This is a genomic window from Pseudonocardia sp. (assembly GCF_035305885.1).
In the GTDB taxonomy this organism is placed as follows: domain Bacteria; phylum Actinomycetota; class Actinomycetes; order Mycobacteriales; family Pseudonocardiaceae; genus Pseudonocardia.
In genome coordinates, this window is the sequence record NZ_DATGOP010000019.1 from 1 (window position 1) to 41,900 (window position 41,900).

A 41,900-nucleotide genomic window follows, 5' to 3' on the forward strand; every position below is an offset into this window, starting at 1 on the left:
CCCGCCACGAGCCCGCCACCCTCGCCCGCGCCGAACGCACCCTCGCCGAGGCCTTCCCCGCCCGCTTCCTGCTCGGGCGGCGTCGGGGCGAGGTACGTCGCCGACGAGGTCGGCAAGCCGTGGAGGGCGCCCGTGGCCACCATGGCGGCGTTCCTCGACGCGATGGACGCCGCGAAGGCCACGGCGCCCGCCCCGGGCTCCCCGCGCCGCGGGTGCTCGCCGCGCTCGGCCCGCGCATGCTCGAACCGGCCGCCCGGCGGACCCGGGGCGCCCACCCGTTCCTGATGCCCGTGGAGCACACCGCCTACACGCGCGAACGGGTCGGGCCCGACGTCCTGCTCGCCGTGCACCAGACCGTCGTGCTTGACCCCGACCGCGCCCGGGCGATGGCCACGGCCCGGGCCGCGCTCGCGGGCTTCGTCGCGGGCGTGCGGCTCGTCCCGTCCCGCTGGCGCATGATCCGCGAGGTCACCGGTTCGACGACTCCGACCTCGCCGACGGCGGCAGCGACCGCCTCGTCGACGCCCGCACCGCCCGCGGCGACGCGGTGGTCGCGCGCATCGAGCAGCAGTTCGCCGCGGGCGCCGACCACGTCTGCATCTCGGTCGCGACCACCGACCCGCACCCCGTCGTGGACCTGCCGGCGCTGCGCGAGCTCGCGCCCGCGTTCCGGTAACCCGACGGGTGGGTGTGAACGACCGGTTACTGGGGCACACTCGGCGGGCACGGTCAGACGACGGAGGGACAGCATGGGCATCGAGAACCCGGACGCCGACGTGGTCGAGCAGCTGCAGAGCGCCGACGGCGACGACGAGGCGGTCGAGGAGATCAAGGAGCTGCCCTCCGAGGCCGACCCGGCCGACGTGGCCGAGCAGCACATCGCCGTCCCGGACGACGACGACTACGACCGCTGAGCGGTGCGGCCGTTCGAGGGACTCACCCCCGAGTGACGGCGGCGCAGCGTGATGACGGTCCGCCACTCGATTCACATCACTCACCCGATCGAGTGATCCTTTTCCCTTCACCTCCGCGGCGGACCGTCCGGCCGCGCCGCCGGGGCGGCCCGCTCCGGCATCTGCGCTGGTAGATGGCCTTCGTGATCCACTGCGGGCCTGGGCCCCGGTGCTCGCCGTCGGACGCCCGGCCCTAAAGTCTGGCCCCACGGCCGGTGCGCCGATGCCGCCGCAATAGCAGTCGGCATAAGCCGATTGGCCTAAATGCAGCCCTCCTCCGGGCGTATGGCATCGTTCGCGCGGCGTGCTGCGGGAGGAGAACGGGTGAAGGTCGTCGCCGTCATCAACCACAAGGGAGGGGTGGGCAAGACCACCCTCACGGCCAACCTCGGCGCCGGGTTCGCGGCACGAGGACAGAAGGTGCTGCTCATAGATCTGGACGGGCAGGCCAGTCTCACCATCTCGTTCTTCACGCAGAGCGAGTGGACGGCTGAGCTGCTGCCCGAGAAGACGATCAAGCACTGGTTCGACCGCATCGGGAGCGACAGCGAGGAGAGCCCGGCGAAGCTCGTCTCGACCCCGCCCCGCGTGCACGACAAGCTCGCCCGCGGCTCCGGCCGCCTCGACCTCATCGCCGCCCACCGCGACCTCACGGACGTGGAGACCAACCTCGCGGCCGACCTGATGGCGGACCCCGGTCGCTTCGCCGAGCTGCACGGCAGCCTCCGCGAGATGCTCGCCCACGAGGACTTCGCCGAGTACGACACGGTGCTCATCGACTGCGCCCCCAACTTCGGGCTCATCGCCAAGAACGCCGTCGCGGCCAGCGACCTGCTGCTGATCCCGACCAAGCCCGACTACCTGTCGACCAACGGCATCGACTCGCTGGGGCTGAAGATCCGCTCGTTCGTCGAGGAGTACAACGAGCACTCCCCCGTGCCGATCGAGCGGCCCGCCGCGTCCGTCGTGTTCACGATGGTGCAGAACCAGAACGGCGCCCCGATCGAGGCGCAGCGCGCCGTGATCAGCCGGATCGAGGCCCGCGAGGTTCCCACGTTCTCCACCACGATCCGCGACAGCAAGGCCGTCTACGGCCCGGCTCCCGAGCACGGCGTTCCGGTGATCCTCGGCGGCACCGGGCGGGCGGCCACGCGCGAGCTGCGCGACATGGTGTCGGAACTGTCGGGACGGCTGGAGAGGCTCGCGGCGTGACGGGGCGGATCGACCAGATGCAGACGGACGAGAACACCATCGGCGAGAAGATCGACCTGGCCTCGCTGCCGAGCTCCCCTCTCCCGTCCCAGCCGCTGGCGGTCGCCCTGCAGAAGGCCGTCGCGCTGCTGGAGTCGCTCAGCCGCGAGCAGCTCGAGGACATCGCCTCCGGCGAGGGCAAGCTCGTCTACCAGCCCGGCCCGGCCCGCCCGGTGCGCAAGCGCGAGGTCGTGCACCGGCCGCTGAACGTCGACATCGACGAGGCCGTCTCCCACATCAACTCGCTCGCCACCCCCGGCGAGGTGGCCGACTACCTGCAGAGCCGCAGCGCGGAGTTCACCGTGCCGGTGCTCAAGCAGATCGCCCGAGCCCTCGGCCCCACGGTCAACAGCACCGGCCGCACCAAGGCGCAGCTGCGCCGCGACATCGTCGAGGGGACGGCCGGGTTCCGGGTCCGCTCGGCCGCGATGTCCGGCGGCGCGTGGGCCAAGCCCTGACGAACGAACCGTCCGGGAGCCCGGCGGCGCGTTCCTCTTCGCGTTGCAGCACGGCCACCTTCACGCCACGTGGTTGCGTGAAGGTGGCCGTGTTGCGTGAAGGTGGCCGTGCTGCGATCCGATGCCCTCGGCCTGCCGCAAACGCCTGTCCGGGGGTTCGCAGCGGCTCGCAGGATCGCGGGGTCAGGGGTCGCGAAGCGATCGCGCAGCGACCCCGACAGGCGCCGTGGACCCGCGAGGAGCGGCTCCGCTCCCTGCGCGGCGCCGCGCAGGAGGCCGCTCGGTGGGCGGCGCGGGTAGCGATCCGCGCGGAGTGAGCTCCCACCCTCCGTCACCGCAGCGCCGGGCGGGTGCGCGGGCCGCGCGCCCGCTCAGGACCGGGACGCCGTCAGCCGGGGGAGGTAGCGGCCCGTCCGGGCCGCGTAGGCGAGGTACTCCTCGCCGTGCAGCTGCGCCAGCATCGGTTCCCGCACCGCACGCACCTGGATCCGCACCGAGACGACCAGCAGCACGGCCGCCAGCACGCCGACCAGCGTCGGCACCATCACGAGCGTGCCCGCGGTGGCCACCACGATCCCGGTGAGCCCCGGGTTGCGCATCCGCGACCGCAGTCCCCTGCTCGCCAGCACGGGATCGGGCGAGCCCGCGCGCCGCAGCTCGATCTGCGATGCGAGCACCAGCGACACCCCCAGCAGGGCGAGGCCGGCGCCGATCACCACCAGGCCGGGGTCGTCGAGCAGCGGTACCGGGTCGATGACGTCCGCGGCGACCAGCAACGGGGCGACGAGCCCGAGCGCGGTGGCGCCGACGTACAGCACGCGCCCCCACCAGGCGGCCGAGCCCGGCACCCGCGCCGCCCGGCCGATCTCGCGGCGGGCGGGCGAGGCCTCCAGCAGCCGCCGCCCGCCGATCGCGCCCAGCACGGCCACCAGCACCGCGATGGCGAGCGCCATCCAGCCTGCGGCGTGGTGGTCGACGGCGTCGGCGAGGATCGCCCAGGCGGGGCGGCCGGCGAGCTCACCGGTGGCCTCCACCGCGAGCGAGCCGCCGAACAGGAAGAACAGGGCCGCGGCGCCGATCGACACGGCACGCTCGGGCAGCAGCCTGCCCAGCTTGCGGCCGACGACGATCGCCAGCGCGTCCGCGCCCACCATCCCGAGCGTGGAGCCGATCCACACCCCGAACCAGCCGTACTGGGTGGCGAGGGTGATCGTGGCGAGCATGGTCTTGTCACCGAGCTCGGCGAGGAAGAACGCCACCGACGAGGTGAGGACGGCGGAGCCGGTGGCCCGCTCGGCCTTCGCCCGCTCGTCCGCGGTGAGCCGGTCGCCGCGCAGGGTCCACGCCCCGAACCCGACGAACGCGACCGCGGCCACGAGCGAGATCCACCCGGTGGGGAGCGCGGTGCCCAGCCCGTGGCCGACGGCGACCGAGAGCAGGTGCACCGCCGTGGTGGCCAGCGTGATGCCGACCAGCACCGGAAGCGCCCGGTAGCGGGTGGCGAACGCGAGCGCCATCAGCTGGGACTTGTCGCCGAGCTCGGCGACGAACACGACCCCGAAGCTGATGGCGAAGGCGAGCAGGAATCCGTCCATGGCGCCACCGACGCTAGGAGCGTTCGCGGCCGCGGCTGAACTGCAAAATTCAGTTAGCGTGACCTAACGACGAGGGTCGGTCGCGCTAAGGCCGCAGGGGGTCGCCTCCTCGGAGGCCTCTGGTGTACCAATGGGCTATGAGCGCCCCGCCCGCGGAGACCGACAAGCAGCGACGCCTGCGCGCGCGCCTCGTCGAGCTCGTCTCCACCATGGCGCCGGGCGAGCCGCTGCCCGCCGAGCGCGACCTGGCCCGCGAGCTCGGCGTCGCCCGGATGACGCTGCGCAGGGCGGTCGACGGGCTGGTCGGGGACGGCGTGCTCGTGCGCAGGCAGGGCGCGGGCACGTTCGTCGCCCCGGCGAAGGTGGCCCACCGCCTCGCGGCCAACTCCTTCTCGGCCGACATGCGCGCCCGCGGCCTGCGCCCGGGCAGCCGCACGCTCCGGTCGGGCCTCGCCCCGGCGGGCGTCGTGCTGGCCGCGCTGCTCGAGGTGCCGACCGGCACGCCCGTGCTGCACGTGCGCCGGCTCCGCCTCGCCGACGACGAGCCGATGGCGGTCGAGGACCTGCACGTCCCGGCCGACCTCGTCCCCGGCCTGACCGGCGCCGACCTGGAGGACCGCTCGTACTACGAGCTGCTCGCCGAGCGCTACGGGCACCGCATCGCCTCGGGCACCCAGACCGCGGAGGCCGCGCTCACGAGCGCCGAGGACGCCGCGGTGCTCGGCGTCGAGCCCGGCTCCCCCGCGTTCTGCTTCGAGCGCACCTGCCGGGTGGACGGCGGACGGGTGGCCGAGTTCGTGCGTTCGGTCTACCGCGGTGACCGCTATCGGATCATGGCCGACATCTTTCCGTCATGAGCTGTTACCTTCCGTAGCTTGACGGGCATGGGGTGACCGCCGCTACAGTCCGACGACCTAGACCTCTGGTCTCAAAACCGTCGGAGGGGGACCCCATGTGGTGGCTGCGCGGATCCCGGACGGCACGGCGGAGCGCGGTGGCGCTCCTCGCCGCCGCGGCGTTGGCCCTGACCGGCTGCGGCGGTGACGCCGGCTCCGGCGGCGGGGACGACCGCACGCTGACGGTCTGGATCATGGAGGGCACCAACCCGGATGCCGAGCCGTTCTTCTCCGAGCTGTCCGCGGCGTTCACCGAGCGGACCGGCGCGACGCTCGACGTGCAGTTCGTCCAGTGGGCCTCCGCGCACGACCGGTTCATCACGGCGATCGCGGGTGGCACCACGCCCGACGTCGCCGAGGTCGGCACCACGTGGGTCGCCGAGTTCGCCGACGCCGGCGCGCTGGTCGACCTCGAGCCGCGCGTCCAGGAGGCGGGCCTCGCCGACGGCCTGGTCGACGGCCTGGTAGAGGCCGGCACGATCGGCGACGGCCTCTACGGCATGCCCTGGTACGCGGGCGTGCGCTCGATCGTCTACCGCACCGACGTCTTCGCCGAGCTCGGGCTGCAGCCGCCGACGACGTGGGACGAGCTGGTCGCCGTCGGGCAGCGGATCAAGCAGGCCCGCCCCGACCTGCTGCCGCTGCCGATCGCGGGCGACAACGAGTTCATCGTCTACCCGTTCCTGTGGGGCGCGGGCGGTGAGGTCGCCACCCGCAACGGCGACACGTGGGTGAGCGGCGTCGACTCGCCGCAGGCCCGCGAGGGCATCCAGTTCTACGCCGACCTCGCGCTGGTGCACGGGTTCTCCACGCCCGCGGCGGCGACGTGGCGCGAGACCGACGTGCGCGACGCGTTCACCAAGGGCCAGGCGGCGATGATCTTCTCGGGCAGCTGGACGCCCAAGGCGATCCTCGAGGCCGCACCCGACCTGGAGGGCAAGATCGGCGCGTTCCCGATCCCCGGCCGCGACGGCGGGCTGGCGCCCTCGGTGCTCGGCGGCTCGCTGCTGTCGATCTTCGAGACGAGCGACGACCAGGACCTCGCGTGGCAGCTCGTCGAGATGATGAGCACCGGCGAGTTCGCCGCGAAGTGGGCCCAGGAGTCGAGCTACTTCCCCGGCACCACCGCGCTGCTGGCGGAGGCCGCGCAGTCGTCCGACCCGCTGGTCGCGCCGTTCGCGCGGCAGATGGCCGAGTCCGGGCGCAGCGTGCCGGTCACGCCCGCGTTCGGCCAGATCCAGGGCAAGAAGACGATCGCGGCGATGATGCGCTCCATCCTCACCGGTGAGGCCACCGTGGAGGAGGCCACCGCGACCGCGGCGGCGGAGATGAACCAGATCTTCGCCAGCGGGGCATGACGCTCGCCGAGCGCACCGAGACCGGGCGGGGCGCGGCGCCACCCGCGGCCCGCCAGCGGCCGCGCCGCCGCGGCGCCGTCACCCGGCCGTGGCTGCTGCTCGCGCCCGCCCTGTTGGTGATGGGCGGCCTGCTGCTCTACCCGCTCCTGCGGGTGCTGGTGCTGTCGCTACAGGACTTCGGGCTCCGCGAGCTCGTCTCGGGCCGCACGAACTGGGTGGGGCTCGACAACTACGTCGAGCTGCTCACCAGCCCGGAGCTGTGGACCACCGTGCTGCCCAACACGGTGGTGTTCGCCGCGGTGGCGGTGGCGCTGACCGTCGTGTTCGGCACGCTGGTGGCGCTGCTGCTCGCGCGGCTCTCGCCCGTGGTCCGCGGCGTCGTCACCACCGCGATCATGGTGGCGTGGGCCATGCCCGCCGTCACCGGCACCTATGTGTGGGTCTTCGCGTTCACCCCGGGCGACGGCGTCGTCGTGCAGGCGCTCGACGCGCTCGGCCTGGTCGACGCCGCCACCGCCAACCCGTTCGCCGGGAGGCTGTCGTTCTACGGGGTGGCCGCGCTCAACGTGGTGCACCACGGGTTCCCGTTCGTCGCGCTCACCGTGCTCGCCGGGCTGCTGACGATCCCGCGGGAGCTCACCGAGGCCGCGATCGTGGACGGGGCGAGCGCGTGGCGCCGGTTCTGGTCGGTGACCTTCCCCATGCTGCGGCCGGTGTTCGCGGTGGTCACCGTGCTGTCGACGATCTGGGACTTCAAGGTGTTCACCCAGATCTACCTGATGCCGGGCGGGGACGGGGTCAACCGCAACGTGCTCACGCTCGGCACCTGGTCCTACGTGGAGTCGTTCGCGCAGAACCGCTTCGGCCTCGGCGCTGCGATCGCGGTGCTGCTCACCGCGCTGCTGCTGGTCGTCACGGTCGTCTACCTGCGCCTGCTGTTCCGGGAGGACGAGCTGTGAGGACGGCACTGTGAGGACGGCACTGTGAGGACGGCGGCCAAGGGGCTCGGGGTCGCGGGGGTGCTCGCGTTCACGCTGTTCCCCGTCTACCTGATGGTGGTCACGGCGCTGAACGCCGAGGCGAACGCGGGCTCGCGCACGCTGTGGCCGGACGAGTGGACGTGGGAGAACTTCGCCTTCGTCGTCACCGAGGGAGGCTTCGGGCGCTACCTCGCGAACTCCCTCGGCGTCGCGCTCGCCACCGTGCTCGCCGGCGCGTTGCTCGCGCTGCTCGCCGCGGTGGCCGTCGCCCGGTTCCGCTTCCGGTTCCGCACCTCCGTGCTGGTGATGGTGCTGATCATCCAGATGGTGCCGGTGGAGGCGCTGGTCATCCCGCTGTTCATCCAGGCCCGCACGCTGCAGATGCTCGACACGCTGGCCGGGCTGGTCGTCGTGTACCTGGCGTTCTCGCTGCCGTTCGCGATCTGGACGCTGCGCGGGTTCGTCGCCGCGGTGCCCGTCGAGCTCGAGGAGGCCGCCTACCTCGACGGCGCCTCGTGGGGCCGCATGTTCCGGTCGGTGCTGCTGCCGCTGGTGGCGCCCGGGCTCGTCGCCACCAGCGTGTTCTCGTTCATCGTGGCCTGGAACGAGTTCATCTTCGCCCTGACCTTCATGTCCGACGAGGAGAACTACACCGTGGCCGTCGGGCTGCGTCGCTTCTTCGGCCAGCACGCCACCGACTGGGGCGCGGTCATGGCCGCGTCCACGCTGATCACGATCCCGGTGGTGGTGTTCTTCGTGATCGCCCAGAAGCGGCTCACCGACGGCCTCGTCGCCGGCGCGGTGAAGGGGTGAGCACGGACGAGGCCCTGGTCAACGGCGTGCTGCTGCCGGGGTTCCTCGGCACGACCGTGCCCGAGTGGCTCGCCCGCGCCCTCGACGCGGGGCTCGCGGGGGTCTGTCTGTTCGCCCAGAACGTCGGCCCCGGCCTGCCGGAGCTGACCGCCCGGCTGCACGGGCGCCGCGCGGGCGTCCTGGTCGCCTCCGACGAGGAGGGCGGCCCCGTGACGCGGCTGGACGCCCCGTGGCCGAGCGCCGCCGCGCTCGGGCGGCTCGACGACGTCGCCGCCACCGAGGCGGTGGGCGCGGACGTCGGCGCCCGGTGCCGGGCCACCGGGATCGACCTCGCGCTCGCGCCGGTGGCCGACGTGAACGCCGAGCCGGACAACCCGGTGATCGGCATCCGCTCGTTCGGGGCCACCCCGCGGCTCGTGGCGCGGCACGTCGCGGCGTTCGTCCGCGGCGTGCAGGGCGCGGGCACCGCGGCGACCGCCAAGCACTTCCCCGGGCACGGGTGCACCGTCCTCGACTCGCACCTGGCGCTGCCGGCGGTCGACGACGCCGCCGACGTGGTGCGGGCACGCGACCTGCCGCCGTTCGCCGCCGCGGTGGAGGCGGGCGTGCGCTGCGTGCTCACCGCGCACGTGCGCTTCGGCGCGTTCGACGACCGCCCGGCCACGATGAGCCCGCCGCTGCTCGCCCTGCTGCGTCGGGAGCTGGGCTTCGACGGTGTCGTGATCAGCGACGCGGTCGACATGGCGGCGATCGCCGCCACGGTCGGCACGGGTGCGGGCGCCGTCGCCGCGGTCGCCGCCGGGGTCGACCTGGTCTGCATCGGCAACCCGCGCAACGGCTACGACGACGAGGCCGGCTACCGGCGGGTGCGCGACGCCCTGCTGGCCGCGGTCGGCGACGGCACGTTGCCGCGGGAGCGGCTGGCCGAGGCGGGGCGGCGGGTCGCGGAGCTCGCCGAGTGGGTCCGGGCCGCACGCGCCCACCCCGCGGCGGCGGGCGGTGTGGACGGGGTGCGGCTGGCGCGCCGGGTCGCCGAGACCGCCGGTAACGTGCGCATCGGGCGGGGCGCGCACGTGGTCGACCTGCGCGGGGCGGTGAACATCGCCGACGGTCGGGCGGGCGAGCCGCGGCTGGTGGAGGCCCTGCGCCGCCGCGATCCGACGGTCACGACGGGACCCGACGTCCCGGCCGAGGGGCCGGTCGTGGTGGTGGTGCGCGGCCCGTCCACCGCGTTCGACCGCGTGCGGGCCGCCCGGCCGGACGCCGTGGCCGTGCACGTCGGGCTGCCCGGCGACTGGCGCCCGCCCGCGCCGTCGATCACGCTGTGGGGCGACGGGCGCGCCCACGTCGATGTCGCGGCCGAGCACATGCACGTACCCTGAAAACACGGGGTGTCACCACCGGCCCGCCCGATCGGGGGTTTCGGCCGGTACTTCCCAGGTGACCCTCAGGACGGCCTCAGCTTGCGAGCGCATCGTGATGGGTATGAGCGACGAACCGAGGGAGCCCGGCCGGGACGCCAGCGCCGGTGACTCCCGAACCGCGCAGTTCCCCGCGTCGTCGTACGGCGGCCAGCAGCCCTACGCGCCGCCCGGCGGCAGCTTCTTCCCGCCCCCGCCCGAGCAGGGGACGCCCACCGCCACCACGGCGATGCCGGCCCCGGCGCGCGGCAGGCGCGGCGTGGGCGCCGTCGTGGCCGCGGCGCTGATCGCCGGGCTCGTCGGCGGCGGTGCCGGCTTCGCCGGCGCCTACGCGCTGCTCGACGACCGCCCCGGCGGCACGACCCTCACGTCGGCGCCGCAGTCGCCGAACGCGGTGAACGCCGAGCCGGGGACCGTCACCGCCGCCGCGCAGGCGGTGCTGCCCAGCACCGTGGACATCCGCGCCACCATGGCGCAGGGCGCGGCCGAGGGCAGCGGCGTGATCATCACCGAGAACGGCGACATCCTGACCAACAACCACGTCGTCGCGGGCAGCAGACGGATCACCGTGACCCTGCAGGACGGCACCCGGTACCCGGCGACCGTCGTCGGCACCGCGCCGAGCTACGACATCGCGGTGATCCGGCTGGAGGGCGCGTCCGGGCTCACCCCCGCGGCCCTCGGGAACAGCTCGTCGCTGCAGGTCGGCCAGCCCGTCGTGGCGATCGGGTCGCCGCGCGGCCTCACCGGCACCGTCACCGCGGGCATCGTGAGCGCGCAGAACCGGACCGTCACGGTGCAGGACGAGAACGGCGATCTGGTCGTCTACAACGGCCTGCAGACCGACGCCCCGATCAACCAGGGCAACTCCGGCGGCCCGCTGGTGAACCTCGACGGCCAGGTCGTCGGCATCAACTCCGCGATCGAGACCGCGGGGCAGAGCACGGGCAACATCGGCCTCGGCTTCGCCATCCCCATCGACCAGGCCCGCCGCGTGGCCGAGGAGATCATGAACACCGGCACCGCCACCAAGCCGGTGCTCGGCGTGCAGGGCAGCATCGCCGCCGACACCGACGACGGCGCGCAGATCGCGCTCGTGCAGCCGGGGTCGCCCGCCGAGGCGGCCGGCCTGCGGGAGGGCGACGTCATCACGAAGGTGGGCGACGCGAACGTCGCCGACTTCGCCGACCTGATGGCCCGGATCGGTGCGCACGCCCCCGGCGAGCGGGTCACGCTCACCGTGAACAGCGGCGGCGCCGACCGCACCGTCGAGGTCACGCTGGGCAGCCAGCCCGACCAGTCGGCCACCACCAGCCCGCGCGGCGGCAGCCGCACGCCGTTCGGCGGGCAGAGCCCGTTCGGCAACCCGTTCGGCGGCGGCAACTGAGGCCCTGCGATTGCAGCACGGCCACCTCCATGCCACGGGACGGCCTGAAGGTGGCCGTGCTGCAACTCGTCAGCAGATCGGTCAGTCCGACATCAGCCAGGCGCGGACCTCGTCGCCGTCCGCCCCGAGCGCGGGCGGCGGCTTGCGATAGCTCGGCGGTGTCGCCGAGTAGGTCACCGGGTTGCGGACGCTCGGCACGCCACCCGGCTCCACCACCGGCTCGAGCCCGAGGCGCTCGGCGAGCGCGATGCCCTCGTCGATCGTGTTGATCGGCCCGCACGGCACGCCCGCGGGGGCGAGGATGTCGAACCACTCCTGCGCCGACTTGGTGGCGAGCCGCGCGAGCAGCAGCGGGCGCAGCTCGTCGCGGTGGGCGTTGCGTGAGCCCATCGTGGCGAAGCGCGGGTCGTCGAGCAGCTCGGGGGCGCCGATGGCGTGGGCGAGCTTGCGGAACTGGCCGTCGTTGGCCGCGATGACGATCAGCTCGCCGTCGCCGGTGGGCAGCGGCTCGTACGGGAAGAGCGAGAGGTGGGCGTTGCCCATCCGGTTGGGCACGACGCCGCCGGCGAGCACCGCGGAGGTCTGGTTGACCAGGCCGGACAGGGCCGCCGACAGCAGGTTCGTCTCCAGCTTCTGCCCCTCGCCGGTGCGCTGGCGGTGGTGCAGCGCGGCGACGATCGCCAGTGCGGCGTGCAGCCCGGTGATGACGTCGAAGACCGCCACGCCTGCGCGGTAGGGCGGGCCGTCCGGGTCGCCGGTGAGGCTCATCAGCCCGGAAGTGGCCTGCACGAGCAGGTCGTAACCGGGCAGCCCTGCCCCGCCCGCGGTGCCGAACCCGCTGATCGAGCAGTAGACGATGCTCGGGTTGGTCGCCGCGACCGACTCGTGGTCGAGCCCGAAGCGCACGAGGCCGCCCGGCTTGAAGTTCTCGATCATGACGTCGGCGCGGGCGGCCAGCCGCTTCGCGACGTCGAGGTCGGCGGGGTCGGTGAGGTCGAGCGCGATCGACCGCTTGTTGCGGTTGATCGACAGGTAGTAGGTGGCGGTGCCGTCGTCGCTGGTGGGCGGCACCCAGGTGCGGGTGTCGTCCCCGGTGCCGGGGGCCTCGACCTTGATGACCGTTGCGCCGAGGTCGGCGAGCAGCATCGTGGCGTAGGGCCCGGCCAGGATCCGGGAGAAGTCGGCGACCAGCACCCCGGAGAGGGGGCCGCTGACCGGGCTTCCGTCGACGACGTCGTTGGCGATGCTCACGGCCTCGATCCTAGGAACGCCACCCGCGGCGCCCGGCTCAGCGGCGCAGCACGGTCAGCGTGACGGCGAGCGAGGCGGCCACCGCGACCGCGCTCGCGGCGAAGGCCAGCTGGTAGCCGCTGGTGAGGGCGGCGACCCGGGTCGCGCCCGCGGCGAGGGCGGCGTCGGTGCGGGCCGCGGCGAACGCGGCGAGCACCGCGGTGCCGAGCGCGCCCCCGATCTGCTGGCTGGTGTTGGCCAGGCCGGAGGCGAGCCCCGCCTCCTCCGGCGCGGCGTCGGACATGATCACCGTGGTGACGGCGGGCAGGGCGAGGCCCGCACCGCCGCCGAGCACGAGCATCGACGGCAGCACGTCGACGAGGTAGTGCCCGGTCGGCGGGCGCAAGAGCAGCGCCAGCCCGGCTACGAGCAGGAGCTCGCCCGCGACGAGGACCGCCCTCGCACCGGACCGGGCGATCAGCCTGCCGGACACCCCGAGCGAGACGCTCGCGATCGTGAGCGTGACGGGCAGCAGCGCCAGCCCCGTCTGCGTGGGCGTGTACCCGAGCGCCTGCTGCAGGTACAGCGCCACGACGAACTGGAAGCCCAGCATCCCCGCCACCATGAGCAGCTGGGCGGCGTTGCCCCCGGACAGCGCCCGCGACCGGAAGATGCCCAGCCGCACGAGCGGGTCGGCGGCGCGCCGCTGACGGGCGACGAACCCGGCGAGCAGGGCCAGCGCGACCGCGGCCGTCCCGAGCCGCACGCCGACGGCCGAGGTGTCGACGATCGCGAACACCGTGAGCGCCGTCCCCGCGGTGACCAGCAGGCCGCCGAGGACGTCCGGGCGCGCGGAGCGGTCGGTGGGCGGGTCGGCGGCGACGTAGCGCAACGTGAGCAGCACCGCGGCCACCCCGATCGGCACGTTCACCAGGAAGATCCACCGCCAGCCGACGGTGCCGGTGAGCACGCCGCCGAGCAGGGTGCCGATCGCGGCGCCCGCGGCGCCGACGAAGGCGTAGACGCCCATCGCCCGCGCCCGCTCCCCCGGCTCGGGGAAGAGCGCGACGACCATGCCGAGCACGACGGCCGAGGCCATCGCGGCCCCGGCGCCCTGCAGGAACCGCGCCGCGATCAGCATCGCGGGGTCGATCGCGAGCCCGCACAGCAGCGAGGCGAGCACGAACACCGCGAGGCCGCCGACCAGCATCCGGCGCCTGCCGTAGAGGTCGCCGAGCCGGCCGGCGAGCAGCAACAGGCCGCCGAGCGGCACGAGGTAGGCGTTCACCGTCCAGGCCAGCCCCGCGGTCGTGAAGCCGAGCTCGGCCTGCAGCACCGGGAGCGCGACGCTCGTGATCGTGCCGTCGAGGATCACCATCAGCATCGCGCCGCAGATCACGGCGAGCGCCAGCCAGCGCGACGGCGCGGAGCGAGCGGTGGGAAAGGTCGAACTCGTCACGAGTAGGACCGTAGCGGATCGTTTGTTAATAGACAATCTCGAACAGGATGACTTACCCGCCGCGCCTCCGCCGGGGCGCGTGTGGGTTGGGCTCGACGGCCGACAGCGGACCGTCGTGGGTGACCAGCTTCATCAGCGCGTCGAGCAGGACCGTGCGCTGCTGCGGCGTCAGCACGCCGAGCACCTCGGCGTAGAGCTCGTCGATCACGCCGCGCGCCTTCGCCACGGCCTCGTCGCCCGCCTCCGTGGTGCGCACGATCCGCACCCGGCGGTCGGTCGGCGAGGGCGTGCGGCGCGCCAGCCCGGCCTTCTCGAGGTGGTCGCAGGTGACGACCATGGTGGTCTTGTCCAGCAGCGCCAGCTCGGCGAGCTCACTCTGGGTGAGCTCGTGGGCCGCGGCCTTCGTGAGCACGCAGTAGTCGCGGACGCTCAGGCCCAGCTCGCCCAGGACGGCGCCCATCCGCGCGGCGAGGGCCTGGCTCGCCTTGTCGAACAGGTAGGACAGGTCGGCCCGGATCTCGTCGTCGCTGCGCGTGTCCACGCAGGTCAGGGTACAGACGATCCGCGACGGAACGTTCCGGTTCAGAACGATCGCGGCCCGGCCGGCGCCGCCGGCGGTTCAGGAATGTGGCTTTGCTGAAGCGCAGCTTCCTGGATGTGGCTTTGCTGCAATCGGGGCGTCAGGAGGACATCAGCAGCTCGGCCGTCGCCTCCGGCGCGGCGACCATCGCGTCGTGGCCGGAGGCCAGCTCCCGGAACGCCCAGCCCTCGCGCCGGGCGATCGCGTGCGCGGAGTGCACCGCCGGGTAGGCCGGGTCGGTGCAGGCGACGTACGTGACGGGCCGCCCGCCGCCGAGCGGGCGGGCCAGCGGGAACGGCTCGGCGTAGGTGCGCACCGGGTGCGGGGTGAGCCTGCGTTCGACCCAGGCGATGTCCTCCGGGTCGGCCAGGCCGAAGGCCGCTCCCCCGGGCGGCGGGAACGCGGTGTCGCCGGTCGCCTCGGCGGCGTCCCGGCGCGCGGCCGCCGCCTCCGGCGGCAACCCGTCGTAGCCGACCTGGCCCGGCTCGACCACCAGCCCGTCGAGCAGCACGACCCGGCGCACCCGCTCCGGCGTCCGCCCGGCGACGGCGAGCGCGACGAGCGCCCCGAAGCTGTGCCCGACCAGCACCACGTCGGTCAGCTCCTCCGCGTCGAGGACGCCGACCACGTCCTGGACGTGGGTGTCCGGGCCGACGTCGGGGCCCAGCAGGTGGGCGCGCTCCCCGAGGCCGGTCAGCGTCGGCGTGAACACCTCGTGGCCCGCGTCCCGCAGCAGCGGCGCGACCCGCCGCCAGCACCAGCCGCCGTGCCACGCGCCGTGCACCAGGACGAAGCGGTCGCTCACGCGGGTGATCCTCGCACGGTCACTCCCCGGCGGCGGGCACCGATCGCTCCCCGGTCCGCGTGGGCTCGGGGTGGCCGAGGTGGGTGAGCCAGTCCCGCAGCACCCGGTGCAGGGCCTCCGCGCCCACGATCTCCCCGGGCGGGGGCAGGTCGACGGGGTGGACCACGAAGCCGCGCGACTGGCAGCCGCCCAACCCGCCGTGCGACCCCACGTGCGGCTCGAACGGCGACGCCTCGTCGCGGGCGGGGTCGTACCGGCTGTTGATCATCAGGTCGGCGCAGTGCGGGAAGGAGTCCACCCTGCGGATCAGGTCGGCGGCGTGCGGGCCGTACGGCTCGAGCGGGTCCTCCCCGATCACGACGCCGCTGGCGAGCCGGTGCAGGCCGTCGCGGCCGAGTACGACCGGGCCGAACTCACGGCTGCGCACCAGCACGAACCCGACGCCGGGGTGGTCGACGAGCGAGGGAAGCAGCTCCGGGTACTCCCGCTCGATCGTCTCCAGCTCCACCCGGCCCTCGTGCTCGGTGAACGACACCAGCGCCAGGTGCCCGGACGCGAGCACCACGACGCCGGGCGCGGGCCGCGCGGAGTCGCTCGGCGTGCCGCCCGTGGTCCGCGGCCGGTCGGCGGCGGCGCCCGCCCGCTCCACGCGGGCGCGCAGCCTGCGTGCGATCGGGCCACCGCCGGACGACGCCTCCGCGAGCACCGCGTCGACCGGCCAGCCCTCTGCGGGGCGGCTCGCCTCGGAGTGCGCGCCGAGGCGCGGGTCGGCCTGCGGCGCGCCGCACAGCCGCCCCACCAGCGCCTCGATCGACTCGCCGAACCGGTCGGCGAAGGCCCAGCCCTGGGTCTGCCCGTGGTCGGAGAGGACGATGATGTGGTAGCGCCGCGGCGCGAGCTGGGTGGCGCGGTGCAGCCGCCCGATCTGGCGGTCGATCCCCCGCAGCACGGCCAACGTGTCGAACCGCTCGACGCCGGAGTGGTGGGCCACCTCGTCGTAGCCCATGAAGTCGGCGTAGACCACGGACCGGCCCGCCAGCATGTCCTCGATGACCGCGGAGACGACCACGTCGCGGGCGATCACCGTGGTGGCCGCCCGCGCCAGCGGGTAGAAGCCGCCCCGGCCCACCCGGGGGTGCACCCCGGCCCTGCGCTGGCGGATCGCCGCGGAGATCTCCCGCCCGACGTCGACGAGCGCACCGACGCCGGTGCGCAGCGCGTTGGCCGGGTTGGCGAAGTAGGCGTAGTAGCCGGCGCCCACGCCGTCGCGGCCGCGGCCGCGCCTGCCCGCGCCGCTGATCAACGGCAGCGCGCTCACCGTGAGGCTCGTGTGCGGCGCGTCGCCGGTGAAGAGGCTCGCGCGCGCGGCGCCGTCCACGGCGAGCAGCCCGCGCCCGTCGGAGTGCCTGCGTTCGATCTCCGCGGCGTCCTCCGGGCTGGAGCACACCACCACGTGGTCGCGCTCCTTCTCGTACCAGCGGAAACCGACGATGTCGTGGTTGTCGCCGTGCAGGATCCCGGCGACGGCCGCCCCGGTCTGGGAGCTCCAGTCGGTGTGCCACTCGACGAGGCGGTGGCTGCCGCTGTCGAGCAGGCGGGCGACGGCGGGCATGTCCCCGGTCCGCACGGCGCGGCGCAGGGTGTCGATGCCGAGGCCGTCGATCTGCAGCAGCAGCACGCCCGGCGGCACCGACTCGTCGCACTCCTTCGCGCCGCGGCGGGCGGCGCGCCGGAAGAACAGCTCGTCCTCGTCGAGGCCGACGACGCTGCTCACGACCGATCCGAGCGCCGCCACGGCGACCGCAACGACCACCGCGGTGCCGAGGTCGGTGACCACCACGCCGGGCACGGCGAACGAGATCGCGAGCACGCCCGCGCCGAGCAGCAGGAACGAGCCGATGCCGAGCGTGAAGACGGCCACCGGCAGCGCCACGCGCAGCACCAGCGGCCACACCACCGCGCTCAGCAGGCCGAACAGCAGCGCGCACACCGTCGGCTGCCACCACTGCGGCATCGCGAACCCGACGAGCCACTCGTCGAGCAGGCGGAGCGCGCCCACCGCGAGCACCCACACGAGCAGCACGCGCGCGACGACCCGGCCGCCGCGCACGAGGCGTCCACCGCCCGCGGGTGCCATCACGGGATCACGCCGGACCGGACGCGTCGTCGCCTGCGCCGGCTCGAGACGAGCGAGCCCGCGGCCGCCACCGCGAGCACGAGCAGCGCCGCCAGGAGCGTGGCCAGGACCGGGTCGTCGAACAGGCCGCCGGACAGCACCCCCAGCGCGGCGTAGGCGAGCGCCCAGAGCACGCAGCCGATCGCGGCCGCCGGCACGAGGCGCCGCCACGGGTACTCGAGCGCGCCCGCGGCGAGCAGCACGGGGATCCGGCCCGCCGGCATCACCCGGCCGACGACGATGAGCACCCCGCCCTTGCGCTCGAACTGCGCCCGCGCCGCGGCGAGCCGTTCCGGCGACTGGCGCCCGCGCAGCCACCGCTGGGCGAAGGAGCTGCCCGCGTGCGCCACCGCGAACGTCACGAAGTCACCCATCAGCGCCGCGACGACCGACAGCACGAGCACCAGCGGCAACGACATCGCGCCGGTCGAGACCGCGATCGCGGCGGCGGCGCCCACGACGGCACCGGTGGGCACGACCGGGACGATCGACCCGATCAACACGCCCCCGAAGAGCGCCGAGTAACCGAGCGCGGACGGGTCCGTCCAGCTGCTCATCGCGCCACCGGGGGAACCTCGTCCCGCGCGGCCTCGTCCAGCGCGACCTGCGCGCCCGGCTCCGTCACCAGCACCCGGGTCCGCTCCCCCGCCCTGGCCACGGCCTGGGCGAACCGGTACGGCGGCTCGACGAGCAACCTGCGCATCCGCGCCCCGATCCGCCCGGGCAGCTGCGGCAGCCCGCTCACGGCGAGCGTGCCCCAGTGGACCGGCACCGCCACCCGGGGGCGCAGCAGCCCCACGGCCTCCGCGGCGCGGTGCGGGTCGAGGTGCCCCGGCCCGAGCGAGAGCCCCCACCCCCACACCGGCAGCAGGGCGGCCGCGAGCGGGCCGAAGCCGGCCATGCCGGGGAACAGGTCGGTGTCGCCCGCCGCGTACACCCGGTGCCCGCCGCCCTCGACGAGGTGCCCCATCGCCGCGGCCTGCGGGCCGCGGGTGGACCGCGGGCCGAACCGGTGCCCGCTGTGCGCCGCGGGCACGCCGTGCACCCGCAGCGCGCCGTGCTCCAGCTCCTCGCCCGGGGCGAGCTCGTCGACGTTGCGGATGCCGCGGCTGCGCAACCACCGGCCCGCTCCCCTGGGCACCACCACCCGGGCCGTGCGCGGCAGGCGGCGCAGCGACGGCAGGTGCAGGTGGTCGCTGTGCAGGTGCGACAGCAGCACCAGGTCGACGTCGGCGAAGTGGGCGCGGTCGGGCGTCGGCGCGGTGCGGCGCAGCGGGCCGACGCGCGCGGTGAGCACCGGGTCGGTCAGCACGACGGACCCGGCCAGCTCCAGCCGGACGGTGGAGTGGCCGAGGAAGCGCATCGCGAGACCGCGCACACACCCAGTATCCCGTTCCCACCCGCGGCCGGCCGCCCGGGCCGTCGGCGGGTCAGCCGAAGCGCACCGGCTGCCCGGTGGACTCGAGCACCGCCATCCACAGGTCGCCGTGCGGGTCGACCTGGTTGCGCCTGCTGACCGCCACGCGCATCGGGATGTGCACGAACCGGCGCCGGTAGCGGCCCACCACCATCTCGGTGCGCCCGGACATGGCCGCGTGCACCGCGGCCTGCGACAGCCGCACGCAGTACACGGAGTCGTACGGGTTGGCGGGGACGCTGCGGATCGCGTAGCTCGGGTCGATGTAGCGGATCGAGGTCTCGATGCCCGCGTCGGAGAAGTGGTCGGCGATGCGGCGGCGCAGCCAGGGGCCGATGTCGCGCAGCCGCGCGTTGCCGGACGCGTCCCGCTCGTCCTCGTCGATCCCGCCCATCAGGTCCTGGCCCGCCCCCTCGGCGACGACCACGACCGCGTGCCCCCGCTCCTGGACCCGCCGCCGCAGGTGCGCGAGCAGCCCCTGCTCGCCGTCGAGCGAGAACGGGACCTCGGGGATCAGCACGGCGTCGGCGCCGCTGCGCGCGAGCGCGGCGTAGCAGGCGATGAAGCCGGAGTGGCGGCCCATCAGCTTGACCAGCCCGATGCCGTTGGCCGTGGACTTCGCCTCGACCTGCGCCGCCCGGATCGCGTCGCTGGCCAGGCTGAACGCGGTCTGGAACCCGAAGCTCTGGTCGATGTAGGGGATGTCGTTGTCGATCGTCTTCGGGATGCCGACGACCGCGATGAGCAGGCCCCGCTCGGCGATCGTGCGCGCGATCTGCATCGCCCCGCGCATCGACCCGTCGCCGCCGACGACGAACAGGATGTTGATGTGCAGCCGTTCGAGGCAGTCGACGATCTCCTCGGGGTCCTGGTGGCCGCGGGAGGTGCCGAGCACGGTGCCGCCGTCGGTGGTGATGTCGCGCACCGACTCCGGGGTGAGGTCGACGACGTCGTGCCCGTAGCGGGCGACGAAGCCCTGGTAGCCGTTGCGGATGCCGATCACGCGGCGCACCCGGTAGTGGTAGGTGAGCGTGCGGACCAGCCCGGCGATCACGTCGTTGAGCCCGGGGCACAAGCCACCGCAGGTGACGATCGCCGCCCGCGTCTTCGCCGGGTCGAAGAAGATCTTCCGCCGGGGGCCGCACGGCTCCATGCCCGGCAGCTGGTCCGGCGGGACCCCGCGCGAGGAGATGCCGGACAGGGTGTCGTCGAGCAGCACCCGGTCGTTCTCGTTGATGTAGTGCTCGGTGGTCTGCGTGGCGTCGAGCAGCGGCGCCATCGGGGAGTCGATGCGCGCCGGTCCCAGCGTGGTGATCGTGAGATCGGGCGTCGGTTCCTGGCGAGGCAGCTCCACGACGGCCGCATCGTGCCCCGGCCCGTCGGACTCCTCCGCGAAGGCGGTGCTCACGGTGCGCTCCCAGCATCGACGAGGTGATCGGCCACGCCGCGGCGCTGGGGTCGATGGCCCTCTTGACCGGTACAGGATGCCGGTTCGCGGCCGACTGGACCAGCCCGTTCCGCGAGGTGTTCCCCATTGCACATGCTTGCGATTGCCAACGATCCCGTGGTCATCTGATCTGGTGTCCTCCCCCCGCCCGACCGCCGTCATCGGTGTGCTCGCGTCGTGCGGGTTGGCCGTCTCGCTGATGCAGACGCTGGTCGTCCCGCTGCTGCCGCAGTTCCCCCGCCTGCTCGAGGCGTCGCCGGGGACGGTGGCGTGGCTCGTCACGGCCACGCTGGTGGCCGCCGCCGTGTGCGCGCCCGTGCTCGGGCGCCTCGGCGACATGTACGGCAAGCGCCGGATGCTGCTCGTCGGCCTCGGCATCGTCACGTTCGGCTCCGCGCTCGGGGCGGTTGCCCCCAACGTCGGCGTGCTCATCGCGGCACGGGCGCTGCAGGGCGTCTCGATGGGCGTGATCGCGCTCGGCATCAGCGTGATGCGCGACGTGCTCCCACCGGGCCGGGTGGGCAGCGGCATCGCCCTGATGAGCTCGTCGCTGGGCATCGGAGGGGCGATCGGGCTGCCGCTCACCGGGGTCGTCGCCCAGCAGGCGAGCTGGCGGTGGCTCTTCGCGGGCGCCGCGGTGCTCGGCGCCGTGCAGTTCCTGCTCGTGCTCCGCGTCGTGCGCGAGTCGCCGCTGCGCTCCGGCGGGCGGTTCGACCTGCCCGGCGCGGTCGGCCTGTCGGCCGCGCTCGTCTGCCTGCTGCTCGCGATCTCGAAGGGCAACGAGTGGGGCTGGGGCAGCGCGGTCGTGATCGGGCTGCTCGTCGCCGCCGGCGTGCTGTTCGCGCTGTGGGCGACGTGGGAGCTGCGCACGCAGAAGCCGCTGGTCGACCTGCGGGTCACGGCCCGCCCCACCGTGCTGTGGACGAACGTCGCGTCCATCATGATCGGCTTCGGGATGTTCGCGGGCTTCCTCGTGACGACCCAGATCCTGCAGGCCCCGACCGCCACCGGGTACGGGTTCGGGCTCTCGCTGGTGGCCGCGGGCGTCGCGCTGCTGCCGATCGGCGCGGCGATGACGATCTTCTCCCCCGTGTCGGCACGGGTCTCGCGGCGGCGCGGGGCGCGCACGACGCTCGTGCTCGGCGGCACCGTCCTCGCGCTGGGCAACCTGCTGATGGCGACGCTGCCCGGGTCGGTCCCGCTGATCATCGCGGCGTCGACCACCACCGCGATCGGCGCGGCGCTGGCCTACTCCGCGATCCCACTGCTGATCATGAGCGCGGTACCGCCGGGCGAGACCGCGGCTGCCAACAGCCTCAACACGCTCATGCGGATGCTGGGCACGTCGTCGTGCAGCTCGTTCGTCGCGGCCATCGCCACCGGCATCACGACCAGGGTCGCGGGCCAGGTGCTGCCGGCCGCCACCGCGTACACGGTGATCTACGTGGCGGCCGCGGGCGCGGCGGCGATCGGGGCCGCGATCGCCGCGCTCACCCCGCGCGCGAAGTCCCGGGACTCCATGCCCACCCCGGCGGAGCCGAGCACGGCGCAGGCCGCGTGACGCGAGCTCCGCGGCGGCGCCCCACCTTCAGGAAAGCCACATTCATGAACGTGGGCTTCCTGGATGTGGCTTTCCTGAAGTTGGGGCCCGCTCAGCGCGGGTCGCGGCGGATCGGGTGATCCTCCGGCACCTGCACCAGCACGATGCGGGTGCCGTCGGGGTCAGCGATCCACATCTCGTGCAGTCCCCACGGCTCCTGCCGCGGCTCGCGCACGACGTGGTCGGCGAGCTCCCGGTGGGCCGCGGCGAGGTCGCGCACCTGCAGCCAGAGCGCGACCGCGGGCCCGGCCGGCTCGTCCGCGCTCCCGGAGAGCTCGAGGAATCCGCCGCCGAGGAAGAACACGGTGCCGCCCGGGAACTCGCGGGCGATCGCGAGCCCCAGCACGTCGCGGTAGAACGCGAGGCTGCGTTGCATGTCGCGGGGCCGCAGCAGCACCCGGCTCGAGAGGATCTCCATCAGCCGGGGTGCTCCGCGACGTGCTCGAGCACGAGCTCGGCCAGCTGGTCGGGCGCCGCGTCGGGGATCCAGTGGCTCACCCCGCGCAGCTCGGCGTACCGGAAGGGCCCGGCCACGTGCTCGTGCACCAGCTCGGTGGACTGCCGGGTGAGCGCGGTGTCCCCGTCGCTCCACACGAACAGGGTGGGCACCCGCACGGGCGGGTCCGGGTCGCCGGGCGGCTCGGAGAACGCGCCGCGGTACCAGTTGATCGCGCCCGTGAGCGCCGCCGGGTCGGCCACGCCCGCCGCGTCGCGCTCCGCCGCCTCCCTCGACTGGCCGGTGCGCCGCAGGACCGCCACGAGCCGGCGCGAGAACGGCCCTCCCCGCGCGGAGAACAGCCGCTCGGGCAACCAGGGCAGCTGGAACGCGTAGACGTACCAGGACGCGAGCCCCTGCCTCGTGGTGAACAACGAACGCAGGTAGGCGCCCGGCGGGGGCACCGAGACCGCGGTGAGGGTGCGGACACGATCAGCGTGCCGCGCCGCGAGCCGCCACGCGACGGCGGCGCCCCAGTCGTGGCCGACGACGTGCACGCGAGCATCCGGGCCGGCGAGCTGGTCCACCACCGCGAGCGCGTCGGCGACCATCTCCCCCAGCCGGTAGGCGCGCCTGCCGGAGGGGCGGGCACCCGGGGAGTAGCCCCGCTGGTCGGGCGCGAGCGTACGGAACCCGGCCTCCGACAATCTCGTGGCGACGGCGTGCCATGAATCGCCGCGCTGCGGGAACCCGTGGAGGAGCAGGACGGGATCGCCGCCCGGTGGGCCCAGCTCGCGCACGTCGAACGTCAGGCCGTCCCGGCTCGCCGTGCGCACGGTGGCGTTCAGCACGGCCACATTGTGCCGCGCCGTCCCCCGCCTCGCGGTTGTGCGACGCGGGGGCGTCGAGTTGGGTTGGCGCGGCGTACGGTGCATCCGGTCACCAGCGACGGGGAGTGAAGAAGATCGTGACGGACACGTTCCAACGGGTCGCCATCGTCAACCGCGGTGAGCCCGCCATGCGCCTCATCCACGCGGTGCGGGAGTGGAACGTCGAGCTGGCCGACCGGAACGGCGCGGCTCCGCTCACCACGATCGCGCTCCACACCGCCGTCGACCGGAACGCCATGTTCGTCCGCGAGGCCGACGAGGCGGTGCTGATCGGCCCCGAGGACCCGGAGCAGGCGTTCGCCACCAGCCCCTACCTCGACTACACCGAGCTGGAGCGGGCGCTGCGCGTCGCGAGGGCCGACGCGGTCTGGCCCGGCTGGGGCTTCGTGTCGGAGAAGGCCGACTTCGCCCGGCTGTGCCGCGAGCTCGGGATCGTGTTCGTCGGCCCGTCGCCGGAGGTGATGGAGCGGCTCGGGGACAAGATCGCCTCGAAGCTGCTCGCCCAGGAGGTCGGCGTGCCCATGGCCGCGTGGAGCGGCGGGCCGGTCGCCGACCTCGCCGCCGCGCGCGAGCACGCCGAACGCATCGGCTACCCGCTCATGATCAAGGCGACGGCGGGCGGCGGCGGGCGCGGCATCCGCCGCGTCGACTCCCCCGACCAGCTGGACGAGGCGTTCGAGCGGGCGGTGTCGGAGGCGTCGAAGACGGCCGGGGACGCCACCGTGTTCCTCGAGCGGGCCATCCCCGGTGGCCGCCACGTCGAGGTGCAGGTCGTCGCCGACGCCACCGGTGACGTGTGGACGCTCGGCGTGCGCGACTGCTCGGTGCAGCGGCGCAACCAGAAGGTGATCGAGGAGTCGGCCTCCACCGCGCTCGACGCCGAGCAGGAGGAGCTGCTGCGCTCGTCCGCCGCGCGGCTGGTGAAGGCAGCCGGCTACGTCAACGCGGGCACCGTGGAGTTCCTGTACGAGCCGAACGAGCGGCTGCTGTCGTTCCTCGAGGTCAACACCCGCCTGCAGGTGGAGCACCCGGTCACCGAGGCCACCACCGGCATCGACATCGTCAAGCTGCAGCTGCACGTCGCCGCGGGCGGACGGCTCGCCGACATCGCGCCGTCCGCCCCGCCCGCGCGCGGGCACGCGATCGAGGCCCGCCTCACCGCGGAGGACCCCGAGCAGGGCTTCGCCCCCGCACCCGGCCGGATCGAGCACCTCGCGCTGCCCAGCGGCCCCGGCATCCGCGTCGACACCGGAGTCGCGACGGGCGACGTCATCCCGCCGCAGTTCGACTCGATGATCGCCAAAGTGATCGCGTGGGGCCGCGACCGCGACGAGGCGCGCGCCCGCCTGCACCGCGCGCTCAAGCAGACCGCGGCCGTGGTCGACGGCGGCACCACCAACAAGGCCTTCCTGCTCGACCTGCTCGACCGCCCCGAGGTCCGCTCGGGCGAGCTCGACACCACCTGGCTCGACACGATGATGGCGGGTGGGTACGAGCCGCCGCGGCGGCTCGACGTCGCCCTGCTGGCCACGGCGGTCGAGGCGCAGGACGCGCACGTGGCGCGCCAGCGTGAGCGGCTGTTCGCCTCCGCCGAGCGCGGGCGGCCCGAGGTCGGGCACGAGACCTGGTACCAGGTCGACGTGCGCGCCGCGGGCGAGTCGTACCGGCTGCGCGTCGCCCAGTCCCGCGGCACCCGCTACCACGTCGAGCTGGACGGCAAGGCCGTCGACGTCGACGTCGAGCGCACCGGGCGGTTCGAGCGCAAGCTCACCGTCGCGGGCCGCTCGTACCACGTGCTCTCGGTGCCGCAGGGCCCGGACTTCCTCGTCGAGGTCGACGGTGCGGTGCACCGGATCTCCGGCGGCGAGGCGGGCCTCGTCCGGGCCCCGGCCCCCGCGATGATCGTCTCGATCCCGGTGGCGCCGGGCGACGCGGTCGAGGCGGGCGACGTCGTGGCGGTCGTGGAGAGCATGAAGCTGGAGACGGCGCTGCGGGCGCCCGTCTCCGGGCGGGTGCGCGAGGTGCTGGTCGCGCCGAACACCCAGGTCGACGGGGGCACCAAGCTCATCCGGCTCGAACCGGAGGGCGACGCGGGCCCCGCGGCGGGCGGCGAGCGGGCGAACTTCGCCGAGCTGTCGTGTCCGCCCGTCACCGGCGCCGACGCGGCCGCGCGGGCCGCCGACGCGCTGCGGTCGCTGCAGTTCCTCGTTCTGGGCTACGACATCGACGAGCGCGACGCCCAGCCGCTGCTCGCCGCGCTCTCCGCCGCGCGCGCCGAGCTGCCGCCCGACGACCCGGGCGTGCTCGCGGGCGAGATCGCCGTGCTGCGCATCTTCGCCGACCTCTGCGCGCTTTCCCGCAACCGGCGCGGGCCCGAGGACGAGACCGCCCCCGTCGACCCCTCGGGGGAGGAGGCGCGCAACCCCCAGGAGTACCTCTACGCGTTCCTGCGCTCGCGCGACGCCGACGCCGAGGGCCTGCCGGAGTCGTTCCGCGCGAAGCTGCGCCGGGCGCTCGGGCACTACGGGGTGCCGGACCTGACGCCGTCGGACCCGGTCGCGGCCGACACGCTGCACAGCGCCCTGTACCGGATGTTCCTCGCCCACCGCCGGGCCAGCGCGCACGTGCCGGTGGTGCTGGCGCTGCTGGAGTGGCGGCTGTCGCACCCCGACTCGCTGCCGGAGTCCGCGCGCGCCGACTACCAGCGCGTCCTGGACCGCCTCGTCACCGCCACCCAGCTGCGCCACCCGGTGGTCGGCGGCCTCGCCCGGCGCGTGCGCTACACGCTGTTCGACGCCCCGCTCATCGCGGCGGAGCGCGCGGCGGGCCAGGCCGAGGTGCGCGCCGAGCTCGACCGGCTCTCGGACGACCCCGCGGAGCGGGCCCGCCAGATCGACCGGATCGTGTCCGCGGGCGAGCCCATCCTCGGGGTGTTCGGCGCACAGCACCACGCGGCGATGCTCGAGGTGATGACGCGGCGGTACTACCGCATCCGCACCCTGCGCGACCTGCGCGTGACCGACCGCGGCGGCCGCCCGCTGCTCTCGACCACCTACGAGCACGGCGGCCGCGAGTACACCGTGCTCGCCACCACCGTGCACACCGCGCCCGACGCGCCGCCGTGGGGTGAGCCGATGACCGTCCAGGGCGACCTGCGGCGGCTCATCGCCTCGCTCCCCGAGGACGCCACGGTGCTGCTCGACCTCTACGTCATCGCGGGCGAAGCGCCCGACTCCGACCCGGAGCGGTCGTCGGAGAAGATCCGCTCGATGCTCGGGCGGCTGCCCGAACGCCTCGCCCGGGTCGCGGTGGCCGTGCGCCGCCCGCACGGCGACGAGCGGTCGGCGTGGTTCACGTTCAAGGCCGGCCCGGACCGCCGCCCGGTGGAGGACCGCACGCTGCGCGGCCTGCACCCGATGGTCGCCGAGCGGCTCGGCCTGTGGCGGCTCGCCGACTTCGAGCTCACCCGCCTGGCCTCGCCGATCGACGTCCACCTGTTCCGCGCGGTCGGGCGCAACGTGCCCGACGACAAGCGGCTCGTCGCGATGTCGGACGTCCGCGAGCTCACCGTGCTGCGCAACGGCGAGGACGGGAAAGGACGCATCCGCGCGCTGCCCCAGCTCGAGCAGGTGCTCGACTCCTGCCTCGACGCCATCCGGTCGGCCCGGGCGGCCAACCGCGAGGACGCGCGGCTGGACTGGAACCGGGTCCTGCTCTACGTCTGGCCGGTCGTCGACGTGCCGCTCGAGGAGCTCGACTCGGCGGTCCACCTGCTCGCCCCGCGCACGGTCGGGCTGGGGCTGGAGCAGGTGCTCGTCCAGTTCCGCCACGTCGGCGACGGATCGGGCGAGCCGCGCGAATACCTGCTGCGGATGTCGCGCCCGCCGGGCGCCGGGCTCACCGTGCAGGTCACCGAGCCGCCCACGGAGCCGATGCGCGAGCTCGACGCGTACGCGCAGAAGGTGATCCGGGCCCGCAGGCGCGGCACCATCTACCCGTACGAGCTGGTGCCGATGCTCACGCGCAACCCCGACCGCGGCGGGCCGGCCGGCACGTTCACCGAGTACGACCTCGGGCCCGACGGCGCGCCCGTCGCCGTCGAGCGGCCGCCGGGGCAGAACACCGCCAACATCGTGCTCGGCACCGTCACCACGCGCACGAAGCGTCACCCGGAGGGCATGACCCGCGTCGTGCTCCTCGGCGACCCGACCAAGGCCCTCGGCGCGCTCGCCGAACCGGAGTGCGCCCGCGTCCTCGCCGCCATCGAGTTGGCGCGGCGGCTGGACGCGCCGATCGAGTGGTTCTCGGTGTCGGCCGGCGCGAAGATCGCCATGGACTCCGGTGTGGAGAACATGGACTGGATCGCGCGGGCGCTGCGCGGGATCGTCGAGTTCACGCAAGAAGGCGGCGAGATCAACGTCGTCGTCACCGGCATCAACGTCGGCGCCCAGCCGTACTGGAACGCCGAGGCCACGATGCTCATGCACACCAAGGGCATCCTGGTGATGACGCCGGACAGCGCGATGGTGCTCACCGGCAAGCAGGCGATGGACTACTCCGGCGGGGTGTCGGCCGAGGACAACTTCGGCATCGGCGGGTACGACCGGATCATGGGGCCGAACGGGCAGGCCCAGTACTGGGCCCCGGACCTGTCCGGCGCGATCGACGTCCTGCTCGCCCACTACGAGCACACCTACCGCGCGCCCGGCGAGCGGTTCCCGCGGCCCGCGCCGACCAGCGACCCGGTCGACCGCGACATCTCGAGCTCGCCGCACTCCGGCCCCGGCTGCGACTTCACGACCGTCGGGGAGATCTTCACCGCCAACCCGGAGCGGAAGAAGCCGTTCGACATCCGCTCGCTGCTGCGCGCGGTGGCCGACGCCGACCACGCCCCGCTCGAACGCTGGGTCGACATGATGGACGCCGAGAGCGTCGTCGTGTTCGACGCGCACCTGGGTGGGCAGCCGATCTGCCTGATCGGCGTCGAGTCCCGGCCGCTGCCCCGGCGCGGGCCGCTGCCGATGGACGGGCCGACGACGTTCACGGCGGGCACGCTGTTCCCGAAGTCGTCGAAGAAGATGGCGCGGGCGATCAACGCCGCGAGCGGCAACCGGCCGTTGGTGATCCTCGCGAACCTCTCCGGCTTCGACGGCTCCCCCGAGTCGCTGCGCCTGCTCCAGCTGGAGTACGGCGCCGAGATCGGGCGGGCGGTCGTCAACTTCGACGGCCCGATCGTGTTCTGCGTGGTGTCCCGCTACCACGGCGGCGCGTTCGTGGTGTTCAGCGGCACCCTCAACGACAACATGGAGGTCGCCGCCGTCGAGGGGTCGTACGCGTCGGTGATCGGCGGCGCGCCCGCCGCCGCGGTCGTGTTCGCCGGGGAGGTCAACAAGCGCACGGCGGCCGACCCGCGGATCGCCGCCCTGGAGGCGCGGATCGCCGAGGCCCGGCAGAACGGCGACGAGGAGGAGGCCGCCCGGCTGACCAACGAGCTCGCCGCCCTGCGCCCCGGCGTGCGGGCGGAGGTGCTCGGCAAGGTGGCCGACGAGTTCGACGCCGTCCACAGCGTGGAGCGGGCCCAGCGGGTCGGGTCGGTGGACGTGATCGTCCCGGCCACCGGGCTGCGCCCCTACCTCGTCGACGCCGTGCGGCGGGGGATGGAGAAGACCGGCACCCGCCGCTGACCCCACCCCGGCGAGTCGCGCTCCGGGCGCGCGCGAGTCGCGGGCTGAGTGCGGGCGAGTCGCGGGCTCGGTGTCCGCGAGTCGCGGGCTCGGTGTCGGCGAGTCGCGGGCTCGGTGTCGGCGGGTCGCGGGCTGCCTGCGATGTCGCCGTGGCGTGCCCCGTTCGCAGAAGCGGGCGGCCGGGCCGGTTCGTCCTCGGTCCGGCCGGCCCCGCCCCACGGACCGCACCCACAGCGCGACTCACCCGCACCGAGCCCGCGACTCGCCCACACCCGTACCGCGACTCGCCGACACCCGGAGCGCGACTCGTCCACACCCGGAGCGCGACTCGCCGGGGTTGTCAGGAGCACACGCGCTTCGTGCGCAGCACCCGCGTGACGGCGGCGTCGGTCGCGGCGGGGTCGAGCCCGGCCCGCTCCAGGTGGTCGAGCACCGGGGTGATGCGGCCGCCGCTGGTCCACAGGGCCATGTCGGCGCCTGCGGCGAGGGCCCGCTCGACGGCCTCGGGGAGCGTGAACTGGTCGGTGATGGCGTCCATCGCACCGAGGTCGTCGGTGAGCACCAGGCCGTCGAACCCGATCTCGCCGCGCAGCAGCGCGTACACCTCGGGCGCGAGTGAGCTGGGCAGGTCCCCGGTCAGGCCAGGGACGTCCAGGTGCCCCACGAGAACGCCGGTGCGCCCGTCGGCCAGCGGGCCGCCGGGGCCGAGCAGCTCCGCGTAGGGGCGCAGGTCCGTCGCGCGCATGTCGGCGATCGGCGGGGTGGTGACGCGGCCCTTGTGCGAGTCCCCGTTCGCCCGCCCGTGCCCCGGGAAGTGCTTGAGGACGGTGGTGACGCCCGCGGCCCGCTGGCCCTCGGCGAACGCGGCCGCGTAGCGGGCGACGACGTCCGGGTCGTCGCCGAAGGAACGGTCCCCGATGGCGGCCGAGCGGCCGGTGACGTCGACGGTCGGGGCGAGGTTCATCGTGATGCCGCGCGCGAGCTGCTGCCGCCCGCGCTCCTCGCCGAGCGCGCGCACCTGTTCGGGGGTACGGGTGCGGGCCATCGCACGGGCGCTGGGCAGTTCCCCGTCGAGGGTGTCGATGCGCTGGACGCGCCCGCCCTCGTCGTCGACGGCCACGGCGAGCGGGATGCGGGACATGGCCTGGACCCCGCGCAGCGCCTGGTCGGTGAGCAGCGCGGTGGCGTTGCCGCCGATGAAGATCCCGCCGACCTGGGTGGCGCGGACGTTCTCGGCGGTCGTGCGCGGGTTCGCCGCGTCGACGCCCACCATGAGCCGCTGGGCCAGCTTGTCCCGCGGCGACAGCGCCGCCACCACGTCGGCGCAGCGCGGCAGCCGGTCGGGGCCGAGGTGCTCGCCGGTCAGCGGCGGGGGTGGCGGGGCGGGCGCCGCTGCGGCGGGGGCACCGGCCACCACCAGCCCGGCGAGGAGGCCGACGGCCACCGCGAGCGACTTGCGAAACGTCATCCCGGCCCATCCTCCTCCGCGCCGGAGCGTGGTCGGCGCCGGCCCGAGCGGGTCAACCGATCGGCGGCACCCGCTCGTTCTCGGGCGGCGGGCCGGGCGGGGTGCCGTCGCCGAACGGCCGCCCGCCCAGCTCCTCGCGCCCGTGCGGGGTGAGCCAGCCGCGCGGGTCGGGGCCGAGGGGGACGATCCCGGACGGGTTGATCTGCTTGTGCACCCCGTAGTAGTGCTGCTTGATCTGCTCGAAGTCGATCGTGTCGCCGAAGCCGGGGGTCTGGAACAGGTCGCGCGCGTAGGCCCACAGCACCGGCATCTCGGTGAGCTTCTGCCGGTTGCACTTGAAGTGACCGTGGTAGACGGCGTCGAACCGCACGAGCGTGACCCACAGCCGGATGTCGGCCTCGGTGATGGTGTCCCCGACGAGGTAGCGGCGGGTGGCGAGCCGCTCGGACAGCGCGTCGAGGCGCGCGAAGAGCGCCCGGTAGGCCTCCTCGTAGGCGGCCTGGCTCCCCGCGAAGCCGCACTTGTACACGCCGTTGTTGACGTCGTGGTAGACGACCTCGTTGATCTCGTCGATCTCGGCCCGGTGCTCCTCCGGGTACAGGTCGGGGGCGCCCTCGCGGTGGTAGGCGCGCCACTGGGTCTCGAAGTCGAGGGTGAGCTGCTGGAAGTTGTTGGTCACCGCCTTGCCGGTGGCGATCTCGACGACGGTCGGGACGGTCACCCCGCCGTCGTAGTCCGGGTCGGCGGCCTCGTAGGCCTCGCGCAGGTACTCGATGCCGAGGACGGGGTCGCGGTTGTCGGGGTCGTTGTGGAACCGCCAGCTGCGCTCGTCGTGCAGCGGGCCGGCGATGCCCATCGACAGGACGGGCTCGAGCCCGAGCAGCCGCCGGACGATCACGCTGCGGTTCGCCCAGGGGCAGGCGCGCGCGACGATCAGCCGGTACCGGCCAGGCTCGACCGGCCACGGCGACGAACCGTCGGAGGTGATGCGCTCGGTGAGCGCGACCGGCTCGCGTTCGAAGGCGTCGGATCGGGACTGGGTGGCGGTCATGGTCTTCGAACCTAGATCGCGGCGGACGGCTTCGCCGGTCGATCAGTCGTCGTCCCCGTCACCGTCGTCCTGCTGGACGACGCCCGCGCCGCCCTCCCCGTCGTCGCCGTCCTCGCCCTCGCAGGAGCCGGCGGTGAGCAGCAGGGCCGCGCCCGCGAGGGCCGCCGCGACCGTCCGGCTCAGAGTCGTTCGTGCCATCGGGCCACCGTGCCACGTCGCGCCGGGTCCGGCTCGGTGGCGACGGCGCCGGGGCCGAACACCCAGTTGCGCATCACCAGGAACCGCCCCGCGCCGCCGAGGACGCTGGCCACGGCGAGCGCGGCGGCCTGCTCGACCGGGGTCGGCGCGTCGACGACCAGCCCGAGCGCCAGCAGCACGGCCGAGCCGTAGCAGGCGTAGAACAGCACGGTGCCGCCGATCTGCACCCGGACGCGCCAGCGGTGCACGGCCGCTCCCCCGAAGGTGAACCGCCGGTTCGCCTCCGTGCTCACCGCGGTGCTCACCAGCAGCGCGACGAGGTTGGCGGGCACCGCCTCCAGGCCCGCCGTGCGCAGCAGCAGGAAGGCGCACGCGTTGACCGCGGTACCAAGCCCGCCGACCATCACGTAGCGCGCGACCTGCAGGAACAGCGGGTGCCGCGGTCGCAGTCCGATCGGCGCGACCACCGCGCTCACCATCTCCACCACGTCCCCTCCGGCCGTTCCGGCGTCGGCCCCCGTTATTTCATCCGCCGTGGGGGATCAGCTGTCCCTCACCCGTGCGAACGCTGTGCGCGCAGCGTCATCGCCCGGGTGTGACGGACCGCGCCCTGACAGATGTCATGGTCATCTCGTGACCGCCGTCGTGGTCGCCGGGAGGCCGCGCGCCGGACGCTTCGGGCATGGAACCGAGCACGACAGCGAGCACGACACCGAATACGACACCGGATACGACGCGGCCGATCGACCGACCGCCCGCCCCGACCGCGCCCCGCGGGTCGACGTTCCTGGGCCTCTTCTGGGACGTCGGGCTCGCGCTGGTGGCCTACTACGGCTTGCGTGCGCTGGGCGCCTCGCCGTACGTGGCGCTGCTCGGCGGCACCCTGACCGCGGGGGCACGGGTGCTGTACGTGTGGCTGCGCGCAGGCCGCCTCGACGGGTTCGCCGTGTTCATGCTGGCCGAGTTCGGGGTGGGGCTGGGGTTCGCGCTGCTCACCGGCGACGCCCGGTTCCTGGTGGCGAAGGAGTCGTTCAGCACGGCGGTGGCCGGGCTGATCTTCCTCGCGACGTGCCGGTTCGGCCGCCCTCTGGTCTGGCACGCCGCGGTGCGGTTCCAGCCGCACGCCCGCTCCGAGCTCGACCGGCTCTGGCGCGAGTCGCCGGGCTTCCGGTGGACGTTCGTGCTGCTGACCGCCGGCTGGGGCGTGGGGCTGCTGGTCGAGGCGGCGGCCCGGGTGGTGGTCGCCTACACGCTGCCGGTCGACCTCGCGGCCGGGCTGTCGCAGCTGCTGCGCTTCGCCACGATCGGGGCACTGGTGGCGTGGACGCTCGCCACGGCCAAGCGGCGCCGCCCCGCGCGGTCGTAGGGTCGGGGGACGTGAGCGCCGAGCACCGGGTCGACCTGCGGGAATGGCCGATCTGGACCCCGGAGGACCCGGCCGCCACCCGCCGGGTCCGGCTGCGCACCGCGGGCGCGGCCGCGGCGTTCCTCGCGTTCCTGGTGCGCAGCGTCGTGCAGGAGTGGGCCACGGCGGCGCCGGGCACCCGCGTCGCGCTGGTCGCCGTCGGCGGCGGGTACGCCGCGAGCTACCTGCTCACGCTGTACCTCGGCCCGCTGCGCGACCGGGCCGGTCGGGTCCTCGCCGTCGGCTGGCTGTACGCGGCGGGAAGCGCTTTTGCGCTGGTGACCGGCGACCCCAGCGACCTCGCGATGCTGTCCTACGCGGTGGCCGCCGGGATCATCCTGCTGCCGCTGGCGTGGGGCGTCGCGCTCGGCGTGCTCACCGCCCTCGCGGTCATGGCCGCGACCTGGGCGGTGGACGGCGCGATCGACTGGCGCGAGACGTTCCTGATGCTCATGCTGACCGCCGCCCTGGTGACCGTCACGCAGCTGATCCGCACGGTCAACCAGCTGCGCGCCGCGCAGGACCGCATCCGCGCGCTCGCGGTGGCCGACGAGCGGTCCCGGCTGGCCAGGGACCTGCACGACGTGCTCGGCCACAGCCTCACCACGATCACCGTGAAGACCGGGTTGGCCAGGCGGGTGCTGGAGAGCGGCGGCGAGAAGGACCGGGCGATCGCCGAGATGCGCGACGCCGAGCAGCTCTCCCGCCAGGCGCTCGCGGAGATCCGCGCCACGGTGTCGGGCTACCGGCGCCCGTCGCTCGCCGCCGAGCTCGCAGGCGCCCACGAGGCGCTGCGCGCCGCCGACATCAGCGCGGTGCTCCCCCAGGCCGTCGACGGGGTCGCCGAGGAGCTGCGCGAGCCGTTCGCGTACGTGCTGCGCGAGGGGATCACGAACGTGATCCGGCACAGCGGCGCCACCCGCTGCGAGGTCCGGCTCGGCCCGCGCTGCCTGGAGATCCGCGACGACGGCCGGACGCCCGACGGAGCCCGCGCCGGCAGCGGGCTCGCCGGGCTCGCGGAACGGATGGCCGCGGTGGGCGGCCGGCTGACCGCGGAACCCCTGCCCGGCAGGGGGTTCCGCCTGCGTGCGGAGGCGTGATGATCCGGGTGCTCCTCGCCGACGACCAGGCGCTCGTGCGCGGCGCGCTGGCGGCGATGCTCGACCTCGAGCCGGACATCGAGGTGGTGGCCGAGGTCGGCGACGGCGACGAGGTCCTCGCGGCCGCCCGCCGCACCCGGCCCGACGTGGCCCTGCTGGACGTGCAGATGCCCGGCACCGACGGGCTGACCGCGGCGGCGCAGGTGCACGCCGCGCTCCCGGGCTGCCGCATCGTCATGTGCACGACGTTCGGCAGGCCGGGCTACTTCGCCCGTGCGATGGCCGCGGGCGCCGTGGGATTCGTGGTGAAGGACTCGCCGCCGGAGCAGCTCGTGGAGGCCATCCGCCGGGTCCACGCCGGGCTGCGGGTGGTCGACCCCGGCCTCGCCGCGGAGTCGCTGGCCCGCGGCGTCAGCCCCCTCACCGAGCGGGAGCGGGAGGTGCTGCGTGCCGCCCGGGACGGGGCGAGCGTGGCCGACATCGCCCGCGCCGTGCACCTGTCGAGCGGCACGGTCCGCAACCACCTGTCGTCGGTGATCGGCAAGACCGGCGCCGCCAACCGCGCGGAGGCCGCCCGCATCGCGGAGGAGAACGGCTGGCTGTAGCCCGGGCCCCGGTTGCAGGAAAGCCACATTCACGAAGCCCACGTTCATGAATGTGGCTTTCCTGCAGTACGGGCGGGACCCGGCTCAGAGCTGGAGGAAGACCGTCTCGTCGTCGCCCTGCAGGCGGATGTCGAACCGCAGCTCGCCGTCGCCGGCCGGCTGGGCCACCAACGTGGCGGCGCGCTCCGGCGGCAGCGACGCGAGCAGCGGGTCGGCGGCGTTGGCCTCGGCCTCGTCCGGGAAGTAGATGCGGGTGTTGAGGTGGTGCAGCAGGCCGCGGGCGAGGATCGTCACGTCGATGTGCGGCGCCTGCCCGTCGCCGATCGCCCCCGGCTTGATCGTGACGATCTGGTAGCGGCCCTCGTCGTCGGTGTTGCAGCGGCCGAACCCGCAGAAACCGGAGTTCGTCCGGCCGCGCGGGTCGTCGGGGTGGTCGAAGCGACCGTCGGCGTCGGCCTGCCACGTCTCGACCACACCGTCGGGGACCGGCGCGCCCGCGCCGTCGAGCACCCGGCCGGTGATCCGGATGGCGCCCGGGGTGTCCTCCGGGACGACGAGGTAGCCCGTGGGCCAGGTCAGCCCGAGGGCCAGGAACGGCCCGACGGTCTGCGACGGGGTGATCAGGTCACTCATGGGGCTCCTCGAACGGGGTCTGCTCGCGGCCGCGCAGCACGATGTCCCAGCGGTAGGCGAGCGCCCACTCCGGCCGGGTCGCCTCCAGGTCGAAGGTCGCGATCATGCGCTGGCGGGCCTTCGGGTCCGGAACCGAGTTGAAGATCGGGTCCTGGCCGAACAGCGGGTCGTCCGGGAAGTACATCTGCGTGACGAGCCGCTGGGTGAAGGCCTGGCCGAAGAGCGAGAAGTGGATGTGCGCGGGCCGCCAGGCGTTGTGGTGGTTGCCCCACGGGTAGGCGCCGGGCTTGATGGTGGTGAACGAGTACTCGCCCTTGGAGTTGGTGAGCACCCGCCCACCGCCGGTGAAGTTGGGGTCGAGCGCGCCCGGCCAGTTGTCGGCCTTGTGCGCGTAGCGGCCGGACGCGTTGGCCTGCCACACCTCGACGAGCGTGTCGGGCACGGGCCTGCCGTCGCTGTCGAGCACCCGCCCGAACACGATGATCCGCTGGCCGATCGGCTCGCCCGCGTGCTGGGCGGTGAGGTCGTTGTCGTTCGGGCCGATCAGGTCGTCGTGGCCCGCGGTGAGCAGCGGGCCGGTGACCTCCGTGAGCCGGTGCGGAAGCACGATCGGCGGCTTCGAGGGGTGCCGCAGCGAGGTGCTCTTGTAGCCCGGGTAGTCCAGCGGCGGGTGGTTGCCCGGCGGGGCCGGGCGGTAGCCGGCGGGATGGGCGAGCGTCATGCGATTCCTCCTCGGTGAGGTAGCCCGGTGTAGTTCTCGGCGAGGCTGGTGGCCGCGGCCCGGGAGGCCACGGTGTAGCGCAGCTGCGCGAGCTGGAGCTTGCGGGTGAACGCGTCGCCGTCCGGCGCGTTGTGCAGCATCGACGTCATCCACCACGAGAAGTGCTCCGCCCGCCAGACGCGGCGTAGGCAGGTGTCGGAGTAGGCGTCGAGGCCGGCCTCGTCGCCGGAGGCGAAGTAGTCGGTGAGCGCCTCGGCGAGCACCCGCACGTCGGCGATGGCGAGGTTCATGCCCTTCGCCCCGGTGGGCGGCACGATGTGCGCGGCGTCGCCGGCGAGGAACAGCCGCCCGTGGCGCATCGGCTCGGCGACGAAGCTGCGCATGCCGGTGACGCCCTTCTCCAGGATCGGCCCCTCGTTGAGGGTGAAGCCGTCGGCGGCGAGCCGGGTGGCGAGCTCCTCCCAGATCCGGTGGTCGGGCCAGTCGGCGAGGTCGGTGTCCGGCGGCACCTGCAGGTAGAGCCGGGTGATCTCCGGGCTGCGCATCGAGTAGAGCGCGAACCCGTTGGGGTGGTTGGCGTACGCGAGCTCGTGCTGCGTCGGCGCCGCCTTGGCGAGGATCCCGAGCCAGGCGTAGGGGTACTCGCGGTCGTACACCTCCGGCGCGTACGCGGCCCGGCTGATCCCGTGGAAGCCGTCGCAGCCCGCGACGACGTCGCAACGCAGCTCCTGGCGCACCCCGGACGGGTCGGTGTAGGAGATCACCGGCGCGTCGGCGAGCCCGTCGAGCGCGACGTCGGAGACCTCGAAGCGCAGGTCGCCGCCGTCGGCGAGGCGCCGGGCGATGAGGTCCTTCACCACCTCCTGCTGCCCGTAGACGGTGATCCCCCGACCGACCAGGTCCATGAAGTCGATGCGGTGGTCCACGCCCTGGAAGCGCAGGGAGACGCCCTCGTGGAACATGCCCTCCCGGTCGAGCCGTTCGGCGAGGCCGACCTCGCGCAGCAACTCGACGGTGGGGTGCTCCAGCACCCCGGCCCGGACCCGCTGTTCCACGTACTGCCTGCTGCGCGTCTCGAGCACCACCGAGTCGATGCCCGCCCGCGCCAGCAGGTGTGAGAGCAGCAGACCGGCCGGCCCGGCTCCCACGATCCCCACCTGCGTGCGCATGCCAGGAAGCCTGACGTACGCGGGCCGCGTCCTCGACGCGCCTTCCGGTGAGCGGAAGACACACGGCAGACTTCGCGCCGTGGCGGAGACGGTGACCGGACGCGTGCTGCGCGTCCTCGCGGCGTTCAGCGCCGAGCGTCCCGAGCTGGGGCTCACCGAGCTCTCGCGGCGGGCCGACCTGCCCCTCACGACCACCCACCGCATCGTCGGCGAGCTCGCCCAATGGGGAGCCCTCGAACGGGGCGCCGACGGGCGCTACCGGGTGGGGCTGCGGCTGTGGGAGGTCGGTGCGCTCGCGCCGCGCGGGCTGGGGCTGCGCGAGTCGGCGATGCCGTTCCTCGAGGACCTCTACGAGGTCACGAAGCAGAACGTCCAGCTCGCGGTGCTCGACGGCACGGAGGTCGTGTTCGTCGAGCGGATCTCCGGCCGCGGGGCGGTCAACGTGATCACCCGGGTGGGCGGGCGACTGCCGCTGCACGCCACCGGCGTCGGCCTCGTCCTGCTCGCCAACGCCGACCCGGAGCTGCAGGAAAAGGTGCTCGCGGGCCCGCTGAAGCGCTACACGTCGAAGACGATGTGCGACCCCGAGGAGCTGCGGCGCGCGCTCGCCGAGGTCCGGCGCACCGGGGTGGCCGTGAGCGACGGGCAGATCGAGCTGATCGCGCTGTCGGTCGCCGCGCCGGTGCACGGCCCGCGCGGCGACGTGGTGGCGGCGCTGTCGGTGGTGGTGCCCAGCGAGACCTCCGACGCGCGCGCCTACATCCCGGTGGTGCGGGCGGCCGCCCGCGGCATCTCACGCGCGCTCGGCGCCCCCGAGCCGAAGCGCCGCTGACGCGCGGGCCTGAGGGGCGGACGGGGGCTTGCGCCCCTCCCCCGCGGGGCCCACGATCGGCCGCGTGGACGTCCTCGAGTTCCGGCCCCGACCCGACCAGTACGCCTGGACCTTCGGCGGTGTCGCCCCGACCCACCGGATCACCCCGGGCACGGTGCTCAAGCTGTGGACGGAAGACGCCTTCTCCGGCCGCCTGCAGCGCACCACCGACAAGCCGTCGGAGGTGCTGAACATGGCCGAGGTCAACCCGCAGACCGGTCCCTTCTACGTGGAGGGCGCCGAGCCGGGGGACACGCTCGCCATCCACATCGTCGACCTCACCCCGGCCCGGGACTGGGCGGCGTCGTCGACGATCCCGTTCTTCGGCGCGCTGACCGGCACCGACCGCACCGCCCTGCTCAACGACCCGTTGCCCGAGCAGACCTGGATCTACGAGCTGGACCGCGCCCGCGGCGTCGTGCGGTTCGAGGCGCAGCGCAGCTCGCTCAGCCTGGAGCTGCCGATCGCGCCGATGCTGGGCACGGTCGGGGTGGCCCCGCCGGCGCGCGAGGTGCGCTCGAGCCTCGTGCCCGACACCTTCGGCGGCAACATGGACACCCCCGAGATGCGCGCGGGCACCACCTGCTACCTCGGCGTGAACGTCGAGGGCGCGCTGTTCTCCGTGGGGGACGGCCACTACCGCCAGGGCGAGGGTGAGAGCTGCGGCACCGCGGTCGAGGGCGCGATGGACGTGACCTTGATCGTGGAGCTGATCAAGGGCGGTGCCCCGGCGTGGCCGCGGCTGGAGCACGACGAGGACTACGTCGTGGTCGGGTCGGCGCGCCCGCTGGAGGACGCGTGGCGCGCCAGCCAGGTCGGCATGATCACCTGGCTCGGCGAGCTGTACGGGCTCGACCGGCTCGACGCCTACCAGCTGCTCACCCAGGTCTCCCGCTCCCCGCTCGCGAACGTGTGCGACACGAACTACAGCGCCGTCACCAAGATCGAGAAATCGATCCTGCCCGCCGCCGACGCCTTCGGCGGCATGCACCGACACCTGCGCGAGCAGGCCGCCACCCTGAGCTGAAGGAGCGCCGTCAGTGGATCTGCAACTTGCCGGGAAGGTCGCACTCGTCACCGGAGGCACGAAGGGGATCGGGCGCGCGATCGTCGAGTCGCTGGCCGGTGAGGGGGCCCGGGTGGCCTTCTGCGCCCGCACCGACGCGGACGTGAAGTCGGCCGAGGAGGCGTTGCGGGGCGCGGGGCACGAGGTCGCGGGCACCGCGCTCGACGTCACCGACGCGCCCGCCCTCGCCGAGTGGGTGTCCACCACCGCCGAGCGGTGGGGCGGCATCGACATCGCGATCGCCAACGTCAGCGCGATCAAGGCCGGCCAGGACGAGGAGAGCTGGCGGGCCGAGTTCGAGGTCGACCTCATGCACACCGTGCGGCTGGTCAACGCCGCGCTGCCGCACCTGGAGCGCAGCGACGACGGCAACGTGGTCGCGGTGTCGAGCGTGTCCGGGCGGGAGGTCGACTTCTTCGCCGGCTCGTACGGCGCCATGAAGGCGGCGCTCGTGCACTACATGGCCGGCCTGGCCTACCAGAACGCCGGGAAGGTGCGGGCCAACACGGTCTCGCCGGGCAACGTCTACTTCGAGGGCGGGGTCTGGCAGAACATCGAACGCAACGACCCGGAGTTCTTCGCGAAGGCCCTCGCGCTCAACCCGACCGGCCGGATGTGCACCGACCAGGAGGTCGCCTACGCGATCACGATGCTCGCGAGCCCGCGGGCGTCGTTCATCACCGGCACGAACCTGGTGGTCGACGGGGCGCTGACCCGGGGAGTGCAGCTGTAGTGCGGGAGTTCCGCATCGAGGTCCCGGAGTCCGAGCTGGACGACCTCCGCGAGCGGCTCGCCCGGACCCGGTGGCCCGATCCGGCGACCGTGCCGGGGTGGGCGCAGGGCGTGCCGCTGGACTACGCGCGCGAGCTGGTCGACCACTGGGCGAACCGGTACGACTGGCGGCGCTGCGAGGCCGAGATCAACGCATTGCCCCAGTACCGGACGGGCCTCGACGGCGGCGGCGACGACACCGTCGACGTGCACTTCCTGCACGTGCGGTCCCGGCACACGGGCGCGATCCCGCTGCTGCTCACCCACGGGTGGCCGGGCTCGATCGTGGAGTTCCTCGGCATCGTCGAGGCGCTCACCGATCCCCCGGACCCGGCCGACGCGTTCCACCTGGTGATCCCGTCCCTGCCCGGGTACGGCTTCAGCGGCAAGCCGACCGTGCCCGGGTGGGGGGTGGAGCGGATCGCCACCGCGTGGGCCCAGCTGATGGACCGGCTCGGCTACGACCGGTACGCCGCGCACGGCGGCGACTGGGGCGCGGCGATCACCTCCGCGCTGGGCACCGGGGCGCCCGAGAACGTCATCGGCATCCACATCACGATGCCGATGGCCGCGCCCCCACCGGACGACGAGGCGCGGCCGCTCACCGAGGCCGAGAAGCAGGCGCTCGCCGACCGCAAGGCGTTCATGAAGGTCGGGGCGGGCTACGCGCACGAGCAGTCGACCCGCCCCCAGACGCTCGGCTACGGCCTCGCCGACTCGCCGTCCGGGCAGTGCATGTGGATCGTCGAGAAGTTCTGGGACTGGACCGACTGCGCGGGCCACCCGGAGAACGTCATCCCGCGCGACCGGCTGCTCGACAACGTCATGCTGTACTGGCTGCCCGACGCCGGCGCCTCGTCGGCCCGGCTGTACTGGGAGAGCTACAAGCGCAGGCGGATGGACGAGGTGCCGGTGCCCGCCGGGGTCACGCTGTTCCCCCGCGAACTGGTGCGTCCACCGCGGCACTGGGTCGAGCGCCGCTACACCGACCTGCGGCACTGGAACGAGCCGCCGGTCGGCGGCCACTTCGCGGCCCTGGAGCAACCGGACGTGCTGGTCGACGAGCTGCGTACGTTCTTCCGCAAGCTGCGCTGACCGGTCCGTCACGCGGTGAGCCACCGCCACAGCCGCTCGAGTTTCGTACCGGTCGCCGCGACCGGGCCGCGGCGCCGCGCCCACACGAGCACCCCCGCGGCGGCCACGACGGGGACGACGCCGACGACCGTCAGCACGACCGCGTCGCCGCGGGCGAGCCCGGCGAGGACACCGGTGGCGCCGACCAGGGCCAGGCCGACCCCGGCCAGCCGCGGCGGGAGCCCCGCCGGGGCGGGCGGCACCGGGATCTCGTCGGCGTGGAATCCCCGGGTGATCTCGGCGAACCGGCGCCGTTCCTCGGGTGTGAGCGCCGGATCGCGCTCGTGCGGATGCGCCGGACCGACCTTCTTGCCGTTCCCCGCCCGACCCGGCCACGCAGCCCAGATGTCCATGTCGTCCCCCCCGGCGTACCCCGACACCGACTCCCCTTCGATGAAGATCGCTTCCGGGCGCCCGGATGTTTCCTCGTCGGCTACGAGATGGCCCACCTGTTGCGCCGCCGGCGCGGCCGTCGCCCCGGCCACGGCCTACCTCCGGCAGGCGCTCGACGCACGAGGCGGAGCGTGCGAGCGGGCCCGGCCGTGCGGCCGGGCCCGCTCCCGTTGTCGACGTCGAGCTGCCAGAACGACCGCCAACCACGAGTAGTTGCAATGTACGTGCAACTGCGTGCGATGGCCAGCTCCCTGCAGTTGCGAATTAGTGGCAAGAAGGTCAGGATCTCGCTGCACCCACCGCGAGAGCGAGGAGTCCTGATGGCCCAGTACCGCCTCCCCGACCTGCCCTACGACTACGGCGCCCTCGCCCCGCACATCTCGGGCGAGATCATGCAGCTGCACCACTCCAAGCACCACCAGACCTACGTCAACGCCCTCAACCAGACCCTCGACAAGCTCGCCGAGGCCCGCGACAAG

General features: G+C 74.0%; 39 protein-coding genes and 1 pseudogene. 20 read left to right on the forward strand and 20 right to left on the reverse strand.

The genetic code is table 11. From position 1 onward, the window contains the following. Positions 1-275 (reverse strand): hypothetical protein (locus VKZ81_RS03040; RefSeq protein ID WP_324239837.1); only part of this gene is annotated, 275 nt, incomplete at its 3' end. 272 nt (positions 276-547) lie between these two features. Here VKZ81_RS03040 and VKZ81_RS03045 point away from each other — a divergent pair. From VKZ81_RS03045 to VKZ81_RS03060, 4 genes are all read left to right on the forward strand, one after another. After that, positions 548-676 (forward strand): hypothetical protein, encoded by a 129-nt coding sequence (locus tag VKZ81_RS03045; protein ID WP_324239838.1) that lies wholly within the window; start codon positions 548-550, stop codon positions 674-676. A gap of 73 nt (positions 677-749) precedes the next feature. Further along, complete coding sequence (locus tag VKZ81_RS03050; RefSeq protein WP_324239839.1) at positions 750-914, forward strand: Rv3202a family protein; 165 nt, start codon at positions 750-752, stop codon at positions 912-914. Between the two features lie 363 nt (positions 915-1,277). Then, complete coding sequence (locus VKZ81_RS03055; RefSeq protein WP_324239840.1) at positions 1,278-2,165, forward strand: ParA family protein; 888 nt, start codon at positions 1,278-1,280, stop codon at positions 2,163-2,165. Beyond that, positions 2,162-2,662, forward strand: coding sequence for a hypothetical protein (locus tag VKZ81_RS03060; protein ID WP_324239841.1), 501 nt, complete (start codon positions 2,162-2,164; stop codon positions 2,660-2,662). Before VKZ81_RS03055 ends, VKZ81_RS03060 begins: the two co-directional genes overlap by 4 nt. Positions 2,663-3,033: 371 nt before the next feature. Here VKZ81_RS03060 and VKZ81_RS03065 read toward each other — a convergent pair whose 3' ends face one another. Next, positions 3,034-4,257 (reverse strand): TMEM165/GDT1 family protein, encoded by a 1,224-nt coding sequence (locus VKZ81_RS03065; RefSeq protein ID WP_324239842.1) that lies wholly within the window; start codon positions 4,255-4,257, stop codon positions 3,034-3,036. A 137-nt stretch (positions 4,258-4,394) separates the two neighbouring features. Here VKZ81_RS03065 and VKZ81_RS03070 point away from each other — a divergent pair, with 137 nt between their 5' ends. From VKZ81_RS03070 to VKZ81_RS03095, 6 genes are all read left to right on the forward strand, one after another. After that, positions 4,395-5,114: a GntR family transcriptional regulator gene (locus VKZ81_RS03070; RefSeq protein ID WP_324239843.1), complete on the forward strand. Its 720-nt coding sequence runs from the start codon at positions 4,395-4,397 to the stop codon at positions 5,112-5,114. A gap of 137 nt (positions 5,115-5,251) precedes the next feature. After that, positions 5,252-6,511 (forward strand): sugar ABC transporter substrate-binding protein, encoded by a 1,260-nt coding sequence (locus VKZ81_RS03075; protein WP_324239844.1) that lies wholly within the window; start codon positions 5,252-5,254, stop codon positions 6,509-6,511. After that, positions 6,508-7,470, forward strand: coding sequence for a carbohydrate ABC transporter permease (locus VKZ81_RS03080; protein WP_324239845.1), 963 nt, complete (start codon positions 6,508-6,510; stop codon positions 7,468-7,470). Before VKZ81_RS03075 ends, VKZ81_RS03080 begins: the two co-directional genes overlap by 4 nt. Positions 7,471-7,494: 24 nt before the next feature. Then, positions 7,495-8,304 (forward strand): carbohydrate ABC transporter permease, encoded by an 810-nt coding sequence (locus tag VKZ81_RS03085; protein ID WP_324239846.1) that lies wholly within the window; start codon positions 7,495-7,497, stop codon positions 8,302-8,304. Next, the gene (locus tag VKZ81_RS03090; protein WP_324239847.1) at positions 8,301-9,686 is read left to right on the forward strand and encodes a glycoside hydrolase family 3 N-terminal domain-containing protein; all 1,386 of its coding nucleotides are present in this window, start codon (positions 8,301-8,303) and stop codon (positions 9,684-9,686) included. Before VKZ81_RS03085 ends, VKZ81_RS03090 begins: the two co-directional genes overlap by 4 nt. A 103-nt stretch (positions 9,687-9,789) precedes the next feature. Then, positions 9,790-11,112, forward strand: a complete 1,323-nt coding sequence (locus VKZ81_RS03095; RefSeq protein WP_324239848.1) for a S1C family serine protease — start codon at positions 9,790-9,792, stop codon at positions 11,110-11,112. 81 nt (positions 11,113-11,193) lie between these two features. Here the strand turns inward: VKZ81_RS03095 and VKZ81_RS03100 are convergent, their stop codons facing one another. The 8 genes from VKZ81_RS03100 to VKZ81_RS03135 form a co-directional block, all read right to left on the reverse strand. Beyond that, entirely contained in the window at positions 11,194-12,363 is a 1,170-nt protein-coding gene (locus VKZ81_RS03100; protein WP_324239849.1) for a CaiB/BaiF CoA transferase family protein, read from the reverse strand. A 37-nt stretch (positions 12,364-12,400) separates the two neighbouring features. Next, positions 12,401-13,801 (reverse strand): MFS transporter, encoded by a 1,401-nt coding sequence (locus VKZ81_RS03105; RefSeq protein WP_324239850.1) that lies wholly within the window; start codon positions 13,799-13,801, stop codon positions 12,401-12,403. 52 nt (positions 13,802-13,853) lie between these two features. Further along, positions 13,854-14,342 carry a MarR family winged helix-turn-helix transcriptional regulator gene (locus VKZ81_RS03110; protein ID WP_324239851.1) on the reverse strand — a complete coding sequence of 163 codons (489 nt, stop codon included), beginning with the start codon at positions 14,340-14,342 and terminating at the stop codon, positions 13,854-13,856. Positions 14,343-14,481: 139 nt separating this feature from the next. After that, positions 14,482-15,186 (reverse strand): alpha/beta fold hydrolase, encoded by a 705-nt coding sequence (locus tag VKZ81_RS03115; RefSeq protein ID WP_324239852.1) that lies wholly within the window; start codon positions 15,184-15,186, stop codon positions 14,482-14,484. Positions 15,187-15,205: 19 nt separating this feature from the next. Further along, positions 15,206-17,323, reverse strand: coding sequence for a phage holin family protein (locus VKZ81_RS03120; protein ID WP_324239853.1), 2,118 nt, complete (start codon positions 17,321-17,323; stop codon positions 15,206-15,208). After that, positions 17,323-17,919 carry a DedA family protein gene (locus tag VKZ81_RS03125; RefSeq protein ID WP_324239854.1) on the reverse strand — a complete coding sequence of 199 codons (597 nt, stop codon included), beginning with the start codon at positions 17,917-17,919 and terminating at the stop codon, positions 17,323-17,325. The genes VKZ81_RS03120 and VKZ81_RS03125 overlap by 1 nt, the downstream gene beginning before the upstream one ends. After that, positions 17,916-18,740 carry an MBL fold metallo-hydrolase gene (locus VKZ81_RS03130; protein ID WP_324239855.1) on the reverse strand — a complete coding sequence of 275 codons (825 nt, stop codon included), beginning with the start codon at positions 18,738-18,740 and terminating at the stop codon, positions 17,916-17,918. Before VKZ81_RS03130 ends, VKZ81_RS03125 begins: the two co-directional genes overlap by 4 nt. Before the next feature lie 52 nt (positions 18,741-18,792). After that, on the reverse strand, positions 18,793-20,133 hold the full coding sequence (locus VKZ81_RS03135; protein WP_414709321.1) for an ATP-dependent 6-phosphofructokinase: 1,341 nt from the start codon (positions 20,131-20,133) through the stop codon (positions 18,793-18,795). Between the two features lie 226 nt (positions 20,134-20,359). Here VKZ81_RS03135 and VKZ81_RS03140 point away from each other — a divergent pair, with 226 nt between their 5' ends. Next, the gene (locus VKZ81_RS03140; RefSeq protein ID WP_324239856.1) at positions 20,360-21,787 is read left to right on the forward strand and encodes an MFS transporter; all 1,428 of its coding nucleotides are present in this window, start codon (positions 20,360-20,362) and stop codon (positions 21,785-21,787) included. A 91-nt stretch (positions 21,788-21,878) separates the two neighbouring features. Here VKZ81_RS03140 and VKZ81_RS03145 read toward each other — a convergent pair whose 3' ends face one another. Both VKZ81_RS03145 and VKZ81_RS03150 read right to left on the reverse strand, forming a co-directional pair. Next, positions 21,879-22,244 (reverse strand): VOC family protein, encoded by a 366-nt coding sequence (locus tag VKZ81_RS03145; RefSeq protein WP_324239857.1) that lies wholly within the window; start codon positions 22,242-22,244, stop codon positions 21,879-21,881. After that, positions 22,244-23,113: an alpha/beta fold hydrolase gene (locus tag VKZ81_RS03150; RefSeq protein WP_324239858.1), complete on the reverse strand. Its 870-nt coding sequence runs from the start codon at positions 23,111-23,113 to the stop codon at positions 22,244-22,246. Before VKZ81_RS03150 ends, VKZ81_RS03145 begins: the two co-directional genes overlap by 1 nt. 167 nt (positions 23,114-23,280) lie before the next feature. Between VKZ81_RS03150 and VKZ81_RS03155 the strand changes: the two genes are divergently transcribed. Further along, positions 23,281-28,836 carry an ATP-binding protein gene (locus VKZ81_RS03155; protein ID WP_414709322.1) on the forward strand — a complete coding sequence of 1,852 codons (5,556 nt, stop codon included), beginning with the start codon at positions 23,281-23,283 and terminating at the stop codon, positions 28,834-28,836. A 340-nt stretch (positions 28,837-29,176) separates the two neighbouring features. Here VKZ81_RS03155 and VKZ81_RS03160 read toward each other — a convergent pair whose 3' ends face one another. The 4 genes from VKZ81_RS03160 to VKZ81_RS03175 are packed head-to-tail and all read right to left on the reverse strand — an operon-like array spanning position 29,177 to position 32,032. Continuing rightward, positions 29,177-30,304 (reverse strand): glycoside hydrolase family 3 N-terminal domain-containing protein, encoded by a 1,128-nt coding sequence (locus VKZ81_RS03160; protein ID WP_324239860.1) that lies wholly within the window; start codon positions 30,302-30,304, stop codon positions 29,177-29,179. A 52-nt stretch (positions 30,305-30,356) separates the two neighbouring features. Next, positions 30,357-31,355 carry a glutathione S-transferase family protein gene (locus VKZ81_RS03165; RefSeq protein ID WP_324239861.1) on the reverse strand — a complete coding sequence of 333 codons (999 nt, stop codon included), beginning with the start codon at positions 31,353-31,355 and terminating at the stop codon, positions 30,357-30,359. Between the two features lie 42 nt (positions 31,356-31,397). Next, entirely contained in the window at positions 31,398-31,553 is a 156-nt protein-coding gene (locus VKZ81_RS03170) for a hypothetical protein (RefSeq protein ID WP_324239862.1), read from the reverse strand. Further along, entirely contained in the window at positions 31,535-32,032 is a 498-nt protein-coding gene (locus VKZ81_RS03175) for a GtrA family protein (protein WP_324239875.1), read from the reverse strand. The genes VKZ81_RS03170 and VKZ81_RS03175 overlap by 19 nt, the downstream gene beginning before the upstream one ends. A gap of 203 nt (positions 32,033-32,235) precedes the next feature. On the opposite strand from VKZ81_RS03175, the gene VKZ81_RS03180 reads away from it, so the two are divergent. From VKZ81_RS03180 to VKZ81_RS03190, 3 genes are read left to right on the forward strand one after another with little or no spacing between them, the layout of a single operon-like run. Further along, entirely contained in the window at positions 32,236-32,919 is a 684-nt protein-coding gene (locus tag VKZ81_RS03180; RefSeq protein ID WP_324239863.1) for a VC0807 family protein, read from the forward strand. An 11-nt stretch (positions 32,920-32,930) separates the two neighbouring features. Further along, positions 32,931-34,058 carry a sensor histidine kinase gene (locus VKZ81_RS03185; RefSeq protein ID WP_324239864.1) on the forward strand — a complete coding sequence of 376 codons (1,128 nt, stop codon included), beginning with the start codon at positions 32,931-32,933 and terminating at the stop codon, positions 34,056-34,058. Continuing rightward, positions 34,058-34,663: a response regulator transcription factor gene (locus VKZ81_RS03190; RefSeq protein WP_324239865.1), complete on the forward strand. Its 606-nt coding sequence runs from the start codon at positions 34,058-34,060 to the stop codon at positions 34,661-34,663. The genes VKZ81_RS03185 and VKZ81_RS03190 overlap by 1 nt, the downstream gene beginning before the upstream one ends. Before the next feature lie 84 nt (positions 34,664-34,747). On the opposite strand, the gene pcaG is transcribed toward VKZ81_RS03190, so the two are convergent. The 3 genes from pcaG to VKZ81_RS03205 are packed head-to-tail and all read right to left on the reverse strand — an operon-like array spanning position 34,748 to position 37,186. Further along, complete coding sequence (gene pcaG, locus VKZ81_RS03195) at positions 34,748-35,296, reverse strand: protocatechuate 3,4-dioxygenase subunit alpha (RefSeq protein ID WP_324239866.1); 549 nt, start codon at positions 35,294-35,296, stop codon at positions 34,748-34,750. Then, positions 35,289-36,017: a protocatechuate 3,4-dioxygenase subunit beta gene (gene pcaH, locus VKZ81_RS03200; RefSeq protein ID WP_324239867.1), complete on the reverse strand. Its 729-nt coding sequence runs from the start codon at positions 36,015-36,017 to the stop codon at positions 35,289-35,291. Before pcaH ends, pcaG begins: the two co-directional genes overlap by 8 nt. Further along, a complete protein-coding gene (locus VKZ81_RS03205; protein WP_324239868.1) occupies positions 36,014-37,186 on the reverse strand; it encodes a 4-hydroxybenzoate 3-monooxygenase in 1,173 nt (390 codons plus the stop codon). The genes pcaH and VKZ81_RS03205 overlap by 4 nt, the downstream gene beginning before the upstream one ends. Positions 37,187-37,265: 79 nt before the next feature. On the opposite strand from VKZ81_RS03205, the gene VKZ81_RS03210 reads away from it, so the two are divergent. The 4 genes from VKZ81_RS03210 to VKZ81_RS03225 all read left to right on the forward strand — a co-directional run bounded on the left by VKZ81_RS03210 (position 37,266) and on the right by VKZ81_RS03225 (position 40,989). Continuing rightward, positions 37,266-38,018 carry an IclR family transcriptional regulator gene (locus VKZ81_RS03210; RefSeq protein WP_324239869.1) on the forward strand — a complete coding sequence of 251 codons (753 nt, stop codon included), beginning with the start codon at positions 37,266-37,268 and terminating at the stop codon, positions 38,016-38,018. 64 nt (positions 38,019-38,082) lie between these two features. Then, positions 38,083-39,084 carry an acetamidase/formamidase family protein gene (locus VKZ81_RS03215; protein ID WP_324239870.1) on the forward strand — a complete coding sequence of 334 codons (1,002 nt, stop codon included), beginning with the start codon at positions 38,083-38,085 and terminating at the stop codon, positions 39,082-39,084. 13 nt (positions 39,085-39,097) lie between these two features. After that, complete coding sequence (locus VKZ81_RS03220; RefSeq protein ID WP_324239871.1) at positions 39,098-39,856, forward strand: SDR family NAD(P)-dependent oxidoreductase; 759 nt, start codon at positions 39,098-39,100, stop codon at positions 39,854-39,856. After that, positions 39,856-40,989 (forward strand): epoxide hydrolase family protein, encoded by a 1,134-nt coding sequence (locus tag VKZ81_RS03225; RefSeq protein ID WP_324239872.1) that lies wholly within the window; start codon positions 39,856-39,858, stop codon positions 40,987-40,989. The genes VKZ81_RS03220 and VKZ81_RS03225 overlap by 1 nt, the downstream gene beginning before the upstream one ends. A gap of 8 nt (positions 40,990-40,997) precedes the next feature. Here the strand turns inward: VKZ81_RS03225 and VKZ81_RS03230 are convergent, their stop codons facing one another. Then, positions 40,998-41,381 carry a hypothetical protein gene (locus tag VKZ81_RS03230; RefSeq protein ID WP_324239873.1) on the reverse strand — a complete coding sequence of 128 codons (384 nt, stop codon included), beginning with the start codon at positions 41,379-41,381 and terminating at the stop codon, positions 40,998-41,000. A gap of 360 nt (positions 41,382-41,741) precedes the next feature. Between VKZ81_RS03230 and VKZ81_RS03235 the strand changes: the two are divergent. Continuing rightward, positions 41,742-41,900 (forward strand): annotated as a pseudogene (locus tag VKZ81_RS03235) (superoxide dismutase); the annotation flags it as partial.

Coding starts and splice junctions, on each gene's coding strand:
- VKZ81_RS03050 (WP_324239839.1), top strand. CDS start 750: ATGGGCATCGAGAACCCGGACGCCGACGTGGTCGAGCAGCTGCAGAGC.
- VKZ81_RS03065 (WP_324239842.1), bottom strand. CDS start 4,257: ATGGACGGATTCCTGCTCGCCTTCGCCATCAGCTTCGGGGTCGTGTTC.
- VKZ81_RS03070 (WP_324239843.1), top strand. CDS start 4,395: ATGAGCGCCCCGCCCGCGGAGACCGACAAGCAGCGACGCCTGCGCGCG.
- VKZ81_RS03080 (WP_324239845.1), top strand. CDS start 6,508: ATGACGCTCGCCGAGCGCACCGAGACCGGGCGGGGCGCGGCGCCACCC.
- VKZ81_RS03095 (WP_324239848.1), top strand. CDS start 9,790: ATGAGCGACGAACCGAGGGAGCCCGGCCGGGACGCCAGCGCCGGTGAC.
- VKZ81_RS03120 (WP_324239853.1), bottom strand. CDS start 17,323: ATGGCACCCGCGGGCGGTGGACGCCTCGTGCGCGGCGGCCGGGTCGTC.
- VKZ81_RS03125 (WP_324239854.1), bottom strand. CDS start 17,919: ATGAGCAGCTGGACGGACCCGTCCGCGCTCGGTTACTCGGCGCTCTTC.
- VKZ81_RS03145 (WP_324239857.1), bottom strand. CDS start 22,244: ATGGAGATCCTCTCGAGCCGGGTGCTGCTGCGGCCCCGCGACATGCAA.
- VKZ81_RS03155 (WP_414709322.1), top strand. CDS start 23,281: ATGCGCCTCATCCACGCGGTGCGGGAGTGGAACGTCGAGCTGGCCGAC.
- VKZ81_RS03160 (WP_324239860.1), bottom strand. CDS start 30,304: ATGACGTTTCGCAAGTCGCTCGCGGTGGCCGTCGGCCTCCTCGCCGGG.
- VKZ81_RS03165 (WP_324239861.1), bottom strand. CDS start 31,355: ATGACCGCCACCCAGTCCCGATCCGACGCCTTCGAACGCGAGCCGGTC.
- VKZ81_RS03170 (WP_324239862.1), bottom strand. CDS start 31,553: ATGGCACGAACGACTCTGAGCCGGACGGTCGCGGCGGCCCTCGCGGGC.
- VKZ81_RS03175 (WP_324239875.1), bottom strand. CDS start 32,032: ATGGTGAGCGCGGTGGTCGCGCCGATCGGACTGCGACCGCGGCACCCG.
- VKZ81_RS03180 (WP_324239863.1), top strand. CDS start 32,236: ATGGAACCGAGCACGACAGCGAGCACGACACCGAATACGACACCGGAT.
- VKZ81_RS03190 (WP_324239865.1), top strand. CDS start 34,058: ATGATCCGGGTGCTCCTCGCCGACGACCAGGCGCTCGTGCGCGGCGCG.
- pcaG (WP_324239866.1), bottom strand. CDS start 35,296: ATGAGTGACCTGATCACCCCGTCGCAGACCGTCGGGCCGTTCCTGGCC.
- pcaH (WP_324239867.1), bottom strand. CDS start 36,017: ATGACGCTCGCCCATCCCGCCGGCTACCGCCCGGCCCCGCCGGGCAAC.
- VKZ81_RS03205 (WP_324239868.1), bottom strand. CDS start 37,186: ATGCGCACGCAGGTGGGGATCGTGGGAGCCGGGCCGGCCGGTCTGCTG.
- VKZ81_RS03230 (WP_324239873.1), bottom strand. CDS start 41,381: ATGGACATCTGGGCTGCGTGGCCGGGTCGGGCGGGGAACGGCAAGAAG.